General features: G+C 71.1%; 59 protein-coding genes (2 of these 59 running past the window's edge). 21 read left to right on the top strand and 38 right to left on the bottom strand.

Annotation, left to right across the window (positions count from 1 at the left end; all coding sequences use genetic code 11):
• From ACGWYJ_RS02100 to ACGWYJ_RS02090, 3 genes are all read right to left on the bottom strand, one after another.
• Positions 1–21: the 5' portion of a hypothetical protein gene (locus tag ACGWYJ_RS02100; protein WP_395103765.1), read on the bottom strand. Its footprint begins 276 nt before the window's first position; the window shows 21 of its 297 coding nt (coding positions 1–21); its start codon is at positions 19–21; its stop codon lies off the left edge, out of view.
• A 111-nt stretch (positions 22–132) separates the two neighbouring features.
• On the bottom strand, positions 133–1560 hold the full coding sequence (locus ACGWYJ_RS02095) for an FtsK/SpoIIIE domain-containing protein (RefSeq protein ID WP_395103763.1): 1428 nt from the start codon (positions 1558–1560) through the stop codon (positions 133–135).
• Complete coding sequence (locus ACGWYJ_RS02090) at positions 1557–1931, bottom strand: hypothetical protein (protein WP_395103762.1); 375 nt, start codon at positions 1929–1931, stop codon at positions 1557–1559. The genes ACGWYJ_RS02095 and ACGWYJ_RS02090 overlap by 4 nt, the downstream gene beginning before the upstream one ends.
• A 108-nt stretch (positions 1932–2039) precedes the next feature.
• Here ACGWYJ_RS02090 and ACGWYJ_RS02085 point away from each other — a divergent pair, with 108 nt between their 5' ends.
• The 4 genes from ACGWYJ_RS02085 (at position 2040) to ACGWYJ_RS02070 (ending at position 5216) form a co-directional block, all read left to right on the top strand.
• Positions 2040–2993 (top strand): GntR family transcriptional regulator, encoded by a 954-nt coding sequence (locus tag ACGWYJ_RS02085; protein WP_395103760.1) that lies wholly within the window; start codon positions 2040–2042, stop codon positions 2991–2993.
• A 70-nt stretch (positions 2994–3063) separates the two neighbouring features.
• Entirely contained in the window at positions 3064–4491 is a 1428-nt protein-coding gene (locus ACGWYJ_RS02080) for a serine/threonine-protein kinase (protein ID WP_395103759.1), read from the top strand.
• Positions 4492–4587: 96 nt separating this feature from the next.
• A complete protein-coding gene (locus ACGWYJ_RS02075; RefSeq protein ID WP_395103758.1) occupies positions 4588–4827 on the top strand; it encodes a hypothetical protein in 240 nt (79 codons plus the stop codon).
• Positions 4828–4904: 77 nt separating this feature from the next.
• A complete protein-coding gene (locus tag ACGWYJ_RS02070; RefSeq protein WP_395103757.1) occupies positions 4905–5216 on the top strand; it encodes a hypothetical protein in 312 nt (103 codons plus the stop codon).
• A 134-nt stretch (positions 5217–5350) separates the two neighbouring features.
• On the opposite strand, the gene ACGWYJ_RS02065 is transcribed toward ACGWYJ_RS02070, so the two are convergent.
• The 3 genes from ACGWYJ_RS02065 to ACGWYJ_RS02055 form a co-directional block, all read right to left on the bottom strand.
• Entirely contained in the window at positions 5351–5629 is a 279-nt protein-coding gene (locus ACGWYJ_RS02065; protein WP_395103756.1) for a hypothetical protein, read from the bottom strand.
• A gap of 445 nt (positions 5630–6074) precedes the next feature.
• A complete protein-coding gene (locus ACGWYJ_RS02060; protein WP_395103755.1) occupies positions 6075–6371 on the bottom strand; it encodes a helix-turn-helix domain-containing protein in 297 nt (98 codons plus the stop codon).
• Positions 6372–6602: 231 nt separating this feature from the next.
• Positions 6603–6935, bottom strand: coding sequence for a hypothetical protein (locus ACGWYJ_RS02055; protein WP_395103754.1), 333 nt, complete (start codon positions 6933–6935; stop codon positions 6603–6605).
• 226 nt (positions 6936–7161) lie between these two features.
• Between ACGWYJ_RS02055 and ACGWYJ_RS02050 the strand changes: the two genes are divergently transcribed.
• The gene (locus ACGWYJ_RS02050) at positions 7162–8475 is read left to right on the top strand and encodes an XRE family transcriptional regulator (protein ID WP_395103753.1); all 1314 of its coding nucleotides are present in this window, start codon (positions 7162–7164) and stop codon (positions 8473–8475) included.
• A gap of 417 nt (positions 8476–8892) precedes the next feature.
• Here ACGWYJ_RS02050 and ACGWYJ_RS02045 read toward each other — a convergent pair whose 3' ends face one another.
• The 3 genes from ACGWYJ_RS02045 to ACGWYJ_RS02035 form a co-directional block, all read right to left on the bottom strand.
• On the bottom strand, positions 8893–9036 hold the full coding sequence (locus tag ACGWYJ_RS02045; protein ID WP_395103752.1) for a hypothetical protein: 144 nt from the start codon (positions 9034–9036) through the stop codon (positions 8893–8895).
• A gap of 5 nt (positions 9037–9041) precedes the next feature.
• The gene (locus ACGWYJ_RS02040) at positions 9042–9590 is read right to left on the bottom strand and encodes a PadR family transcriptional regulator (RefSeq protein WP_395103750.1); all 549 of its coding nucleotides are present in this window, start codon (positions 9588–9590) and stop codon (positions 9042–9044) included.
• 132 nt (positions 9591–9722) lie between these two features.
• Positions 9723–10337: a Dps family protein gene (locus tag ACGWYJ_RS02035; protein ID WP_395103749.1), complete on the bottom strand. Its 615-nt coding sequence runs from the start codon at positions 10335–10337 to the stop codon at positions 9723–9725.
• 210 nt (positions 10338–10547) lie between these two features.
• Between ACGWYJ_RS02035 and ACGWYJ_RS02030 the strand changes: the two genes are divergently transcribed.
• Positions 10548–12182 carry a serine/threonine-protein kinase gene (locus ACGWYJ_RS02030; RefSeq protein ID WP_395103748.1) on the top strand — a complete coding sequence of 545 codons (1635 nt, stop codon included), beginning with the start codon at positions 10548–10550 and terminating at the stop codon, positions 12180–12182.
• Between the two features lie 238 nt (positions 12183–12420).
• Entirely contained in the window at positions 12421–12969 is a 549-nt protein-coding gene (locus ACGWYJ_RS02025; protein ID WP_395103747.1) for a YciI family protein, read from the top strand.
• Here the strand turns inward: ACGWYJ_RS02025 and ACGWYJ_RS02020 are convergent.
• Positions 12966–14099: a family 2 encapsulin nanocompartment cargo protein terpene cyclase gene (locus tag ACGWYJ_RS02020; protein WP_395103745.1), complete on the bottom strand. Its 1134-nt coding sequence runs from the start codon at positions 14097–14099 to the stop codon at positions 12966–12968. The two genes, ACGWYJ_RS02025 and ACGWYJ_RS02020, sit on opposite strands and share 4 nt — an antisense overlap.
• Before the next feature lie 15 nt (positions 14100–14114).
• The gene (locus tag ACGWYJ_RS02015; protein ID WP_395103744.1) at positions 14115–14951 is read right to left on the bottom strand and encodes a geranyl diphosphate 2-C-methyltransferase; all 837 of its coding nucleotides are present in this window, start codon (positions 14949–14951) and stop codon (positions 14115–14117) included.
• A gap of 336 nt (positions 14952–15287) precedes the next feature.
• On the opposite strand from ACGWYJ_RS02015, the gene ACGWYJ_RS02010 reads away from it, so the two are divergent.
• On the top strand, positions 15288–16136 hold the full coding sequence (locus tag ACGWYJ_RS02010; protein WP_395103743.1) for a helix-turn-helix domain-containing protein: 849 nt from the start codon (positions 15288–15290) through the stop codon (positions 16134–16136).
• Here the strand turns inward: ACGWYJ_RS02010 and ACGWYJ_RS02005 are convergent.
• Entirely contained in the window at positions 16023–17213 is a 1191-nt protein-coding gene (locus ACGWYJ_RS02005) for an MFS transporter (RefSeq protein ID WP_395103742.1), read from the bottom strand. The two genes, ACGWYJ_RS02010 and ACGWYJ_RS02005, sit on opposite strands and share 114 nt — an antisense overlap.
• Before the next feature lie 235 nt (positions 17214–17448).
• On the opposite strand from ACGWYJ_RS02005, the gene ACGWYJ_RS02000 reads away from it, so the two are divergent.
• The gene (locus tag ACGWYJ_RS02000; RefSeq protein WP_395103741.1) at positions 17449–17841 is read left to right on the top strand and encodes a DUF2255 family protein; all 393 of its coding nucleotides are present in this window, start codon (positions 17449–17451) and stop codon (positions 17839–17841) included.
• Here ACGWYJ_RS02000 and ACGWYJ_RS01995 read toward each other — a convergent pair.
• Complete coding sequence (locus tag ACGWYJ_RS01995) at positions 17833–18753, bottom strand: hydroxymethylglutaryl-CoA lyase (RefSeq protein ID WP_395103740.1); 921 nt, start codon at positions 18751–18753, stop codon at positions 17833–17835. The two genes, ACGWYJ_RS02000 and ACGWYJ_RS01995, sit on opposite strands and share 9 nt — an antisense overlap.
• A 55-nt stretch (positions 18754–18808) precedes the next feature.
• On the opposite strand from ACGWYJ_RS01995, the gene ACGWYJ_RS01990 reads away from it, so the two are divergent.
• On the top strand, positions 18809–19495 hold the full coding sequence (locus tag ACGWYJ_RS01990) for a GntR family transcriptional regulator (protein ID WP_395103739.1): 687 nt from the start codon (positions 18809–18811) through the stop codon (positions 19493–19495).
• Positions 19492–20697: a CaiB/BaiF CoA transferase family protein gene (locus ACGWYJ_RS01985; RefSeq protein WP_395103738.1), complete on the top strand. Its 1206-nt coding sequence runs from the start codon at positions 19492–19494 to the stop codon at positions 20695–20697. Before ACGWYJ_RS01990 ends, ACGWYJ_RS01985 begins: the two co-directional genes overlap by 4 nt.
• Positions 20698–20713: 16 nt before the next feature.
• Here the strand turns inward: ACGWYJ_RS01985 and ACGWYJ_RS01980 are convergent, their stop codons facing one another.
• From ACGWYJ_RS01980 to ACGWYJ_RS01945, 8 genes are read right to left on the bottom strand one after another with little or no spacing between them, the layout of a single operon-like run.
• Complete coding sequence (locus ACGWYJ_RS01980) at positions 20714–22093, bottom strand: NADH-quinone oxidoreductase subunit N (RefSeq protein ID WP_395103737.1); 1380 nt, start codon at positions 22091–22093, stop codon at positions 20714–20716.
• On the bottom strand, positions 22090–23586 hold the full coding sequence (locus ACGWYJ_RS01975; protein ID WP_395103736.1) for a NuoM family protein: 1497 nt from the start codon (positions 23584–23586) through the stop codon (positions 22090–22092). Before ACGWYJ_RS01975 ends, ACGWYJ_RS01980 begins: the two co-directional genes overlap by 4 nt.
• Positions 23583–25382: an NADH-quinone oxidoreductase subunit L gene (locus ACGWYJ_RS01970; RefSeq protein WP_395103735.1), complete on the bottom strand. Its 1800-nt coding sequence runs from the start codon at positions 25380–25382 to the stop codon at positions 23583–23585. The genes ACGWYJ_RS01975 and ACGWYJ_RS01970 overlap by 4 nt, the downstream gene beginning before the upstream one ends.
• On the bottom strand, positions 25379–25684 hold the full coding sequence (gene nuoK, locus ACGWYJ_RS01965) for an NADH-quinone oxidoreductase subunit NuoK (RefSeq protein WP_395103734.1): 306 nt from the start codon (positions 25682–25684) through the stop codon (positions 25379–25381). Before nuoK ends, ACGWYJ_RS01970 begins: the two co-directional genes overlap by 4 nt.
• Complete coding sequence (locus ACGWYJ_RS01960) at positions 25681–26211, bottom strand: NADH-quinone oxidoreductase subunit J (RefSeq protein ID WP_395103733.1); 531 nt, start codon at positions 26209–26211, stop codon at positions 25681–25683. Before ACGWYJ_RS01960 ends, nuoK begins: the two co-directional genes overlap by 4 nt.
• Positions 26212–26213: 2 nt before the next feature.
• Complete coding sequence (locus tag ACGWYJ_RS01955) at positions 26214–27137, bottom strand: complex I subunit 1 family protein (RefSeq protein ID WP_395103732.1); 924 nt, start codon at positions 27135–27137, stop codon at positions 26214–26216.
• Positions 27130–28347: a hypothetical protein gene (locus ACGWYJ_RS01950; RefSeq protein WP_395103731.1), complete on the bottom strand. Its 1218-nt coding sequence runs from the start codon at positions 28345–28347 to the stop codon at positions 27130–27132. Before ACGWYJ_RS01950 ends, ACGWYJ_RS01955 begins: the two co-directional genes overlap by 8 nt.
• Entirely contained in the window at positions 28338–28685 is a 348-nt protein-coding gene (locus ACGWYJ_RS01945) for an NADH-quinone oxidoreductase subunit A (protein ID WP_395103730.1), read from the bottom strand. The genes ACGWYJ_RS01950 and ACGWYJ_RS01945 overlap by 10 nt, the downstream gene beginning before the upstream one ends.
• A gap of 148 nt (positions 28686–28833) precedes the next feature.
• On the opposite strand from ACGWYJ_RS01945, the gene ACGWYJ_RS01940 reads away from it, so the two are divergent.
• Complete coding sequence (locus ACGWYJ_RS01940) at positions 28834–29490, top strand: protein-L-isoaspartate(D-aspartate) O-methyltransferase (RefSeq protein ID WP_395103729.1); 657 nt, start codon at positions 28834–28836, stop codon at positions 29488–29490.
• Between the two features lie 17 nt (positions 29491–29507).
• Here the strand turns inward: ACGWYJ_RS01940 and ACGWYJ_RS01935 are convergent, their stop codons facing one another.
• Positions 29508–30656 carry an NDMA-dependent alcohol dehydrogenase gene (locus ACGWYJ_RS01935; protein WP_395103728.1) on the bottom strand — a complete coding sequence of 383 codons (1149 nt, stop codon included), beginning with the start codon at positions 30654–30656 and terminating at the stop codon, positions 29508–29510.
• 1598 nt (positions 30657–32254) lie between these two features.
• On the opposite strand from ACGWYJ_RS01935, the gene ACGWYJ_RS01930 reads away from it, so the two are divergent.
• Complete coding sequence (locus tag ACGWYJ_RS01930) at positions 32255–32455, top strand: hypothetical protein (RefSeq protein ID WP_395103727.1); 201 nt, start codon at positions 32255–32257, stop codon at positions 32453–32455.
• 398 nt (positions 32456–32853) lie between these two features.
• On the opposite strand, the gene ACGWYJ_RS01925 is transcribed toward ACGWYJ_RS01930, so the two are convergent.
• The 6 genes from ACGWYJ_RS01925 to ACGWYJ_RS01900 form a co-directional block, all read right to left on the bottom strand.
• A complete protein-coding gene (locus ACGWYJ_RS01925) occupies positions 32854–33042 on the bottom strand; it encodes a hypothetical protein (protein WP_395103726.1) in 189 nt (62 codons plus the stop codon).
• Positions 33043–33208: 166 nt separating this feature from the next.
• Positions 33209–33817, bottom strand: a complete 609-nt coding sequence (locus ACGWYJ_RS01920; protein WP_395103725.1) for a hypothetical protein — start codon at positions 33815–33817, stop codon at positions 33209–33211.
• Between the two features lie 480 nt (positions 33818–34297).
• Complete coding sequence (gene nhaA / locus ACGWYJ_RS01915) at positions 34298–36181, bottom strand: Na+/H+ antiporter NhaA (RefSeq protein WP_395103724.1); 1884 nt, start codon at positions 36179–36181, stop codon at positions 34298–34300.
• Between the two features lie 58 nt (positions 36182–36239).
• A complete protein-coding gene (locus tag ACGWYJ_RS01910; RefSeq protein ID WP_395103723.1) occupies positions 36240–36533 on the bottom strand; it encodes a DUF6510 family protein in 294 nt (97 codons plus the stop codon).
• Positions 36534–36538: 5 nt separating this feature from the next.
• Entirely contained in the window at positions 36539–37288 is a 750-nt protein-coding gene (locus ACGWYJ_RS01905) for a ferredoxin reductase (RefSeq protein ID WP_395103722.1), read from the bottom strand.
• Positions 37258–37857, bottom strand: a complete 600-nt coding sequence (locus ACGWYJ_RS01900) for a sulfite oxidase-like oxidoreductase (protein WP_395103721.1) — start codon at positions 37855–37857, stop codon at positions 37258–37260. Before ACGWYJ_RS01900 ends, ACGWYJ_RS01905 begins: the two co-directional genes overlap by 31 nt.
• Positions 37858–38092: 235 nt before the next feature.
• Here ACGWYJ_RS01900 and ACGWYJ_RS01895 point away from each other — a divergent pair, with 235 nt between their 5' ends.
• From ACGWYJ_RS01895 to ACGWYJ_RS01880, 4 genes are all read left to right on the top strand, one after another.
• Entirely contained in the window at positions 38093–38710 is a 618-nt protein-coding gene (locus ACGWYJ_RS01895; protein WP_395103720.1) for a TetR/AcrR family transcriptional regulator, read from the top strand.
• Entirely contained in the window at positions 38707–38907 is a 201-nt protein-coding gene (locus tag ACGWYJ_RS01890; RefSeq protein WP_395103719.1) for a ferredoxin, read from the top strand. Before ACGWYJ_RS01895 ends, ACGWYJ_RS01890 begins: the two co-directional genes overlap by 4 nt.
• Before the next feature lies 1 nt (position 38908).
• The gene (locus ACGWYJ_RS01885; protein WP_395103718.1) at positions 38909–40180 is read left to right on the top strand and encodes a cytochrome P450; all 1272 of its coding nucleotides are present in this window, start codon (positions 38909–38911) and stop codon (positions 40178–40180) included.
• A gap of 69 nt (positions 40181–40249) precedes the next feature.
• Entirely contained in the window at positions 40250–40897 is a 648-nt protein-coding gene (locus ACGWYJ_RS01880; RefSeq protein ID WP_395103717.1) for a hypothetical protein, read from the top strand.
• Between the two features lie 13 nt (positions 40898–40910).
• Here the strand turns inward: ACGWYJ_RS01880 and ACGWYJ_RS01875 are convergent, their stop codons facing one another.
• From ACGWYJ_RS01875 to ACGWYJ_RS01860, 4 genes are all read right to left on the bottom strand, one after another.
• Complete coding sequence (locus ACGWYJ_RS01875) at positions 40911–41942, bottom strand: AI-2E family transporter (protein WP_395103716.1); 1032 nt, start codon at positions 41940–41942, stop codon at positions 40911–40913.
• A 229-nt stretch (positions 41943–42171) separates the two neighbouring features.
• On the bottom strand, positions 42172–43170 hold the full coding sequence (gene hpnH / locus ACGWYJ_RS01870) for an adenosyl-hopene transferase HpnH (protein ID WP_395103715.1): 999 nt from the start codon (positions 43168–43170) through the stop codon (positions 42172–42174).
• Positions 43170–43772, bottom strand: a complete 603-nt coding sequence (locus ACGWYJ_RS01865; RefSeq protein ID WP_395103713.1) for a hypothetical protein — start codon at positions 43770–43772, stop codon at positions 43170–43172. The genes hpnH and ACGWYJ_RS01865 overlap by 1 nt, the downstream gene beginning before the upstream one ends.
• Positions 43769–45331, bottom strand: a complete 1563-nt coding sequence (locus tag ACGWYJ_RS01860) for an MFS transporter (RefSeq protein WP_395103712.1) — start codon at positions 45329–45331, stop codon at positions 43769–43771. Before ACGWYJ_RS01860 ends, ACGWYJ_RS01865 begins: the two co-directional genes overlap by 4 nt.
• A gap of 191 nt (positions 45332–45522) precedes the next feature.
• Here ACGWYJ_RS01860 and ACGWYJ_RS01855 point away from each other — a divergent pair, with 191 nt between their 5' ends.
• Positions 45523–46299: an SDR family NAD(P)-dependent oxidoreductase gene (locus ACGWYJ_RS01855; protein ID WP_395103711.1), complete on the top strand. Its 777-nt coding sequence runs from the start codon at positions 45523–45525 to the stop codon at positions 46297–46299.
• Positions 46300–46338: 39 nt separating this feature from the next.
• On the opposite strand, the gene ACGWYJ_RS01850 is transcribed toward ACGWYJ_RS01855, so the two are convergent.
• The 6 genes from ACGWYJ_RS01850 to ACGWYJ_RS01825 all read right to left on the bottom strand — a co-directional run bounded on the left by ACGWYJ_RS01850 (position 46339) and on the right by ACGWYJ_RS01825 (position 51022).
• Entirely contained in the window at positions 46339–47541 is a 1203-nt protein-coding gene (locus ACGWYJ_RS01850) for a PP2C family protein-serine/threonine phosphatase (protein ID WP_395103710.1), read from the bottom strand.
• A 90-nt stretch (positions 47542–47631) separates the two neighbouring features.
• Positions 47632–48759, bottom strand: a complete 1128-nt coding sequence (locus ACGWYJ_RS01845) for a serine hydrolase domain-containing protein (protein WP_395103842.1) — start codon at positions 48757–48759, stop codon at positions 47632–47634.
• 84 nt (positions 48760–48843) lie between these two features.
• Positions 48844–49098 carry a cadmium resistance transporter gene (locus ACGWYJ_RS01840; protein WP_395103841.1) on the bottom strand — a complete coding sequence of 85 codons (255 nt, stop codon included), beginning with the start codon at positions 49096–49098 and terminating at the stop codon, positions 48844–48846.
• Positions 49099–49165: 67 nt separating this feature from the next.
• The gene (locus ACGWYJ_RS01835; RefSeq protein WP_395103709.1) at positions 49166–49564 is read right to left on the bottom strand and encodes a rhodanese-like domain-containing protein; all 399 of its coding nucleotides are present in this window, start codon (positions 49562–49564) and stop codon (positions 49166–49168) included.
• 20 nt (positions 49565–49584) lie between these two features.
• A complete protein-coding gene (locus ACGWYJ_RS01830; protein WP_395103708.1) occupies positions 49585–50037 on the bottom strand; it encodes a cysteine dioxygenase in 453 nt (150 codons plus the stop codon).
• 151 nt (positions 50038–50188) lie between these two features.
• Complete coding sequence (locus tag ACGWYJ_RS01825; protein ID WP_395103707.1) at positions 50189–51022, bottom strand: helix-turn-helix domain-containing protein; 834 nt, start codon at positions 51020–51022, stop codon at positions 50189–50191.
• Between the two features lie 140 nt (positions 51023–51162).
• Here ACGWYJ_RS01825 and ACGWYJ_RS01820 point away from each other — a divergent pair, with 140 nt between their 5' ends.
• The 3 genes from ACGWYJ_RS01820 to ACGWYJ_RS01810 form a co-directional block, all read left to right on the top strand.
• Positions 51163–52149, top strand: coding sequence for an aldo/keto reductase (locus tag ACGWYJ_RS01820; protein WP_395103706.1), 987 nt, complete (start codon positions 51163–51165; stop codon positions 52147–52149).
• 128 nt (positions 52150–52277) lie between these two features.
• Positions 52278–52457 (top strand): hypothetical protein, encoded by a 180-nt coding sequence (locus ACGWYJ_RS01815; protein ID WP_395103705.1) that lies wholly within the window; start codon positions 52278–52280, stop codon positions 52455–52457.
• Positions 52458–52545: 88 nt separating this feature from the next.
• On the top strand, positions 52546–53790 hold the 5' portion of the coding sequence (locus ACGWYJ_RS01810; protein WP_395103704.1) for an FAD-dependent oxidoreductase. The gene runs 414 nt beyond the window's last position; only the first 1245 of its 1659 coding nucleotides appear in the window; its start codon is at positions 52546–52548; the stop codon falls past the right edge of the window.

Genomic DNA, 53790 nt, shown 5'->3' with positions numbered 1-53790 from the left:
AGCCCCGGGAATCGTCGCCATGTCATTCGCTCCCATCGCGAAGAGGAGGGAACGGGTCCGCGTGACGGCACGCTGCCGCCCAGCCCCGGCACGCGGAGCCCGAAATTTGAGGGGGGAGGAGGGAGGACGGCCTCAGATCGAGGTCTCGCCCGCCACCAGACGCCGCAGCGCGGCACCACGCGCGGCGATCGCCCTAATGTCGTGATCTTCGAGGTAGTACGACTTGCACAGCCGGGGGAAACCGGCCTCTGCCAGCAACAGGCCCACACCGCGCGTGTTCACGTCGATCTCGGCCGCGCTAAATCCCTGCGTTGCCCAGCCCGCCCCTAGGATCGTGTCGGAGGCGTCGCGCGTCGTGCACCGCATCGCCCACCGGTAGGCGAACAGGTCGCGATAGCTCGTCGGCACCACATCCGACGACGGTTTCTGTGTGGCAGCCGCCTTGATCATCCCGGCCGCGCGGCCCCGTGCCGTCAGGTCGATCGCCAGTTCGTTGAACTTCACCCGCGCCGACCGGTTCGGATTGGCCGTGTAGAACCGGAGTTCATCAATCGGGATCAGGTACAGCGGCCCATCAGATGGGCCCCACGACCGCCGCCCCGCCGCTTCCAGCAGTTCATACCGGTCGTCCATGATCCGGATGAGGTCTTCCATCAGGTCAATGGCCTCATCCATGTCCGGGCCCACCACCCGGTCCATGACCGGCTTCCACAACGCCAGTTCCAGCCGCTTCGCGTCCAGGCCGCAGACCTTCACGTACGGGTCCAGTGCCGCCGCCGCCAGCACCAGCGACAGCGCCGCCGACTTACCCGCCTCAGGCTCGCCCGCCACTACAACGTTTCGGCCCGGCAGCCGCATCGTGACCGGATCCCCCATGTCATCCACCGCCACCGGGATCGGATCCCACAACGAGGCTTGCCCGTACAGCACCCACGGCCACGGAATCCGGCCCGCCATCTCCGGGATCCCCGCGCCGCCGAACGGATCACGACGCACGATATCCACATGCGCGATATCAGCCCTTTGGGCATCCCGCGCCACCCGTACCTCACGCACCCGCAGCACGGCCGCCACCCGTTCGGCCTGTTCACCCAGCTCATCCACCGTCGCCCCACGCGGTACCCGCACAAGCAGCCGATCACCCGCAGGCACCCACCGTTCTTCCCGGATCCTCGGAATCCGGTCGTTAACGGTGCTCAGCCCCGCGAACCGGCACGCCCGATCCCACTCGCGACGCAGCCGCGCCCGCCGCAAGGTGTGCACCGCCCAGCGCCGTGACCAGGGCAGGGCCGCTGTCGCCACGACCAGGGGTACCGGCGACACGACCGCACCGACCCAGCCCACGACCAGCCAGCCGTACACTGCCAGGCCCACCAGCACGCCCACCGCGCACACCTCGCGCCGCCACAGCCACGACGGGCGAACCACCCACAGCATCACCGAAGAGCCAACGGTGAGCCGCGCCCGCACCGGCAGATCCGGACGTTGCAGAATCGGCGGCAGCCCCACCCTGCCGGGTGCCTGAACCCCGCTGTAACGACGCGACCCGCCGCCGTTCACTGCTCACCGCCCTTGCCCCGCCGCCCCGCCGTCGTGCCCTCGCTCGCGGAGCCCCCGTTCGCACCATCCGGGAACCCCGTGACGTCCAACCGGTCCGCCGTCCACCACAGCACCGCGTCGCCCTTGCGCTCGACCACGTGAAGGACGAGATTGCGCGGCGTCACGAATTGGCCCTGTGACAACCCAGGGTCACCCACCACGCTGACCCGGATCGGCGCCGAGCCCGCACCGTCCATCCCCAGCAGCCGGACCTGCCACATCGGTTGACCCTCGCTGGTCAGCTTCGGCGCCTTGCTCTCGAAATCCACGCGCTGATTGGGGGTGTCCGCCACCACCCACAGCATGCCGTCGGTGTTGATCTTGAAGTCCACGCCACACACCTCCGAGGAAGTTTTGCGTGCAATGCATCGAACTATGCACACCAAGATGTGCCACGCAACGACTATGCGCAAACCTAGGCATGCCAAGTTATGCACGCTATGGTGAGGACCGACACGCAAAGCCGCAGCTCAACCGACGATCACCAAGACGAGGAGGTGGCCACATTGGGCCAGACACCCGGGCCGCCGCCGGATCACGGCGCACCCAACACCGACCCCCCGCACCGCTGGGAGATCATCCGCGATGAGATCGTGAGGGAGATCCTTGGCGGGACATACCCGCCCGGCTCCTTGCTCCCCTCCAACGCCCAGATACAACAACGCTGGGGGGTGTCATCCACCACCAGCCGCAAAGTCCTTTCCGAGCTGGCCGACGCCGGATGGGCCCGCTCGCAGGGCACACGCGGCTACATTGCCACCGCAGGACCACAGGCCCAGCAGTACCGAACCGCCGACAACCTCAGGGGCGCTCAAGGGGCCACCATCGTTGACCCGCAACCGCACCTGCCCGCATCCCACGCCCACGACGCGCAGGATCGTCCAGCCGCGCTACCGCGACCCGCGCATACCGTCCCGCTCGCTGGCGGCATCGCTCCGATCCTGACCACTGTCACGAATGTCAGCGTCCAGCCGGAGCCCGCCCCCTCTGAGGTCGCCCACGCCCTTACCCTCCCCGGTCCCGGCGCCCCCGTCCTCGTACGCCGTCACGTGCTCACCGATTCCACCGGCCGAATTCCCGTCGAGCTGTGGGCGGCCTACCTTCCCCCCGACCTCCCCGGAGATGGCCCGCTTGCCAAGCCCGAGCCCATAACCGCCACCTGGCCCCAAGCGCTCTCGACCCACACGGCGCACTCTGTCACCACAGCAAGTAGCCACATCCGCGCCCGCCGGCCCGACCCCTACGAAGCCCACGCCCTCAACCTCAGCACCGCCGACATCGTCCTCATCCGAGCGACCACCTTTTACGCTGAGGGCAAGCCCATCAGCCATGCCATCAGCGTCTGGCCTGCTGACAGCACCCAGTTGTCCGCAGAAAGCCACTCTGTCACCTAAAGCCCGCCCTGAGCGCAGATCTCCGCGTTAGGCTCTCGTTGTCTACCCGGCCGATCTTCGGGAGCCGCGCATGACAGAGCCGTTGCACAGCACTGACCCCCGCAGTCTCGGCCGCTACCGCATCACCGGCCGACTCGGCCGAGGCGGGATGGGCATCGTCTACTTGGCCGAGGCCGAACACGGAAAACAGGTCGCAATCAAGGTCATCAACCCCGACCTTGCCAACGACCAGCATTTCCGCGACAGGTTCCGCCACGAAGTCGAAGCCGCTCGCAAAGTCCGCCCATTCTGCACGGCGCCCGTCCTAGACGCCGCACTCAACGGCCATCCGCTCTATGTCGTCACTGAATACATCGCTGGCCCTACCCTCGAAGAAGCAATAGCTGACACCGGGCCCCTGAACGGTTCAGACCTCACCGCCTTAGCCGTTGGCGTCGCCACCGCCCTAGCCGCCATCCACGACGCGGGCATTGTCCACCGGGACCTCAAACCGTCCAACGTCATCCTTTCCGGCGTAGGGCCCCGCGTCATTGACTTTGGCATCGCCAAAGCAGCCACCCGCGACAACCTCACACGCGCCGGCCAATACCTCGGCACCCCCGCCTACCAAGCCCCCGAACACATCCACGGCGGCCCCATCACTCCGGCAACCGACGTATTCTCATGGGCCTGCGTCGTCGCATTCGCCGCAACCGGACACGACCCCTTTTCCGGCACCGTCCATGACACTCCACGCCTAGAAACTTTCGATCACGAGCTACGCGATCTCGTGACACGAGCCCTCAGCAAGCATCCCGGAGCACGCCCCACCGTCGCCGAGCTGCTCGACCGCCTCACCGGCCGCACCAGCCAACCACCCCCCTCCACCCCAAGCCCCCCGCCTCAGTTCGGCACCGCAGGGACCACAGGCGAGCCACGCCAGCACATCAGGGCTCTTTTCCCCATTCTCACGATCATCGCCGTGATAGCGGCCGTCATCGTCACCGTTCCTATTACAGCCGCCGTCTTAGACAGTAATTCCAGCCGGGCCAACACCGGAACCTTGTCACCATCGTCAGGCCCTCCAACCATCCCGCCTACTTCGTCCCCAACCTCTACGTCAACTAGTGCAACACCCGCCCCTGATATGAGATCTTCCCCACCTCCATCCATCCCCAGCGATATCTCCCCTCACTTCCTCGGCCGATGGACCGGCACAATCGTCCGCCGCACCACGCGAAGTAGAACCTCCCTCGCTATCTTCACCATCGAAGGAGGCCGCTTCGGTGAAACGGTCGGCAAGGCCCAATTTCCGGACCTCGACTGTGAGGCTTCCTTGGAACTCATTGACGCCACCAATGCACAACTCACCCTCACGGCCAGACAAACCGGCGGTGTCGGAATAGATTGCTTTTCTAGGTGGCGTCTGACGCTCAAATATCGATCTCACGACGCTCTCTCCTATGAATCAACCACCGCACAGTTCCGCTCATCAGGAACGCTCACCAAATCTCAATAGATTCCTTCCGTTTCGGCTTGACTCACCCACCCCACGTCCCCACGGTGGATCCGTACACTTACGGGGGAGCCCTACCTTGCCCACGAAGGAGGAGACATGCGAACCTCACGCAATGATCCGATGATCCGCACACGATGGGTCCTCCTGGTGCTTGCCACACCCCTCTTGATCTTGGCATTCGTCCTGGCCGATGACTTCGCCGTCCGCTTCACCGCCGGGTTCGCCTATACGACGGGTCTCGTCATTCTGGCGATCAGCGAACGCATCATCATCAGCACCCGTTCCAAGCCAGAGACGCGCCTTGCCAACGCACGCCAAGGCTCCATAGAGCCCTGACCACCACCCCCGCTCGTGCGAGGATGGCCCCGGCACCACACACCGATGGGCCGCTAACCGGAGAGGGCTCACTGCCTATGCTGCTGCGAGTGATCGCGGAACACGCCACGCACACGTTCCACGACATCCTGTCGCTTGCCCCCTCACCCTCACCCTCACCCGAAAGCGGGCCCGACACGGCGAACCTTGCCCGCTGGATACGCGACATCTTCGGCCCGATCTTCCTGGTGATCGTGTCCATCGTCGCGATCTTCTTCCTGTTCACACGCGAGATCACCCGCTTCGTTCAGTTCGTCCTTCTCGCGATCGCCATCGGCGTGGTCTTCTACGTCCCCAACATCATCGAAGTGGTTGCCGTGGCGATCGCCAACGCCCTGGGGGTGGAGTAGACCGCCTTACCGTGCCACTCCGCAATGCTGAGGCCGGGGCCCGCGCCCCTGGAGACCCAGCCTCAGACACTCCACCGGCCCAGCCCGCGAGCGCGCAAGGGAATCCGTGGCACCGTGACCGCCACCTCGCTTCTTCACCGGGCACACCCGCCTTCATCCCCTATCGCGCCCAGGCTCCGCGCGATCTCCTTCGCGATACCGGCCACCTCCCCCAGACCTCCCAGAGGTCTCCGTTGGGTCTTCCCGTGTTCACTCACAACGCGGTCAAACCGTTCGTCTGCGTCGCCCCACTCGACCCACCACAACTCACTGTCTCGGTAGGCGACGACCACCCGGTTCTCATCGCCCCACACGTCCAGATCGACGCCTAGTCCGTCCAGCGCGGCCAGGAGTTGCCTCAACGGCCTATCCATCCTTCCCTCCTTCCATCCACCGGCCTTCTGCGCGACGTTCCGCCCCCGCGTGTAGGTGTTCTGTGTGAGGCTTTTCCCTACTAGGTCAAGGGCCCGCGCACGCGCGGGCCGACCGCGTGGCCGGGCCCGCCCACAGCAGGCCGGGGGACTGTGGACGGACCGCACGCGCTTTGCGCATGCGGCCTCCGGCCGTTCGCAGCGCGGCGCCCGCCCACAGCCCCCGGCAACGCTGTGGACGGCCCGCAACACTGGACGCCCACGGGACCAGGCACCAGAGCCCTGCACCCTCAGCACCGCGCCGGGGCCGCGGCTTCTACGCAGGTCACACCCTTAGGTGGAAGGTGCCCACGGCGCCGGCTGACTCCCTCACGGTCGCCCCTACGGGGTGGCCTACGGCCATCGACCGGCCCCGACCCGCGCCGTTCCCAAGGGAAGCCGCAACCCTCTAACCTGCCGCTGGCCCACCGGGGGTTCCCTCGATTACGGGCGGCACGCTCGGCGACCTGCCAGCCTTACTGGCCTCTTCACCTTCGATCACCGTGGAACCGCAGGCCGAACACTGGTTCCGCTTCCGCTCCAGCACCACGCGCGGACAGTTCAACACCGCCGCCATCTTGATCAGCATTGCAGGGGTGGCATTGCGGGTACCGCGTTCGATCTCACTGATCAGGCTGAACGCCACACCGCACGCTTCCGCAAGCTTGGCTTGCGTCAACCCTGCCTGTTCGCGCGCATACCTCACGGCGTCAGGTTCGTGACGCAGCGGCCCCCGTGGCCGTCGTCTCGACACCGGGCCAGTCATGCTCTGCCGCCTCCATCGTCCTTCCATATCCTCATGTCCTGATCGCCCCCCATCAGCCCAGGCACCCGCCCCGGCTGTCGTCCCGGTTACCGGGCCGCGGGTCTACGGAGCTTTCTCTCGGTACGTCAGCCACTTCCCGCACGCGCCCGCCCATGCGGCACGCGATCCCGGTCAGCGCACCGGCCGCACGCCGCCGACCGCCTCACCGTTGGGGACGTCGTCCTTCCATTTGCTGACCCAACTGACGCCCCGCTCGGTGCGCTGCGCGCGCCACGAAGAGGGCTTGGCCGCATGCGCAGCCGTGACATGGCGCACCGTGCCGACCGTCCCCACCTGAGCGCGCTGCAACACCTCCTGCACGTGCCCTGCCGCGATCGCCGGGTCATCGGTCACGCCGCACGCATGCAAGTCCGGCACATCCCACGAGTACAGGTCGCGCGGTCCGGGTCGCTGCCAGCCGTAGAACTCGGCGATCCCGTCGCCGCTGGTCTTACCATCGTTCATAGGTCGGATCTCCGTTCCGGCCGAGGCCCCGGCCGGTGGTGAGATCACCGCGCCCGGGGCCGCCTTCGTCTTGAGACCGGGGCAGAACCGTTCGCCTTACCGACTCTCGGCGTCCGCCCCGGTATCGACAGTGAATCCACCTCACGGGACGCAAAGGGAGAGGAGAATGCAGGAGAGGGGACGGAGACACAGAGTCTCCCCCTGATCACAGCGGAAGGGTTCCGCCATGACCGACCAGCGCCCCCCGGCATGGGCAGTCCGCATCAACTCCGAGCGTGAGGCGCGCGAGTGGGGGAAGTGGGAGATGGCCCGCCGCCTGCTCGGCGCCCTGAACATCAAGCCCACGCAAGACAAGGTGAAGAACCTTGCCCGGCAAATCCTGGACTGGGAAAAGGGCAAACACTTCCCCCGCGACTGGGCCCAGGCGTACGCCACGGCGTTCGACATCCCACACGAAGAGTTGTTCGGCGCGGATGAGGCGACGGCCCCCCGCACGGGTACCGTGGAAACAAGCACCACTCCCGATCTAGAGGACGACGAAGTGAAACGCCGCGCGGCCCTGCAACTCCTCACCGCCATCACCGCAGGCGCCGCCGTCCCACCTGGCACCCTCGAACACGTCCTGTCCGGCATCGATGACGCCCTAGGCAATCCGCTCGACCTGGACGGATGGGAAGCCGTAGTCCACGAGTACGGCCAGGTGCTCGCCACCCGCCCCGCCGGAGCACTGGTCGCCGACCTGACCGCCGACATCGTCGCCGTGGGCAAGCTCCTCAAACGGCACCGTGACGAGTCGGACCAGGCCGGATTGCTGCGCGTCAGCGCCGGACTCTCTGGACTCCTGGCGATCGACCTCGGCGACACCGGCAATCAGCGTGCCGCCCGCGTCGCTTGGAGTACCGCAGGTCGCGCCGCCGACGGCTCTGGCGACCAAAGCCTACGGGTGTGGGTACGCGGACGCGCCGCACAAGATGCCGCGATGGCGGGACGACCGGCGAGCGTCATTGTCGGCCTCGCCGAGGAGGCCATGCGCATCGCCGACGACGTACCCTCAACCGGACTCGCACGGGCGCATGCCGCACGCGCCTACGCCGCTACCGCGCTGGGGGACACCGCCCAAGCCCATGCCTCACTGGCGGCGCTGACACGTACCTTCGACTGCTTGCCCGATAGCACAGGCAGCCAGACCAGTCCCTTGTCTTACGGCGCAACCCAACTACTCTGGGCCAAATCGTATGTGCAGGCTCTCACCGGCGACGATCGGGCGGACGAGACCGTAGCGCAAGCTTTGGCTCTCTACCCCCCTAGCGCAGCGGCACCGATCACCAACCTGTCACTCATGCAGGCCGCCATGCTTGTTAACTCTGGCGAGATCAACACTGGTCTAGAACACGCGATCACGAGTCTCCGATCCAGCCAAGGGCGAGTGACGAGCGCAGGTGCTCGTCTGATCACCGGCAAGATTCTCAATGCTGTGCCGGAACAGGCACGGGCGCTCTCGGCTGCACGGGAACTACGGGCCATCACGGCCCACAACTGAAGAAAGAACCAGACCGCCCCGCCTACCGTACCCAGGCGGCAACGGTGCAGGCATTGGTTCCCAACCAACCCCACCACCCAGCCCTTCACCCGAAGCCCGCTCCGCGGTCTAGCAGTACACCCCGCGCCCAAGAGGCGCTCACCAGGGCGGCCCACGGTAGGCGCACAGCTGGCCACCGTTGCGCAAACCGAGCCGGTCACACCGTCAAACCCCCGCGCAACCAAGCGAGCGCCAAGCGGCCGGATCCGTCCTTGACCGGGGACCCCTCCGGCAGGCCGCCCCTGGCCCAATATCGGGCAGCCCACAGGCAGCCCAGAGCCCCGGGAGGCTAGCAGCCTGCCGCCCCAATCAAGGCCGGATCCGTCCGCCCACCGTGCCGCCCTAGCCCAGACCACCGTTGAGCACGGCGGAGAAGTGTCACAATCCGGTATCCGTCTTGCCGGACCCGCTGGGCCCCATGACCGCGAGCACCTCGCCGTCGTGCAGGGACACATCGGCGCCGCGCAGCGCGGGCGTGAGACCGAAGTTCTTGTGGAGGTCATGCCCGGCGAGCACCACCATGCCGCTCATCCTCGCCCCGCCTCGGGACGGTCCCGCACCTCGCGGGCCAGGTCGGCGAGCCGTCCAGCCGCGTGGTCGATCCAGCGCAGGTCGGCCTCGATGTGGAAGAGCCGGTAGTCGGCGAGCAGGGAGTCCCGTACCACGCGGGACTCGCGCCGCGACGCGGTCAGCGCGCGCATCGCGGCCATGTGGCGGGCGCGCTGGGCGTCCAGGAAGCGCTCGGCGGACCGGCCGGAGACCAGCGCCAGCACCACCTTCGTGAAGAGCACGGTTTGGAGCTGGGGCTGTGGATCCTCCGGCTCGGCCAGCCAACGGTCCAAATCGGCCACCCCTTCCGGGGTGATCGCATAGCGCTTGCGCTCCGGACCGGCACCCGGTTCCACCCCTACGACCTCGGCACGGCCATCGCGTACCAGCTGGGCCAGCGTCCGGTAGACCTGGCCGAAGCGGATCGGCTTCGCGTCGCCGAACCGGCGGTCGTAGGACTGTTTCAGGTCATAGCCGTGGCGAGCGGCCTCCTCGATCAACCCCAACATGGCGTACGACACAGTCATGCGGGGGACTATACACAGCAGGTATACCTGTTGTGTAGAGTCGCCGAAGCCCGGTTTCCGCCCGGTGTTCCGATCGGTTCGGGGAGCGGCCGATGGGGTGAGGGCTTGGCCGCGGGGCGCCGGCCTGCGCGGTCAGCCCTTGCGCCGGCCGTCGTGCGGCGCCTCCACCAGCGGCGTGTCGACCAGGTGCTCGATCAGGAACCAGGTCTGAAGCTCGCCGGTACGGATGACGTCGGAGACCAGGATGTCGTTGGTGCCGTCGTCGCCCATCTCCTGCGCGCGGGCCGCCACCTCATGGGACGTGGTCAGGATCGTCTCGTGCACCTGGATCAGCCGCGACAGCATCGCGGGGACCTCCTCCACCCCGTCCGGCGGACGCGGCACCACGGTGATCTCCGCGACATGGCGGGGGTCTCCCACCGCGACGCCGCCGAGCGTCTGGACCCGCTCGGCCATCAGGTCCACCAGCTTGAGCTGCTCCTCGGCGTGCTTGTCGAGCAGCAGGTGGAGCTGGAAGAACGTCGGGCCGCGCATCAGCCAGTGGTACTTCTTGTAGAGGCTGTAGAGGATCTGGGTGTCGGACAGGATCTGGTTGAGGCTCTGGCAGGAGTACATCCGGGACTCGAACGAGAGCCCGAGCGGGAACATCCGGACCGTGCCGAATTCCTGGATCTGATTGCCGTCGACGTGCACCCACGGCTGGCTGCGCGTCTTGACGGTCTCCTGGCTGGTGCGTCGGGCGGCCAACGGACAACTCCCCTCACGATCACGGAACGAACAGGTCTACCGTTCCCGGAAACCCCCAGATGCCGTCCCCGGCCCGGATCATCAGGACGCCAAAAAAACTTGGGCGATCCGCCGTGGCGTCTGCGCACGCACCGCACGACCAGGCCCGACCGGGGCTTATTTGCGCGGCTTGCCTGATTCGCCCGAGGATGTGGTTCTAGGCTGGCCGCTGTGACCCCTGGGCAAACGGTGATCGACGGCCGCTTCCAGCTGAAGGAGCAGCTCGGCCGCGGCGGGATGGGGACGGTCTGGCGCGCGCTCGACCTCGCCCTGGAACGCGAGGTCGCCCTGAAGGAAGTCCGCCTCACCGAGACCGACGACGCCGAACGCAACTCCAGCATCGCGCGGATGCGGCGCGAACGCGTGATGCGGGAGGCTCGCGCCCTCGCCCGGCTCCACCATCCGAACGTGGTGACCATCCACCACATCGTCGATTCGCCCGAGCTGCCGCACCCGTGGCTGGTGATGGAGCTCGTCCGCGGGCAGTCCCTCCAGGACCGGCTGGCAGCGGGACGGATCCCGCCCGGCGAGGCGGCGGCCATCGGGCGCGGGATCCTGGCCGCCCTCGCCGCCGCCCACCAAGCGGGGATCCGCCACCGCGACGTCAAGCCCGCCAACGTCCTGCTGCGCATGGACGGGACACCGGTGCTCACCGACTTCGGCATCGCCGTCCTGGAGGACGCGTCCCGCGTCACCGCCACCGGAGGACTGGTCGGGTCGCCCGAGTACATCGCCCCCGAACGCCTGCACGGCCGGGAAGGCGATCCCGCGTCCGACCTATGGTCCCTTGGCGTCCTGCTGTACGTGGCGGTAGAGGGGCATAACCCGCTGCGCCGTCCCACCACGGCGGCGACGCTCGCCGCGGTCATGGCGGGCCAGATCCCGCCGCCTCGCAACGCCGGTCCCCTCGCGCCCGTCCTGCAAGCCTTACTGGTACGGGACCCGGCCGCCCGGCCCACCACGGCCCAGCTCGACCAGATGCTCGCCCAGGCCGCGGGCACCGGCGGCGCGCAGCCCCTACCGGGCCCCGCCCCCGCCTCTCCGCAGAGCCCCCAGCCGTCACCCGTCCCCGGGCCGACGACGAACCCGAACGCCCCCTTCCCCAGCGGCCCGCACACCGCTCCCCCGCCCGTGAGGCGCCGCCGTTCCGCCACGGTCCCGGCCGTGCTCGGCGTGCTGGCCGTCGGCACGATCGCCACGGTTCTCGCAGCGATCTTCATCGTCGTCCCGAAGGTCGTGGAAGGCTTCCGCCTGACGATCACGGAGACGGAGGGCCCCACCGCCACCGCGCCGACGGCGTCCAAGAGCACCGCGCGGGGGAACCAGAGTGGCGGCGGCGCCGCGCAGGGCGGGACCCTGCTGACACCGGCGGCGATCCGCGACGTCATCAAGAAGTTCGAGGCCGCCTCCGGCAGCACGCTGTTCGCCCAGTTCACGGTCTACGAGCAACGCGCCAACGCCGACGCCCCCGTACCCGGGCGCCGCTCCGCGTTCGACAACTACACCTACGAGCGGGGAGCGGACGCGGCGGTACGCAGCCGGCCGAGCATCGCCATCACGACGGGGGACGCGAAGGTCGACCTCAACACCTTCGACTGGGACGCGCTGCCGAGCCTGATGCGCCGCGCGGAGCGCACGCTGAGAGTCCCCAAGCCGACCAGCAGGTACATCCTCGTGAGGGCCGCCTGGGTCTTCAACGGCAACAGGCCGACCATGATGATCTACTTCACCGACGAGTACGGCGGCGGCTACCTCGCCGTGAACACGAAGGGCCAGGTGGTGAGCAGCCACCCGGCCGATTCGTAGCCGCTCCGCGAAGACCCCGGGACCGGCCGGGGATCGGGTTCGGTGGAGGGCGGCGCCGGCTGCGCACGTGCCGGCAGGAGCTGATCGCCATCTGCCGGCAGGGGGGCTTCACTCCCCGCATCGGCTCGCACAGCGACGACATAGTGGTCGTGCAGGCCCTCGTCGTCGCCGTCTTGGCCGCGCTCACCCGCGCCGCGGCACTGTTCTAGATCGCTCCGTGTGGTGAAGACTGGGCGGTGTGGAATTCTTCGTCTACCACCAGGACCGGCCCGGATCCTTACCGTTGCGTGAGGAACTGGCCGAGAGGCATTGGTCCTACATGGACCGGTTCGCGAAGGGGATGATCGCTCGCGGGCCGACCTTCGCCGAGGACGGGGTCACGCCGACCGGAAGCGTGCACATCGTCGATCTGCCGGATCCCGCGACGGCACGGGCGTTCGCGTTCGACGAGCCCAACTACCAGGCCGGCGTGTACCGGGACGTCCTGCTGCGCCGGTGGCGCAACCTGCTCGGACGAACGATGTGGGAGTTCGCCGGTGGCCGGGACGAGGGCGACCGGTATCTGGTGCTCGGTCTGGGCGCGGGACGGCCGGTGGACCTGGCCGTGCCGGACGACCGGGACGAGCTGATCGCGTACGGGCCGTTGCTGTCCGATGACGGGGACACCTGGCTGGGGACGGCCGTGCTCGTCCGGGCGGAGGGCCCGGACGCGGCGCGCGGCGTTCTGACCGAGGGCCGGTACGCGGACATCGAGGTGCACGACTGGGCGTTCGGCGGGCGCCGCTAGGCGGTGCGGTAGCGGCTGTTGGTGGCGTGCCATTCGAGGCCCCCGGCCATCCAGGCGCGCAGCCCGCGCAGGAAGCGTTGCAGGTCGGGGGACGGGATCACGGTCAGGGCCTGGTGGGAGCGTTCGAAATCGCGGACCAGGCCGTTGTGGAGGTCCACGGCGCGCTCGGTCGCCTCGTCGACCGAGCAGCCGCGGTCGGCGGCGATCAGGAGGACCAGGTTGCAGACCGGCTTCTCGTCGGCCGCGTCCTTGGCCACCGAATGCAGATCGTTGACGATCACGCTGGCGGTGCCCGCCTGCATCGCGGCGCGGCGGACGCGCGGCTCGTAGAAGAGGGCGGCCGGGACCTCGTAGCCGCCCACGACGTCGATCAGGGACATGGACGTGTAGAAGCTGTCGTGCTGGCGGGCGGCCAGATACTCCCAGGCGGGCGGGTGCTCGCCGGTCTCCCGCCAGGCGGCGTAGGCCGTCCAGCTCACGAACATCGCGAAGGTCGAGTAGCAGACCCGCTGGACCTGCGCCGGGGTGGCGTGGCGGTTCAGATGCTCCGTGGCCGAGCCGAGCATGCGGCGGACCAGATCGTCGCGCAGGGCCGCCTGGAGGGGCGGGGTGAGATCACCGGCGGGCGGGACGGGGTCCATGGCCGCCATCACCAGCGCCAGACGCGGCGGGAGCAGCGCGGGTACGGCTCCCAGGGCGGTGTCGTCGGCGTAGTAGTCGTCCGCGGCCCACCACGCGGCGTTCAGTTGGGCGGCGACCAGGAGCGCGTCGGGGTCGTCGGTGTCGGGATGCGCGAGGGTCGCCAGCCGCCCGAAACCGGCCTCGGCCAGCGCGGCCAGTTCGTCCTCCCGGAATCCCTGGTCGTCCGCCCAGGCGAGCAGCCGGGCCTCCACCTCACCGGCGAGGGTGTCGTCGACGCGTTCCGGCGCGGGGCAGTAGAGCGGCGAGTGGGAGCCGTCGCCCCATGGCCGCTCGGCGTAGGCCGAGGGGACGCCGAGGCCGATCGGCGAGTCGCGGCTGGGGCGTGCGGCGGCCAGCAGCGAGGGCAGCCGGGCCGCCGTGGTTCCCAAGGCGCCCCACTCGGGGGGCGTGATCCGCGGGGGGCGCAGGCTCCTACAGGGCTCAAGCATGGTCGTTTCACCTGTTCAGACCCGGTCGGCGGCGATGAGCAGGTACTGGAAGCCGCCGTCGCGGTACGCCTCCAGGAACGTGCTCTCGATGCCGGTGGCGACCGACGATTTCTGGCGCAGCTCCCAGTACGGGATCGTCTGGGGGGTCAGGTCGATGACGCTGACGGGCACGAGCCGGTTGGACGCCATGGCCCGGAAGTAGCCGCTGCGCGGATGGATGTCGCAGACGTAGTGGGCGTTGATGGTGGAGACGGCGCGGGACGGCAGCCCGTACACGTCGTTGTAACAGCCGGTGATGGTGACGTACCGGCCGCCGCGTTCCAGCAGCCGGGAGTGCTCGGCGAAGAGGTCGTCGAGGACGACGTACATCGTCGACTCGTTGTTCCAGATCGCCCGGAAGGCCCCGCTGTCGAAGCCGGTGTCGAGCATGTTCCTGAAGTGGAACCGGACCCGGTCCGGCACGCCGGCCTTGGCCGCCTGGTCGTTGGCGAAGTCCACCTGGGACCGGGAGATGGACACGCCGTCGACCCGGCAGCCGAAGGCGGCGTGGGCCATGAAGCCGGTGCCGCCCCTTCCCGAGCCCGCGTCCAGCAGCCGGTGCTCTGGCCGGATGTCGCCGAGATGGCTCAGCAGCAGCCGGGCCTGGGCGTTCTCCAGCCGGTGCAGCTCGGCGATGACGGCTTCCTCGCGCCGGGCGTCGTCGCTGGTCTCCAGGACGGACCAGTCGACCTCGCCGATGCCGTAGTGGTGGTGGTACAGCCCGGAGACCTGGCCGAGGCGCAGGTTGACGGGATTGCGTTCGGCGTTCCAGTAGTCGGCGATGTCGTTCTGGTAGTCGCTGGCGATGGTCATGGGAGGGTCCCCTTTCCAGGCCGGGGTTTCGCATCGCTGAACGCGCGGATCACCTGGGCGGACGCTGGATCACTACCTAACGTCACGGAGAGGACACTAGCCGTCGCCTTCCGTGGCCGGGAAGGGGACCGCTCACCACAGAAGGCTGAACGGCGCATCGAGAGAACTGTCACGTCCCGGACAGTCCCCGAAAGGGTCCGCGCAGCGGGGTGCGCACAGCGGGGAATACGCGGCGGCTTCTTCTGTGCTGCATCTCGCGTGGCTGACGTCGTGGCGAGTGTGCGCGATCAGGCGGATGCGTCCGCCTCGCTGAGACCGGTATGGGAGATGTCGAGCATGCGCCGCGTCCGGCTGCCGGCCGGCGCCGGGCTCACCGATCGGCCCGGCCCGCGGTGGGTGCTGGTGTCGGCGGGCGAGGTCACACTTGAGACCGCGTCCGGGTCACACCTCCTCCGCGAAGGCGACGCGGCGCTGGTCGACGCCCGTACCGCCCACCGGGTGACCGCGTCGGGACGGTTCGAGGAGTCCGTCGTGGTCGTCGGGGACCTCCGCTTGGCCGTCCCCGTGCATCGGCTGCCGAGCCCGCTGGTGGTCCGGGGCTTCGCCACGCGGCACGAGGGTGTCGTGGCGCTCGTCGCCATCTGCCCGCTTGAGCACATGTGCGACCCGTCCCTGTTCGCCGCCGGCTACGGGACGGTGATCGGTGCGGCGATGACCGTGTCCTGGCTTGAGGGGCAGGACCGTGACGACGCCGCCGCCCCGGACGAGGCCGTCGCCGCGGTGGTCGCGGCGGTGACCGCCCGGCCCGGCGAGCCGTGGACGGTGGAGCGGATGGCGCGCCTGGTGCATCTGTCGCGTTCCGCCCTGGGTGAGCGGTTCCGCCGGGCGCTCGGCCGCGGCCCCGCCGAGATGCTGAGGGAGGCCAGGATGCGGGAGGCGCGCCGCCTGCTCGGCGACCCCTCGCATCCCGTGCAGTACGTCGCGTCCGCCGTCGGCTACGGCTCCACCGCCGCCTTCAGCCGGGCCTTCTCGGCCCACCACGGCATCCCGCCGCAGGCATGGCGTGACGCCTCATCCGCGCGGGACGCGGAGGGCGGAGAAGAGTGCCCCGGACGCGAGGGCGAAGGCGGCGCCGACCACGAACGCCGTCCTCAGCCCGTGGCCGTCCAGCAGCGCGCCTCCTGAGGCCGACCCGAGGGTGATCGCCACCTGGAACGCGGTCACCTGCAACGACAGGGCCGACTCGGCACGCTCCGGCTCGACGCGCGTCACCCAGAGCTGGGTGGCGACCGGGACCATGTTGAAGGCCACACCCCACAGCACGACGCCGACGGCCAGTACAGGAAGCGATGGCGCGGTCGTGGTGACCAGCAGGCCGGTGCCGAGCAGCACGGGGGCCACGGAGACCACCACCCGCAACCGCCCCGCGAACCGCCCCGCCGCGAGGTTGCCGGCCAGGCCGCCGACGCCCCAGGCGAGCAGCAGCCACACCGTGGCGCGCCTGTCGATCTCCTCGATCGCGAGCCTGATGAACGGGTAGGCGGCGAAGTTGCCGAACGCGACGAGGACCACGCCCAGCACGCCGGTCATCAGGAGCCGGCTGCCGATCGCCTGGCGCAGCATGGTGAGCCCGGCGGCCGGGTGCGGGGGCACGGGCGGCAGCGCCGCGGCCACTCCGATCGCGGCGACGGCGCCGAGCCCGGCCGCGATGCCGAACACGGTGCGCCAGCCGACCGCGTCGCCGAGCAGCGAGGCCAGCGGCACCCCCGCGATGGTCGCCAGGGTGATGCCGAGGGCGAGGGACGTGGAGATCACGCTGTCCCGTCCCGGCACGGCGTGGGTGCCGGCGCCGAGCGCGAACGACCAGTACCCCGCGATGGCGACGCCCAGGACGAGCCGGCCGAGGAGCAGGACGGCGAAGCCGGGGGCGACCGACACCGCCAGGTTCGCGACCGTCGCCGCGACCAGGAGCCCGACGAGGACGGTGCGCCGGTCCATCCGTGGCAGCAGGGCCGCGATGCTGGGCGCGGTGACCGCGCCCGCGGCGGCGGTGGCCGCGACCGCCAGGCCCGCCCTGCCCTCGCTGATCCCGAGGTCGGCCGCCATCGCGGGCAGCACGCTCGCGGGCAGGAACTCGCTGGACACCAGCACCGCGATCCCCGTGGCGAGTGCGACGATCGGAGACCAGGTCGTACGGCTGCCGGTGCGCGCCGGGGCCTGGAGAACAGCTGAACGTGATGGTGATGACCGAGCGGTTGGCATGTGACCAGCGTCGTCGCGCCCACGCCCGCGCGGTTGATCGTGTGACGTGTGCGGTTGATCGTCCGGCCGCCGCCGGCGGCGGGATCGCGGGCCGGTCCGGATCAGGCAAAAAAGCTGCCAAGCGGACCGCCGTCCCTGGCCAAGCGGCGCGTTCTCCGCGTTTGGCCGTCCGGGCTCCGCACACACCCAAGGGAGGGAGACGACAACCGGCAGAGCCGATCATCGGGAGGATTCCATGGCGACCACGACGACCTGGACCAGCGAGGAGCTCGACAAGATCGGCGGCGCGGACGAGCTGGAGGTGGCGCCGATGAGCGACGGCGGGCCGCGCAAGCCGACCACCATCTGGGTCGTCCGGAACGGCGACGACCTCTACATCCGCTCCTACCGGGGTCCGGAGGGCGCCTGGTACCGCGCCGCCAAGACCACCCGCCGGGGCCACATCCGCGCGGGCGGCGTCGACAAGGACGTCGTCTTCACCGAGGAGTCGGACGACGATCTCCTGGACGGCATCGACCGCGCCTACCGTTCCAAGTACGGCAAGTACCCGCGCCAGTACGTCGATCCCATGGTGGCGCCGGAGGCGCGGGCCTGCACGATGAAGCTCGTCCCGCGCTCGTCAGCCTGACCCGTCCCCCAGCGGCACGAAGGGGCCGGCGCGGCCGAGCAGGCCGGGGACCGGTACCCCGAGCAGGTCGCCGAGCCAGGCGCCCGTGGCGGCGACGGCCTCCATCTCGATGCCGGTGTCGACGCCGCTGCGGTGCAGCGCGTACAGGAGGTCCTCGGTCGCGATGTTGCCGGTGGCGGCGGGCGCGAAGGGGCAGCCCCCGAAGCCGCCGGTGCTCGCGTCCAGGACGGTCACGCCTTCGTCGACGGCGGCGAGGGCGTTGGCGTACCCGGTGTTGCGCGTGTTGTGGAAATGGAAGCGCAGCGGCGTCCCGGGGGCGGCCTCCCGGACCCGCCGCGTCAGGTCGCGGACCTGCGCCGGCACGCCCACGCCGATCGTGTCGGCGAGCGCGATCTCGAACGCCCCCGCCGCGTGCGCGCGCCGCGCGATCTCCGCGACCCGCTCCGGCGGCGTCTCGCCCTCGAACGGGCAGCCGAACGAGGCGCCGATCGTCATCCCGGCGGGCACGCCCGCGTCGGCCGCGGCGGCGGCGATCTCGTCCCAGGCGTCCAGCATCTCGGCGGTCGTGCGGCCCTGGTTGCGGACGCAGAACGTGTCGGTGGCGACCACGACGACGTTCACCTCGTCCACCCCTGCCTCCAGGGCGCGGTCGAGCCCCCGGCGGTTGAGCACCAGGCCGCTGTAGGAGACGCCGTCGCGGCGCGGCACCCCCGCCATGACCTCCTCCGCGCCCGCCATCTGCGGCACCCGCTTCGGGTTGACGAACGACACCGCCTCGATCCGGCGTACCCCGGCTTCCACGCAACGGGTGATGAACGCGATCCTGTCCTCGGGGGAGAGCGCGCGCTCCTCGTTCTGCAGGCCGTCCCGTGGACCGACCTCCAGTACGGTTGTATGCAATTCGACCCCCATGCTCGCCTTTTCGCCGTCCCTGTGACTATATTGCATGCAATGGCAAGGAGTGTTGATGGCCCGCGCGACTGACACCGCGTACGAGGTGGTGCGTCAGATGATCCTGTCCGGAGAGGCCGCGGCGGGCGCCCGCCTCGGAGAGGCCGAACTGGCCGAGACCCTCGGCCTGTCCCGCACCCCCGTGCGCGAGGCGCTGCAACGGCTCGGCGCCGACGGCCTGGTCGAGGTGCTGCCGCACCGCGGCGCCCGGGTGGTCCGGTGGACGCGGGACGACCTCGACGAGATCTTCGAGCTGCGCGCGCTGCTGGAACCGTACGCGGCGGCGCGCGCCGCCCGGCTCGGCACCGATCGGGCGGCGCTGGACGAGCTGAACGAGCTGTGCGCGGGCATGGAGCGGGCGGTGGCCGACGGCGACCTCGCGAAGGTCGCCGAGCTCAACTCCCGGTTCCACGTCGCCATCATCGACGCGTCCGGGAACCGGCGCCTCCCCACGATCCTGACCTCGGTCATGCACGCCCCCCTGATCCTCGGCACCTTCCGCCGGTACGACGCCGAGGCCATGGAGCGCAGCATGCACCACCATCGCGAGGTCGTCTCGGCGCTCGCCGCCGGCGACCCCGAATGGGCGGAGTCGGTGATGCGCTCCCACGTGCGCGCCGCCGCGGCCCACCTCCACGCAGACCTTCATGGTGACCTGACCAGCGACGTCTCCACGGACGTCCCGAGCGACGGGCAACGATGAGCGACGACACCTTCTCCCGTCCCCTCGGCGACCTGCGGGTCGTCGAGATGGGCCAGCTACTCGCCGGACCTTTCTGCGGCCAGCTCCTCGGCGACTTCGGCGCCGAGGTCATCAAGGTCGAGCCGCCCGGCACCGGCGACCCGATGCGCGAGTGGGGCCGGGAGAAGCCGCACGGCAAGTCGCTGTGGTGGCCGATCCTCGCCCGCAACAAGAAGTCGGTCACCCTCGACCTGCGCGGCTCCGAGGGGCAGGCGCTGGCGCGCCGCCTCCTCGCGCACGCCGACGTGCTGGTGGAGAACTTCCGTCCCGGCACCCTCGAACGCTGGGGGCTGGGGCCGGACGCGCTGCACGCCGAGAACCCGGGCCTGATCATCACCCGGGTCACCGGGTACGGGCAGGACGGCCCGTACGCGCCGCGCGCCGGGTTCGGCTCCATCGGCGAGGCCATGGGCGGCATCCGCTACGTCACCGGCGACCCCGACCGGCCCCCGTCCCGCGCGGGCATCTCCCTCGGGGACGAGCTGGCCGGCACGTTCGCCGCGCTCGGCACGCTGGTCGCCCTGCACGCGCGGCGGCGCACCGGGCGCGGGCAGATCGTGGACTCGGCGCTGTACGAGGCGGTCCTGGCGATGATGGAGTCGCTCATCCCCGAATGGGAGATCGCCGGTTACCAGCGCGAGCGCACCGGCTCCGTGCTGCCCAACGTCGCGCCCAGCAACGTGTACCCGACCAAGGACGGCCCCGTCCTCATCGCCGCGAACCGCGACACCATCTGGCGGCGGCTGGCCACGCTCATGGGACGTCCCGAGCTGGCCGACGACGAGCGCTTCGCCACCCACGGCGCGCGCGGCGCCAACGCCGAGGAACTCGACGGCCTCATCGCCGAATGGACCGCCGGCCAGGAATCCGCTCAATTGCTGGAGCTCCTGCACGACAACGGCGTCCCGGCCGGGCTCACCTACCGCGCCAAGGACATGCTCTCCGACCCGCACTTCCGCGCACGCGAGGCCATCATCCGCCTCGCCCACCCCGAGTTCGGCGACTTCCCGATGCACAACGTCTTCCCGAAGCTGTCCGACACCCCCGGCGAGGTCCGCACCCTGGGGCCGTCCCTGGGCCAGCACAACTCCGAGATCTACGGCGGTCTCCTCAACCTGAGCACCAAGGAACTGTCCGACCTCACCGCCGCCGGCACCATCTGACCGGGTTCTCCGAACGTCAGACGGTGAGGGCGATCCCGCCGGCGACGCCGAGGGCGAGCGAGGCCGTGGCGGCGGTGTAGGCGACGGCCTGGGCGCCACGGTGGAGGGTGACGGGCGGTCCGGACGGACCACCGAAGGCCGGGACGATCCAGCGGAGGTAGTAGAAGACGCTGGCCACGGAGTTGAGCGCGGCCACGACGGCGAGCCAGGCGTAGCCGCCTTGCAGCGCGGAGCCGAACATCAAAAGCTTGCCGACGAAGACGGCGGTGGGCGGGGTGCCGACCAGTCCGAGCAGGCAGACGGCCAGGGCGAGGGCCAGTGCCGGTGAGCGCCTGGCCAGGCCGGTGTACGCGGCGATGGTGTCCCGGCCCGCCGCCACGACGATGGCGAAGGCGCCCAGGTTGGTGACGGCGTACGCGGCCAGGTAGAAGAGCAGCGCGGGCTCGGCCAGGGCGGCGCGCCCGGCCATGGCGACCGGGACGAGCAGGTAGCCGGCCTGGCTGATCGTCGAGTAGGCGAGCAGGCGCCGCACGTTGTCCTGGCCGAAGGCGGCGAGGTTGCCGAGCGTCATCGTGACCGTGGCGATCGTCGCGATCAGCGACGGCCGGTCCACGGTGGAGGGCAGGGCCTCGGCGGCCAGCCGGAACAGGGCGGTGAACGCGCCGATCTTGGGGACGGTGGTCACGAAGGCCGCCACGACGGGCGGGGCGCCCTCGGTGACGTCCGGGATCCAGTAGTGCGCCGGCACCGCACCGGCCTTGAACAGCAGCCCGGCGAGCAGCGCGACGGTGCCGACCGTGACGGCGGCACCGGGTGCGGCGGCGAGCCCTTGCCGCAGGGGTTCGTAGGAGGTGGCGCGGCCCAGCCCGTACAGCAGCGTCACCCCCGCGAGCATGAAGATGCCCATGAACGCGCCCATGAGGTAGTACTTCAGCGCTGCCTCGGTGCCCGGCGCGTCCTTGCCGAAGCCCGCCAGCGCGTACCCGGGAATGCTCGCCAGCAGGTACGCCGCCACCAGCACGAGCAGGTCGGAGGACGCGCCCAGCGTGACCGTCCCGAGGGCGGCGAGCAGGATGAGCACGGAGAACTCGGTCTCGCGCGCGTGCCCGCGCAGCGGGCCGGCCGCCAGCCCCAGCACCAGCACCGTCGCGCCCAGCACCACGCCGCGCGTGAGATGGGTCAGCGGGTCGACCGCGAAGGCGCCGAACGCCATCAGGTCGGGACGCCGTGACGCGATCACCGTGAAGGCCAGCCCGGCGACGAGGGCGGCCGCGCAGATGACCGCGGCGATCCACTGGCGGGCGCGCGGCAGGAAGATGCCGGTCAGCAGTCCCAGCACGGCACCGGCCAGCACGCACAGCTCCGGTGCCAGGTCGGCGGGGTTCTCGCGCATCATCGCGACACCAGGGACAGCACGGCGGCCGAGGCGGGCTCGATGACGTCCAGGAGGAAACGCGGGACGACCCCGATGACCAGCGACAGCGCCAGCAGCGGCACGATTGCCCACAGCTCGGCGGGGTGGACGTCGCCCACGCCGCCGGTCAGCTCGCCCGGCGGCCCGAGGAACGCGCGGTGCAGGACGCGCAGGAACAGCGCCGCGGTGATGAGGATGCCCGGCACGGCGAGCGCCCCGGCGACCGCGGCCGTCGCGGTGCCGGTGCCGATCGTCCCGGCGAAGATCTGGAACTCGGCGATGAAGCCGGACAGCCCCGGCAGGCCAAGGGACGCGAACGCCGCCACCGCCACCAGTCCCGCGTAGAGCGGCGCGCGGGCGGCGATACCGCCGAAACGGTCCATGTCATAGGTGCGGGCACGGTCGTACAGGACGCCGGACAGCAGGAACAGCGCCCCGGTGATCAGCCCGTGGCTGACCATCTGCGTCACCGCCCCGGTCACGGCGAGCCGCCCGGCCGCGGCGTCCCGCGCGAGACCTGCGGCGCCCACCGCCAGGACGATATAGCCCATGTGGTTGACGGAGGTGTAGGCGATCAGCCGTTTGAGGTTCCGTTGCGCGAGCGCGACCAGCGCCCCGTACAGGACACTGACGACGCCGATCACGATGAAGACCCCCGCGTACCGGCGCCACGCCTCGGGCAGCATCGGCATCGCGATCCGGACGAGGCCGTAGGTGCCCATCTTCAGCAGGACGCCCGCGAGGATCGCCGAGCCCGCCGCGGGCGCGTCCGTGTGCGCCGGAGGCAGCCAGGTGTGGAACGGGACGGCCGGCGTCTTCACCGCCAGCCCGATGCCGATCGCGAGCAGGACGAGCGCCGCGAGCCCCGGCGACCCGTCCAGCGGGGGCGCTCGGGTCAGCTCGACCATGTCGAAGGTCGGGGGATCGGAGCCCAGGTAGAGGCCGATGAACCCGAGCAGCAGCACCAGCGAGCCGAAGAAGGTGTAGAGGAAGAACTTCAGCGCGGAACGGGCGTTGTCGCCGTGCCCCCAGCCGGCGATGACGAAGTACATCCCGACGATCGACAGGTCGAAGAAGACGAAGAACAGCAGCAGGTCCAGCGCCGCGAACAGCCCGAGGCAGACCGTCTGGAGGAAGAGGAACAGCGCGGCGAACGCCCGCACCCGGTGGGTGAGGCGCAGCGAGTACACGGCGCAGCAGAGGAAGAGCACCGAGGTCATCGCCATCAGGGGCAGCGAGAGCCCGTCCACGCCGACGTGGTAGCCCGCCCGTACCGAGGGGATCCAGCGCAGCCGCGTCTCGTAGCCGAGGCCACCGCCGTCGTGGCCGATCCACATCGCGATGACCAGGGCGAGGTCGAGTGCCGCCACGGCGATCCAGGCCCGGACCGCCGTCCGGCCGGTGAGGCGGGGCGTCGCGGCCAGCGCGAGCCCCGCCGCCAGCGGCAGGAAGATGGTCAGGGACAGCACGGTCACACCGCCAGGACCGCGACGACGGCCAGCACGGTGAGCAGCACCGCGGCCTGCGCGTAGTAGGTGTGGACGAGGCCGGTCTGCGGGCGGCGGGCGAGCGCGCCGAGCGTCCTGGCGGCCCGTCCGATCGCGTTGACCAGGCCGTCCACCGTGAGCTCGGCGCGGCGGTCGGTGAGGGCGGCGGCGCGGCGTCCCCCCGCCGCCACCGCCCGCACCGCCCCGTCGATCACACGGTCGTCGAACCGGGCCAGGGCCTCGGCCAGCGCGCGGACGGGCCGGACGACGCCCTGGTGAGCGATCCGTTCCAGGTACAGCCAGTGCGCCGCCGGAGCGGGCCGCCACCGGCGGGAGCGAAACGGCCGACGCCAGACGAGGGCCAGGACCGCCACCGCGAGCGCACCGGAGAGCGCCAGATCGGGCGACAGGTCCCGGCCGGGGAGCGCCACGACCCCGAGCGACGCGGCGGCGATGGCGAGCACGGGCAGGGGCGCCTGCCTGAGAAGGCCGACGCGCTCAAGCCGCCCGGCGTCGGCGGGTCGCCGCCAGACCGCGAGGAGCATCCGTCCCGCGTAAGCGGCCGACAGCACCCCGGCGGCGAGGCCGACCACGTACAGCGGAGCCGAGCGCTCGGCGACCGCGGACAGGATGGCGTCCTTCGTGACCCAGAGGGACAGGGGAGGCAGCCCGGCCAGGGCGAGCGCCCCCACGGCGAACGTCGCGCCGACGACGCGATGGCGACGGGCCGCGCCGCGCAACTCACCCAAGTCCATGGTCCCGAGTGCCGCCGACCAGGCTCCCGCGCCCAGGAACAGCAGGCTCTTGACGGCGGCGTGCGCGACCATCTGATCGGTTCCCGCCTCGGTGGACGCGGCACCGGCGGCCAGCACCATGAACCCGATCTGCGCGCAGGTCGAGGCGGCGAGCACCTGCTTCAGGTCGCGCTGCGCGAGCGCGACCGCGCCGAGCAGCAGCGCGGTGAGCGCCCCGGCCCACGCCACCAGCGTCGCCGCCCACCCGGTGGCGTCCAGCAGCGGCCGGACGCGCAGCAGCAGGTACGCGCCCGCGGCCACCATGGTCGCCGAATGCAGCAGCGCCGAGACCGGCGTCGGGCCCGCCATCGCCCTCGACAGCCAGAAGGAGAACGGCAGTTGCGCCGACTTCCCCAGTGCCGCGATGACGATCCCCGCCGCGACCAGGTCGCGCCAGGGCGCCGCCGCGTCCGGCAGCGTGTCGAGGGAGAGCGCCCGCGTCCCCGCGACGGCGCATCCGGCGGCGAGATAGAGCCCCAGGTCACCGGCCCGGGTGGTGAGGAACGCGACGCCCGCCGAGGCGACCCGGCCCTGGTCCCGCCACCGGAATCCGATCAGGGCGTACGACATGGCGCCCATGACCTCCCAGGCCATGAGCAGCAGCGCCAGGTCGGTGGCGGTGACGGTGACCAGCATCGACCCGGCGAACAGCAGCATCAGGCCGTGGAAGCGCGCCCGAGCCTCCGCGCCGGGCAGGTCTCCGGCGGCGAACACCAGGACGGCCGACGTCACGGCGGTCACCATCACGACCAGCACGGCCGACAGCCCGTCCACCGCCATGCCCGCCTCGAACCCGCCGAACAGCGGGACCCGGACGGCGGGACGGACGGCCGCGGCGGTGATCGCCGACGCCGTCATGCCGAGGGCGGCGAGCACGGAGACGACCGGCGCGATCCGGTCCGCACGTCGTCCGAAGATCGGCGCCGAGGCCAGCAGCAGCGCCCCGGCCACCAGGGGCAGCGCGGGCAGGGCCCAGCCGAGCGCCGTCATCCCTTGAGATCCCTGGCCTGGTCGGTGAGGTCGGCGTCGCGGGCGCGGAACAGCGCGGTGACGACGGCGAAGCCCATCGCCATCTCCAGCGCCATCACGGTGATCGCGACCAGCACGAGCACCTGGCCGTCGGCGGTGGACGGCGCCACGAAGAACCAGAACGCGGCGCCCGCCACCACCAGCCCGTTGATCATGAGCTCCAGACCCATCATCAGCATCACGATCGACTGCTGGGACAGCGCCCCGTACAGCCCGACCGCGAACAGCGCCGCGCCGAGCAGCAGGAACGCCTGCAACGTCATGGGACGTCACCGTCCCGAGTGCCGTCCTGGTCGCCGTACCGGCCCCGGTGGGTGGCCAGCACCACCGAGGCGATCATCGTGGCCAGGATCGCCACCCCGATGACGATCATGACGAGCATCGCCGGGCCCATGAGGGACTCGCCGAGCGCGACGGCCGGGTCGCGCGGCGGCGCGCCCGCCCGCTCCGGCCAGTCGGCCAGGAGGATCCCGGCGGCCAGCGCGGCGAAGACCGCGCCCGCGACGGTCAGCGCACCGCGATGGTTGTGGACCATGGTCATCGGCATCAGCCCCGCCGGGTTCATCATGTACATGATCATGAACACCGCCATCACCAGCAGCTCCATGATCATCATCAGCACCACCAGTACGCCGAGGTAGTGCAGGTCGATCAGGAGCAGTTCCACGCCCACGCACAGGAACGAGGCCAGCAGCGCGAACGTGGCGCGCGCCATCGAGTCGACCACGAACACCGCGACGCCGCTCGCCACCGCGGCGACGGCCAGGATCCAGAACGCGACGTCCCGCACGGCTACCCCACGACCACGATCGCGACGACCAGCGCCTGGAGCAGCGCCGCCGGGATCAGCACCGTCCAGGCCGCCTCCACGAACCGGTCCATGCGCAGCACGGGCAGCCGGTGCGCCGTCCACACCAGCAACGCCAGCACGGCCGATGTCTTGACCAGCGACCAGGCGGGCGCGGGCAGCAGCGGCCCCTCGCCGCCGCCCAGGAACAACGGGACGGCGGCCGCCGCGACGACCACGAGCAGCGCGTACCGTCCCGCCATGAACACCAGACGGTCGGGGCCCGACAGCTCCACCGCCGCCCCGCCCCCCAGATCCGCGCCCACCGGATGGTCCAGCGGCCCCCAGAACACCATCGCCGCCGCCGAGATCAGGTAGACGGCGAACGCGACCGGCATCCACACCGCGAACCACAGATCGTGCTGGGCCGCCGCCACCTCCGCCAAGTCCAGCGAGCCCGCGCCCAGCGCCGCCGTGATGAGCGCGAACATGTGCGGCAGTTCGTACGCCAGTCCTTGCGCCAGGAAGCGGTACCCGCCGATCAGCGCATACGCCGAGTTCGCTCCCCATCCGGTCAGCCAGACCGCGCCCCAGACCACCACCTCCATCGCGTTGAACCACACGACGCCCACCCGCATCCCGGCGACCGCGGCCGTCCCCAGCGGGATCACCACGGCGGCCAGCAGCGCCGCGACCGGCAGCGCGAGCACGCCGATCCGCGCCAGGAGGCGGTCGGACGCGAGCGTGGCGCGACGTTGCTGGACGAGGAGCCGGACGGCGCCGCGCGCGGGCTCGCCCCACGCCCGGAGCGCGCCGCGATGCCCGGCCGCGACCGCGCCGAGCGACCTGTCCAGGACGGCGGCGGCGTACGCGAGCAGCGCCAGCGCCACCGGCGACGCCACCAGGGTCCACAGCGGTGTCTCACCCATGGGTCATCGCCGTGACCTGGGTGATGTCCGGGTCGAGGCTTGCCACGATCAGCCGTGCCGCAGCGAGTTCCGCGCCGTCCAGCAGAGAGGGGAGCGCGGCGAGCAGCCGCGCGCTCGGCTCCCGCCCCACCGGCCCGCGCGGCCCCTCGTCGTCGTCCAGCGGCGTGGGATCGTCCATCGCGGCCAGCGCCTCGCGGATCTCGGTGAGCCAGCCGGTCACCCGGGCCGCCACGTCTCCGGGACGGCGCGCCACCGGCCCGGTGAGGCCGTAGCGCGTCACCGTCGCCGGATCGATCTCACCGACCTTCCGGGTCATCCAGCGCAGCGGACGGGAACGGGCGGTGCGGTGAGCGAAGCGGCCGAAGCCGCTCACGTCCCCTCCCGCGAGCACGGCGTCCCGGAGGACACGTGCCCGGCCGGCCTGGTCGCGCCACCCGGCGACGCCGAGGAACCGGGCCAGGCTGTCGAGGTGAGCGGCCGCCCGCCGCCGCTCGGCCTCCCCCCGCGTGACCGCTTCACCCCTCGCCGCCGCCCTCCAGGGCTCGTCCCAGAACCCCGCCGCGGATCCCGGCCCTCCGGCGAGGACATGGACCTCCGCCGCCTGCACCACATCGCCTTGGAGCGTGAGCGTCACCTTGAGACCGGCGGGCCAGTCCCTCAGCACGGGACCCAGCGGCACCCGCAGAACGTCCAGCTTCAGGCCGTCCCGGTCAGGCGCTCGATCCGCCATCGCCAACCCGCCCGGAGCACCCATCATGTGATGCCCGTGCATCCCCTCCATGTGATGCCCGTGCGTGCCGTGCTCGTCGTGCCCGCCGTGGTGGACGGGTTCCTCCCCGGGCCGCCATGGGCCTGCCGCCGCCCGCGCCATCGCCTGGTCGCGCTGTGCCCCGATATCGGCGAGCTCGGCCACCGCGCGATCCAGCGCGCCGCGGACCGCCGCCACCGACGCATCGGACGGCAGCCACGCCCGCGCCCGGGGTCCGGGAACGTCCTCCCAGGCCGTATGGACGCCCCCCGCCAGGTCCGTTCCGGGATCACCGCACACGACCAGCAGGTCCGCCGACGTGGGCGCGTCCGCCTCGAACCAGCCCCGCCGCCGCAGCTCGCCGTCCACGACCATCCTGGTCCGCGCCCCGCCCGGCACGTCCACCAGGAAGGGACGCGGAGCGGACGCGGCATAGCGGGCGAGCCGCGCGCTCAGGTCCATCGGAACGCCCCCTCGCGCCAGGCGTACACCACGCCGACCATCAGCAGGCCGAGGAAGGCGAACATCTCCACCACCGCCTTCGTCCCGATCGACGCGACGACCAGCGCCCACGGGTACATGAAGATCATTTCCATGTCGAAGGCCAGGAACACCATCGTCACCACGTACCAGCGCACGTGGTACCGGGACGCGGCGTGCTCCAGCGGGCGCCCGCCCGACAGGAAGGGACCGCCGCCCAGCGTTCCGCCCACCCCGGCGAGCCGCGCCACCGCGTACACGGCCGAAAGGAACGCGCCCAGCGACCCGAGCAGAGCGAGCACCGCCGCATACGACTGCATCACCACTCCCACCACGGCCTGACGAGATCTCCCTACCCTTTCCGTCCCGGTATCGATCGCCTGGCGTGCGCACGCAGGCCATTTGGGTACGGCAGCGATATCGGCCTGAGGTGACGGCCTGGGATGCCCCTGAGATGACAGGGAGACGATGAGGCGCTCAGACACGGAAAGAGGCGGCCCCGAGGACCTCGTCCTGGCGGCGCGGGCGGCGGGCGTGACCGACGAGCGCGTGCTCGCGGCCGTCCGCGCCACACCGCGCGCCCGCTACGTGCCCGCCGAACACGCCTTCCGGGCGTACGTGGACGAGCCGCTCCCGATCCCGCACGGCCAGGTCACCACCCAGCCGTCGCTGTCGGCGCGCATGATCGAGGCGCTGGAGCCGACCGGCGAGGAGAGCGTCCTCGAAGTGGGCTCGGGGTACGGCTACCAGGCGGCCCTGATCGCGCGGCTCGCCGCCCGGGTCGTGAGCGTCGAGATCTGGCCCGACCTCGCCGACGAGACCCGCCGCCGCCTGGAGGCGGACGGCATCGGCAACGTCACGGTGCTCGCCGGCGACGGGACCGAGGGCGCGCCCGGCCACGCGCCGTTCGACGCCATCGTGGTCTCGGCCGCGTTCACCGAGGTCCCGCCGCCGCTGGTCGAGCAGCTCCGGACCGGCGGCAGGCTCGTCCAGCCCATCGGGACCGGCGGCGGCGAGGACGTGGTGTGTTACCGGCGCGACCCCGACGGGCTGACGCCGCTGCGGGTCCTCACGCCCGCGTCCTTCGTCCGCCTGGTCGGCCGGTACGGCTTTCCTCGCGAGTGAGTCGGTACGCGAGTGACTCAGTACAGGATCATGCCGCGGATGTTCTTGCCGTCCCGCATGTCCTGGTAGCCCTTGTTCACTTCGTCGAGGGTGTAGGTGGTGGTGACCAGCTCGTCCAGCTTGAGCCTGCCCTCGCCGTACATCTGGAGCAGGCGCGGGATGTCGCGGCGCGGGTTGGCGTTGCCGAAGATGCAGCCGACCAGTTCCTTGCGCTGCATCGCCAGGTCGAACAGGTTGAGCTTGACGTCCTCCTGCATCATCGGCGCGACCGCGGTGACGACGCCCCGGCCGCCCTTGGCGACCATGCCCATCATCGGGCCGATCAGGTCGCCGGTGGCGACGCCGGTGGTCAGGATGGCCTTGTCGGCGTTGGCGCCCCAGGTGAGCTCGCCGACCAGGGCCGCCGCCTCCTCGATGGACGCCGCGCTGTGGGTGGCGCCGAAGGTGGTCTCCGCCTCCTTGCGCTTCCACTCGACCGGGTCGACCGCGATGACATGGCGGGCACCGGCCATGGCGGCGCCCTGCACGGCGTTCATGCCGATGCCGCCGATCCCGATCACCACGACGGTCTCGCCGGGCTGGACGTCGGCGGCGTTGACGGCCGCTCCCCACCCGGTGGTGACACCGCAGCCGACCAGGGCGGCCTTGTCGAGCGGGATCGAGTTGTCGATCTTCACGCAGGTGGCCTCGTTGACCACGGTGTACGGCGCGAAGGTGCCCGTACAGCACATGATCCCGAGGTCCTTGCCGCTCTTGGAGTGGTGGCGCGCGGTCATGTCGCCGATCTGGCGTCCGGCCAGCAGCACGGCGCCCAGGTCGCAGATGTGCTGGCGGCCCCTCGCGCAGGACGGGCAGCGGCCGCAGGACGGGATGAACGACAGGACGACGTGGTCGCCCTCCTGCAGCGTGGTGACGCCGGGGCCGACCTGCACGACCTCCCCCGCGCCCTCGTGCCCGCCGATGATCGGGAACTGTTCGAGCTGAAGCAGCGCGGCCATCTCCGGATCGAGGACCATGTCCCCGGTGACCATGTGCTCATCGGAGTGGCACAGTCCGGAGGCCGCGAACTTGACCTTGACCTCTCCTGCCTTGGGATCGTCGAGCTCGATGTCCTCGACGCTCCAGTCGGTGCGCGGTTCCCACAGGATCGCCGCTCGGGTCTCCATTTGGCGCCCCCTCGGGCATCAGCCGTCGTTTCGGTCGCGCTTCGGACGCCGCACAACGGACACGGTCCAGTGCCCCTTTCTTACTAGAACTTCATTCGGCAATCCATACCCTCGGGGACGGTGCCCGGCCGCTACCGGACGCACGCTCGGGTCGGACGGCGCCCGAGGGATGACGGAGGGCGCGTCCCGTGCCGGGAACGCGCCCTCGTCGTGTGGTGGTGATGTGATGATGTGAAGCCCCGCCGGGCCCCCGTTGCGACCGGCGGGGAGGAACCCGGAGGGGCGAGGCTCCTGCCACTTCGCTCCCAGGGACGGGTAGCGCTCTCCGCTCGGCGGCAGCCCCTCCGGGTTCGGTGTCCATCATAGCCCATGTTACGTGCAGGGGTGTGGCGGCACGACGGAATCCGTGTCACAGAAAGGAGGACGCCCCCGGCCGCGAGCGCCGGAGGCGTCCTCGTGAGGGCATCGGAGGAACCCTTTCCCCTCACTCGTGCACGTCGGGCGACGAGTCGGAAGGCGGACCGACGAGCACGCTCTGTGGCATGACTGCGTGACACACACGGGGCTGACCCTCTCCGGCCTGGACCGGAGAAGGGGGAACGGGAGGGCCCGCCTCGCCCCGCACCCCCACATGCGCGAGACGGGCCCTCGTTCGGGGTCGCTCGGAGGCGACCCCTGACGCACAACCCAGCTGGTGGCCGCGACCCCCCGACGCGGTCCGTTCCCCCGGGGTTGTGCATAGCCCATGTAACACCATCGGCCGCCGGTTGTCCAATCGGACCGCGGAATGCCACACCCGGCGTGCCGGATGCCGCCGATCACCTCCGAGGGCGCGCCCGGTCCCGCGACACACCGGCGCGGCCGACGCCTCGGCCCGGGATATCGGGGGGGTCTCCTGTTCTAGGGTGACCACACCGCGCCCGCCTTCCAGGCCGGCGGCACCGGGGCGATCTCCACCTCGCCCCGCGGAACCAGTGAGCTCGGCTCCCCAGGGATCGGACCAGGGGCCTTCCCGGGTGCGGCCGGGGCCCTCCGGGGCGACAGTGGTCGAGATCAGCCGGCCGCCAGGTGAGCCCGCCCGAGCGAGGAGCCGACGCCATGAACACGTCCGATCGAGCAGCCCGTCCCGGCACCTGCGGACCGCCGGCGACACCCAAGCACCATCAGCTAAACGTTACCCAACGGTTACACCCGTACCACCGGTCACGGGCATAGCCCATGTAACGTAAGAACCCTCCACCGTGGCAGCGGTAGAGGGTCCTTTTGTCAACAGCCGCCACTCGATGCCAAGAGAGGAGCCATGGACGGGCTCATACTAGACGACTTGGCCCGGCTACAAGGAGCACTCGGCTCGACGTCCTATGTCTCGCTGATTCTGCTTTGCGTGCTGATCGTCGTCGTCCTCGCCGAACACGGTTACATCGGCCGTAACCGCAAGAAGCCCCCTCGGCTGAAGATTCGCAGAAGCGGCCGGCACAGGCACGGCTACCAAGCGGCCGCTTTCCCCAAGCCGGGCAGCGCGTATCACCAAACGAGGGGGAGGCATGCCGCCAGATCCGGACAGGTGCCAGGGACAGCCGGAGTGTCCGGGGATTCCCGTGCTGGAGATGACCCTGGTTAATCTGGTCACCCATGCGTCGCACACGCCGCTGCGGGTGTGCTCGCAGTGCGCGGCCGGACTGTTGATCGTCCATGCCGTCTATCCCGAGGGCGCGCCCAGCCCCTTCCGGGTGACGCATATCTCGATGATCGGCCAGGAAAGCGGCAGGGAGCGGCAGGCCGCGCATCAGCTCGCCTGACAATCCGTGACGGCGGCGTTCCGTACGGGTGCCCGTCAGGTGGACCGCACTTATTCCGCGGTTCTGACGGCCAATCGCGAATCGCCGTCCCCGGCCGGGACGGCGATTCGCGGGCCATGGAAGGGAAATCGGCGCTCCCGGCGCCGTGAAAGGCGTACACCACTCATCGCCCGCCCTTTGCGGCGGGATATTCGCCGACGGCCGGACGGCGTTTCCGGGCACGGGGAGAATAAAACAGGCCATTGCGGGGGAGAGCCGCCGGCGCCGATGGCGGCGCCGGCGGCTCTGGTGTTCTCGGGTGGAGCGGGGGACGGCCTTCGAGGTCTCACGGGGAGGCGGGAGCGCGGGGGTGCAAGAGCCCCGGCCCTTACCGGGCCGGGGCCGCGGTGTTCCCGCTTTCACGACCTCGAACGCAGATCAATGGTCCAGCAACGCCATCCGGCAAGCGGTCCTTCGGTGATGTATTCGGATGCCGGCAAGTGCGTCACGCCATGCGACTCCAGCACCCTGTCCAACCAGGCGTTGTCCTCTTCAGTGGTGCTCTCGCCGCAGTCGTACACGGCGAGAACGTCCTGCTGGTCGTCCACGTAAGCGCTGCGTCCCGGGGCCGCCAGGATTTCGCCGCGCCCGCCCTCGATTACATTCGGCCCGCTGTCACCTCTCAACCCGATCCCTCCATGCTCCCCCCACTGATTTCTCCCGCCTTTGGCAGCGTAGTCTCGCCGTAAGGGGTGCTGCAAGGATGTTGACGAGTCAACCGGCTTCGTCGGGATGTCGCGCTAGATACGATTCGCGCGGTTCGGAGATGCGCGAATATCCGGGGTCGAGCAGCGCTTCTCTGGAGGTGCGTTCACTGCGATAGAAACCGCGGTCCGGATCCCAGCGGATCACGAGATTGTTCTCGCGTAGGGCGCCGACCTGCCAGAGATAGGGATTTTTCAGCGATGGTGCGAGGTTCTCTATTCCCAGCGCTCGAACACGCGCATGGTACTCCAGCAGCCGATAAATGGAATGATTGCGCAGCGCCCGGGGCAGTGGCGGCCACGCATTGAACTCGTCAGCAGCACTGACGCGTTTCTGGCCCACGTCGATGCCGTGCTCCCGGCGCAGCTTCTCGCGGTTTCGCGAAACCCACACCTTCAAGTTCGACTCGTTCGTTCCACCATGTCCCATTGTCGCCAGCGCCTGCGCGTACTCGGCCCATGTCCAATCGTGGCCGTGCCTCTTCCACAGGACCACGAAGTCATCTAGCCGGCTCAAAAGAACTCCACCATTGATCTTAGTCAGCGGGGTGGTTGCATGACCGTGTTCATCGCCCCCGGGAGGTGAGTGTAGGGGCAGCCAAAGATCGACAGCCAACATCGGCCGAGGTCCCCGGCATGTGAGCGGGCGCATCCGCCTCGTTCGACGACCCCATGTACGAGGGCTATGCTCCGACATCACCCCCGCGGCCCTCGGAGCGGGCGATCCTCCGGTTCGACTCCCGTCCCGGCGGCGCCCCGGCACCGGCTCGGGCGCGGGCGCGGACTTCCCGACCGATCGTGTGGGCATTTGGGCGTCCCGGTGCCGTACGGGGGCATGCCGACAAGGCTTCCGGAACCGATTCCGGTGGCTTCTCGAACCGGCTCGGCGCGCCCTCCGCAATCCCCATCCCGGAGATTCCCTAAGACCGCTTCGCGCGGTCCGGGCGCCATCCCGTGCCCGTCCCGCCCGGCACCCGAAGGCTCCGCGTCCCCTTTCCCTCCGGGCGCTCCCGGCACTCGAACACCGTTCGGCACGGGGGCGGGAAAGCGCCCGGACCACCCCCGCCACACCAAGGCCGGATCTTGGAATCGGCCTTTCTCAGCGGGATTGCCGGGACTCCAAGACCGCCCGTTTCCTGGCGATCCGCACCGCCTTGGAAAGCGTCTCGATGTCGTAGGCGCCGTGGTGCCGGCGCCCGTTGACGAAGAACGTCGGGGTGCCGGAGACGCCGCTCAGGTCGGCCGAGTCGACGTCCTCCGACACCCGGTCGTTCCCGCGGCCACGGCGCAGGTCGTCACGGAACCGATCGACGTCCAGCCCCAGCTCCTCCGCGTAGCGGACCAGGTCACGCGCCTCCAGCGCGTCCTGGTGCTTCAGCAGCAGATCGTGCATCTCCCAGAACGCGCCCTGCGCCGCGGCCGCCTCCGACGCCAGCGCGGCCAGCCGCGCCTGCGGGTGGACGTCACTGAGCGGCAGGTGCCGCCACACGTACCGGACGTCACCATGCCCCTCCAGCAGTTCCCGGACGATCGGCTCGGCCTGGCCGCAATACGGGCATTGGAAGTCGCCGTACTCGACCAAGGTGACGGGGGCGTCGGCGGGCCCGCGGATGTGGTCGCGGTCCGGGTCGACCGGCGCGGCCAGATCGATGATGCCCTCCGCGGTGCCCAGCAGCGCGCGCACCCGCGCGGGGGTCGGGAGCCTGGCGGCCGCCCGCGCGCCGAGCCAGCTGATGAGAGGGCCGAGGATCCCGGCGGACAGGATGCCGACCTTGGCCTCCTCCAGCCGCTCGCCGGTGAAGGCCAGCGTCGCGATCAGCAGGGACACGGTGAAGCCGATGGCGCTGATGGCGCCGGCGCCCAGGACCGACGCCCATCCCACGGGGGGAGCCAGCCTGCGCCCGCTGAGCCGCCAGACGAGCCAGGTCAGCAGGGAGATTCCCAGGGGCTTTCCGATGACGAAGCCCACGATGATCCCTTGGGTGAGCGAGGAGGTGTAGGCGTTGGCCAGGACGTCGCCGCTGAGGACGAGACCCGAGTTGGCGAGCGCGAAGAGCGGCACGATCACGTAGCCCGACCACGGGTGGATCATCTGCTGCAGCCGCTCGTTCGGTGAGATCGCCGCGGCGACCTCGACCCGCGCCGACCGCGCCAGCTCCGGTGTCGGCTGCTCCCTGAACAGCCGGAACACCTCCGTGGCGCGTTCCAGATCGACGCGCGTCGCCGGATAGGCGAAGGTCAGCATGCCCAGGGCCAGTCCCAGCAGAATCGGCTCCACCCCGGAGAAGGACAGCGCCACCCACGCGGCCACGCTCAGCAGCACGTACACCGGGACCTGGCCCACGCCCAAGGCGCGCACCACGACGATCACGGCGAAGATGGCCAGCGCCACCAGCAGCGGCATCGCCTTCAGGTCCTCGGTGTAGACGAACGCGATCACCACCAGCGCGACGATGTCGTCGACCACGGTGACGGTGAGCAGGTACGTGCGCAACCGGGCCGGGAAGCTCCGGCGGAACAGCGCCAGCACGCCGAGGGCGAACGCCGTGTCGGTCGGCATCACCACGCCCCAGTCGTGGACGGCCGGGGTGCCCGCGTTGAACGCCAGGAAGATGGCGATCGGCACGACGATCCCACCGAGCCCGGCGGCCAGCGGCAGCGCGACCCGCCGCCGGTCGCGCAGTTCCCCCATGTCGAACTCGCGGCGCGCCTCCAGGCCGACGTTGAAGAAGAACAGCGTCATCAGCCCGTTGTTGACCCAGTGGCGCAGGTCCTGCGACAGCGCGTGATCGCCCACGCCGACCGACAGGGGCGTCTCCCACACCGCCTCATACGAGGACGTGTCGAGGTTGGCCCAGACGATCGCGCCGATGGTCGCGGCCAGCAGGATGATGGCGCTGCCGGCCTCGGTGCGCAGGAAGTTCCGCAGGGGCGTTCGCAGGCTTCTCGCCCACGCGGTCGTGTCGGAGAACGGTCCCCCCAAAGCCTGCCCAGCCTTCCGTCATCGCCTCACCGGGTTCGCACGCGCACCGCCGTGGCGGTCACCTGGCCGGGACCGGGATGCGCAGCGCGGTGAAGCCGCCGAAGTCGAGCCAGGCCGAGTCCGGCGACCGGACGAGGCGCATCAGGACGTTGTCGCAGCCGGGGCAGCGGGCGACCATCCCCGGCGCGTTCGCGTACACGGGCAGCCCGGCGACCGGGCCGTTGCGGCCGCATTGGGCGCAGGTGCCCGTGGCCGCGGTGACGTCCACGGAGAACAGCTCGCCCAGCGGACCGGCGAGCACGTTGCCGTCCATGTGGCGGTCTCCGCCGTCGCCCTGGATTCCCATGGTCATGTCGGTCAGCCTCCAGTCGGGCCGAAGCGTTCGGTCTTGATCCGCTGCGGGTCCTGGCCATGCGCGACCAGCAGGTTCGCGGCGGCCTCCACGAATCCGGTCGGGCCGCAGACGAAGCAGTCGGGGTCGGAGTCGGCGAGCCCGGCGCGCCGGCTGAGGTCGGACGCGGTCAGCCTGCCGGGAGGGCGCGGCCAGCCCTCCGGGGTCTCGCGGGTGAACAGGCAGGTGACGTCCAGTCCGGGCTCGGGATGTCCCAGTTCGTCCTTGTAGTACACGTCGGCGGGCGAGCGCACCGAGTACAGCAGCCGGAACGGCGTTCCGCTGCTCTCCTCGCGGCGCGCCCGGATCATGGCCATCAGCGGCACGATGCCCGACCCGCCCGCCAGCAGCAGCACCGGGCGCCGCCCGGTGGGCCGCCACACGAACCAGCCCCCGACCGGCCCGCGCAGCTCGATCTCGTCGCCGACGGCGAGGATGTCGACCAGGTAGGGCGACACCTCGCCGTCGTCCAGCCGTTCCACGGTCAGCTCCACCCGGTCGGGCCGGGCGAGCGAGTAGCTCCGCTGGGTGCTGTAGCCGTCGGGCGCGGTCAGCCGGACGTCGACATGCTGGCCCGGCAGGTGCCCCGGCCAGTTCGGAACGTCGAAGGTCAGCGTCCGCGCGGTCGGGGTCTCCCAGCGCTCGGCGGCCAGCCGCGCGACCCGCCACACCAGCGGACGCGACGTCAGTCCCCTTGGTACCGCTGTTCCCGCCATGGGTCCCCGTAGTCGTGATAGCCGGCGGTCTCCCAGAATCCCGGCTCGTTGTGTTCGAGCAGGCGGATCCCGCGGAGCCATTTGGCGGACTTCCAGAAGTACAGGTGCGGGACGAGCAGCCGCGCGGGGCCGCCGTGCTCGGGCGGGATGTCGCCGCCTTCGTAGCGGTAGACCACCCACGCCTGGCCGTCGAGCAGGTCCTGCAAGGGCAGGTTGGTGCTGTAGCCGCCGTAGGAGTAGGCCAGCGCGTACCCCGCCGTGGTGTCCACTTCGGACAGCAGCGTGTCCAGCGACACCCCCTGCCAGTTGGTGCCCAGCTTGGACCACTTGGTGACGCAGTGGATGTCCACCGTCGGCGTCTCGTGCGGCAGGTCCAGCATCTCCTCCCACGACCACCGGTGGTCCTGTCCCATCTCGGTGGTGATCGTGAACTCCCATTCCGCGGTCGGGATCCGCGGTGTCGGCCCGGCCGACAGCACCGGGAAGTCCTTCACCAGGTACTGGCCCGGTGGCAACTGCGCGCCGGACTCCTGCCGTCTGCCGTGGAAACCGCGCGAGACGATCGCCATCGTCGGCTCCTTTCGTGTGCCGCCGCGCGTGCCCGCCCGGAGGCTGCTCAGCCGAGGTCGTGACGCCGCCCCGTTCCGTTGCGCCGCCCCCCGATCTTCGGTGTCTTCCCAATGAGCGATCTCTAACCACCCCGTCCGGGACCGCGCGACGGCCGGCCCGGCGTGATCTCGCGGGCCTCGCGGCGGCCCTTGGGCGGGGCTTGACCAACAAAATGAACACTCTTTTAATTCAGGGATGGGCCGTATCGCCGGGGTCACCGCGGCCGAGACCCGTGACCGGCTGCTGCGCGCCGCGGCGGACGCCTTCGCCCGCCACGGCTACGAGGGCACGCGGGTCGCCGACATCGCGTCCGCCGCCGGGGTGAGCAACGGGGCGCTGTACTCGCATTTCGGCTCCAAGGCCGAGCTGCTGGTGGCCGCGCTGCGGACGCACGGGCGGCAGCTGCTGGCCGAGCTGCTGGCCGCCGAGCCCGACCGTCCCATCGCCGACCTGCTGCTCGCGGCGGGCCGGTGCCTGCCCGAGCGCCGGGACGACCTCGGGCACCTCATCGTGGAGGCGCTGGTCGCGGCCCGCCGTGACCGGGACGTCGCCAGGCTGATGCGCGACTACATGGGCGAGCGCGCCGACCGGCTCGCCGGTCTGATCCGGCTCGCGCAGGCCGGCGGCGAGGCCGACCCGGCGCTTCCCCCGGACGCGCTCGCCCACTTCTGTCTGCTGCTCGCGATCGGCGGCGCCCTCGTGCCACGAGAGCTGCACCCGGTGGACGACGGGGAGTGGGCGGCGCTGCTGGCCCGCATCGTGGCCGATCTCGCGCGGCCCGGCGGAACGCGACAGACGGGAGACATGCCGTGAAAGTGCACATCGATACCGGCCGGTGCCAGGGGCACGGCCGCTGCTACGACCTCGCCCCCGGCGTCTTCGGCGAGGACGGGGAGGGCTACGGGACGGTCCTGAACGGCGGAGTCGTCCCGGCGGGCGAGGAGCAGCAGGCCCGGCTCGCGGTGTCCAACTGTCCCGAACGCGCGATCGACGTCATCGAGGAGAGCTGAGATGACCGCCGACGAGCGCTTCACCAAGACCTTCCGGGAGCTACAGCAGGAGCGGGCGGACGGCGTCAGCAGCGAGATCGTCACCGGTCCCGTCGAGGACTGGGCGAGCGACTTCTCCCATGTGGAGCCCGAGTGGGCCGCCGACCCGTACCCCATCCAGGACGACCTGCGGGAACGCTGCCCGATCGCGCACACCGACCGGTTCGGCGGCGGCTGGCTGCCCACCCGCTACAAGGACGTCGCGGCGATCGCCTACGACACCGAGCGGTTCTCCTCGCGCGCGATCATCGTGAGCAATGTCCGGCCGCCGCGGGAGACCGCGCCGGTGGGCGGGGTCCCGCCGATCTCGTCCGATCCGCCGTTCCACCGCGACGCGCGCCGGCTGCTGCTCCCGGCGTTCACCAAGTCGGCGGTGGGCAGGCTGGAGCCCGGCACCAGGGACTACTGCCACGCGCTCGTCGACGCGTTCGAGGGACGGGACGTCGTGGACGCCGCGCAGGACTACGCCCAGCACATCCCGGTACGGGTCATCGCGGACATGCTCGGCCTTCCCGAGGAGGACGGGCCGCGCTTCCGCGGGTTCGTCGAGAACGCGCTGGAAGCGATCAACCTGCCGCCCGACGACCGGCTGGCCAACATGGAGACGCTGTTCGACTACCTGCTCGCGCAGATCCGCGACCATGTCGACCGTCCCCGGGACGACCTCACCACGTACCTGATCAACGCCGAGCTGTACGGGCGCAAGCTGGAGCCCTTCCATGTCGCGGGGACGATGGCGCTGCTGCTCATCGCGGGGATCGACACGACGTGGAGCGCGATCGGCGCCTCGCTGTGGCATCTGGCCAAGACGCCGTCCGACCGCGAGCGGCTGGTCGCCGAGCCCGCGCTGCTGCCGACGGCGATGGAGGAGTTCCTGCGCGCCTACGCGCCGGTCACGATGGCGCGGCTGGTGAAGGAGGACATGCGCTGGAACGGCGTGGACATGAAGGCCGACGACTGGATCCTGCTGTCGTTCCCGGCCGCCAACCGGGACCCGGCGCAGTTCGACCGGGCGGGCGAGGTCGTCATCGACCGCGAGGTCAACCGGCACGCCGCGTTCGGCCTGGGCATCCACCGCTGCCTGGGCTCGCATCTGGCGCGCATGGAGCTGCGGGTCGCTCTGGAGGTGTGGCTGGAGCGGGTCCCCGAGTTCACCCTGGCGGACCCGGCCGCGGTGACCTGGTCGGCGGGGCAGGTCCGCGGGCCGCGCACCCTTCCCGTCCGCATCGCCTGAACGATCACCTGAACGCGCGCCAGACGGTGGGACGGCCGTGAGAGTGAGTCCGAACGGGAGGAGCCCCGCGTGTCCGACGTCGTCCGGTTGAGCGCCGTCACCCACCGGCAAGGGAACAACGCCGCCCTGGTGGACGGTGAGGTACGCCCGGCCGGCTTCGAGTTCGACTGGGTGGACGTGCCGGTACTGCCGCAGGCTTTCCGGAGGATGGTGCGGACGCTCGAATTCGACGTCTCCGAGATGGCGGTGACCACCTACCTGTGCGCCCGCGAGCACGGCGTCCGGTTCACCGCGCTTCCCGTCTTCCTGGTGCGCGGCTTCCACCACGGCGCGATCCTGCACAACACCAAGGCGGACATCGCCGGGCCGGGTGACCTGGCCGTCGAGGCGGCGCTGGCCGACCTGGAGCGGACCGGCCTCTACCCGATCAACCACCTGGTGGTGATCCGCGACGAGGTCCTGGACGCCCATCCCGGCGCCGCGGCGGCGATCTACGAGGCGTTCGTGGAGTCCAAGGACCGGTACGTCGCCACGCGACCGGCCTCCGAACCCGCCGGCCTGCCGTACCGCCGCGTCCACGACCTCACCGGCCGCGACCCCCTCCCGTACGGGATCGAGGCGAACCGCCCGATGCTGGAACGGCTGATGCGTCACGCGGTGGACCAGCGGATCCTCACCCGGCCGGTCCCCGTCGAGTCGCTGTTCGCCGCCGTCTGACCCGCCGTCGCGGTCAGGCGGGCTCGTCCGGGGGTGTCGCGCGCACGACGGCGGTCACGCGGTTGGCCACGGCCACGAGCGGTACGGCCACGGCGGCACCGGCGATGCCTCCGAGAAGGGTCCCGGCCGTGACCGCGACCAGGACCACGGCGGGGTGCAGGTCCAGCGCGCGCCCCTGGATCAGGGGTTGCAGCAGGTTCCCCTCGGCCTGCTGGACGACGATGACGGCGACGAGCACCAGGAGGGCGTCGCCGGGTCCGTTGGTGACGAACGCGACGAGCACCGCGGCGGCCCCCGCGACCGTCGCGCCGATGATCGGGACGAACGCGGCGATGAAGGTCAGCAGCGCCAGCGGCAGGGCCAGCGGGACGCCGATCAGGGCGAGCGCCACGCCGATGCCCACGGCGTCGACCAGGGCGATGACGACGATGCCGCGCACGTAGGAGACCAGCGTGCCCCATCCCGCCTCGGCGGCCTCGTCCAGCGCCCGCCGGAACCGGGCGGGGCACGCCCGCAGCGTCCACTGCCACATGGCCCGGCCGTCCTTCAGCATGAAGAACAGCAGCACGAAGGCGATGAGTATGGACGCGGCGACCTGCGCGGCGGCGGTGGCCCCGCCCACGGGATCGGGCGCCGCGGCGCGCGCCGCCCGCGCCAGGCCGCGGGTCATCGCGTCCACCTGCGCCTGGCTGATCGGGAACGGGCCGTTCAGCGCGAAGTCGCGCACCCTGCCCAGCCCCTCCTTCAGGCTGCGCTGGAGGTTCGGCAACTGGTCCATCGCGCGCTGGCCGATCAGCACGAGCGACCCGGTGATGGCCACCAGCAGGGCGAGCACCCCGGTCAGCGCCGCGATCCACGGCGGCACCCTCGCGCGCCGCAGCCGGTCGGACAGCGGGTGGACGAGCGCGGCCAGCAGCAGCGCCACCACGATGGCCAGGGTGAGCGGGGCCAGCCGGACGAGCATCTGGACCAGCAGGTAGACCGTCCCCGCGATGATCAGCACGCAGGCGGCGGCGAGCGCCGCGGTACGCAGCGGGGCGGGCACGGCGTCCCACCCCCGCGGATCCCTTCGGTCGGCGGCGGTCATCGTGCCGCACGTACCCGCCTGCGGTCATCGGAACCGACCGGCCCGCGGATCGGCGCCGCCACGGGCCGCCTCGGGGGGCGGGCCGACTCACTTCCCGGTGAGTTTGCGGCGGACGGCGTAGACGTACCCGGCGAGGCCCAAGCCCCCGGCGACCAGGAACACGACCCCGGCGACGGCCGTCCGGCGCTCAGCCGAGGGCGCGCAGGGACTGGCGGAGGGAACCGACCGTGGCGAAGACGGCGGTCGGTTCATAGCCGCAGTGGGCCATGCAGTTCGCGCAGCGGTCGTCGCGGCCACGGCCGTAGGAGTCCCAGTCGGTCTCCTCGACGAGCTCGCGGTAGGTCGCGGCGTAGCCGTCCGACATCAGGTAGCAGGGACGCTGCCAGCCGAAGATCGAGTAGGACGGGATCGCCCACGCCGTGCAACCGAAGTCGGCCTTGCCCTCCAGGAAGTCGAGGAAGAGCGGCGAGTGGTTGAGCCGCCACCGCTTCCGGTTGCCTCCCGCGAACGCCTTGGCGAACAGCTCGCGCGTCTCCCGTACGCCCAGGAAGTGGTCCTGGTCCGGCGCCCTCTCGTAGGCATAGCCCGGGGAGATCATCATCTGGTCGACGCCCAGGTCGTCGTTGAGGTAGTCGAGCACGTCGATGACGGTCTGCGGGGTGTCGGTGTTGAAGAACGTGGTGTTGGTGGTGACGCGGAAGCCGCGGCGGCGGCATTCCCGGACGGCGGCGACCGCCTGGTCGAACACGCCGTCCTTGCACACCGAGGCGTCGTGGCGCTCGCGCAGCCCGTCGATGTGCACCACCCAGGTGAAGTACCGCGACGGGGCGAACCGGTCGATCTTGCGCGGCAGCAGCAGCGCGTTGGTGCACAGGAAGACGTACTTCCGCATCTTGACGAGCGCCTCGGTCAGCTCCGCGATCCGCGGGTGCATCAGCGGCTCGCCTCCGGCGATCGACACCATCGGCGCGCCGCACTCGCGTATGGCCGAGACCGCCTGCTCGACCGGCATCCGCTGCTTCAGGACGCTCGCCGGGTGCTGGATCTTCCCGCACCCCGCGCAGGACAGGTTGCAGGCGAACAGCGGCTCCAGCTCCACCAGCAGCGGGAACCTCTTCTTGCGCAGGAGCTTGTTGCGCAGGATGTAGCCCCCGATGCGAAGACTCTGGCGGATCGGCATTCCCATTAGCCTCGTACCTCCTTGGCGGGCGGGAAGCGCGGATGTCCGGTGGACCGGGCGGCCCAGGCGGACATCAGCGGGACGGCCCTGCGCAGCCGGTGGAGCGCCAGCAGGGCCCGGTACGGCGTGCCGAGACTGGCCAGCGGCTTGTCGGGGGTGTCGACGATGGCGCGCAGCACCACGAAGGGACGGCCGTCCGCCCCCGACGCGAGGGGCGCCGACTCCATGTCCACGGCGAGCGCCCCGTCCACCGCGAGGCGCGACCGTTCCGCGCCGGTGACGATCCGGTCATGCGTGACCAGCGGAGCGCCCCACGCGGGCAGTCCCGCCTCGGTGAGCAAGGACAGCAGGTCAGGGGCCCAGGGGCACGGGACGCGCCGCTCGCCCGCCCGCACCTCGGTGGCCACGAACAGGTCCCCGGGACGCGGCCCGGTGGCGGTGAGACCACCGGCGAACCCCAGGACGGCCAGCGCGTCGAAGGCGGGAAGGCGAGGGACGGCCGCCGCGGCACGGCGCGGGCCCACGCCGACCCGCACCGTCGTCCGGCCCCGGCCGCGCACGGCCAGCGTCTCGATCCGCAGGGCGGTGCAGACGACCAGCCGGCTCATGGCACCTGACCTCCTAGGCACGGCAGCGGGCGGCCTGGACGGGCTGCGGGCACCGGCAGGAGCGCCCATCGCGCAGGGTCCCGGCTCCGTCGCTCAGGGTCCTCCTCCAATAGTGATCTCTTATCCCCTTCCGGTCCATGCCACTCCCCCGGCGGATCATCGGGGTTCTCCGAGGGCCTTCCGGACGGCCTGCCGTCGCCGGGCGTGTGCAGCAGGAACACCCCGCTGAAGACGATCAGGCCGGACCCGATCAGGACGGTCTGGACCGGGTCGAAGCCGAGCAGGATGACGTCGTGCCGTCTGAGCACGTCCGCCGCGACCCCCGCGAGCAGGGCGGCCAGGGCCAGCCCGGCACGGAGCGAGGCGTGGAAGGCGGTCAGCGCGAGGTTGCGCGCGTAGCCGCCGAGCCCCTCCTGGAGGTAGGTGAGCGTGCCGACGAGGGCGCTGGTGGCGGCGGCGCCGAACAGCACGGCCCCCAGGAACGCCAGGATCTCCGACCCGATCGCGCCCATCGCCGCGATCACCAGGCCCTGCGTCGCGATCGCCACCCGGATCTGCGTGGGGAGGGTGCCCGTCCAGTGCCTGCGCAGGATCAGCAGGCCCAGCACGGCGCCGACACCGAACATCGTCACCAGCAGCCCGAACCCGAACGGACCGGCGCGCAGGACGTTCCGGACGAACAGCACCCCGACCGAGAACAACGCCCCCAGCCCGAGCGCCACGACCGCCACCCCCGGCAGGATCCCGCGCACGACGGGGATCCGCAGCGCGGCGAGGAAGCCCTGGCTCGGCCTCGCGCGATGAGGGTGCCATCGCTCACCGCGCCGCCGTTCGCGGGCCGGGCGCCGCTCGGGCACCGGACGCCGCTCGCGGGCCGCGCCGTCCGCGGCGCCGGCGCGTTCGGCGCCGCCCATGCCGCCCTCGCCGTTCTCGTCGCCGTGGCGCGGGCCGAGGTCGGGGATGGAACGGATCGCCAGGTAGGACACCAGGTACGACAGCGCGTCCAGCCAGAACACCAGAACGTACACCCAGTGCCCGGCCACGCCGAGGGACCCGGCGAGCCAGGTCAGCAGTCCCAGCAGCCCGGCGCCCAGCGGGATCATGCCGTACTGCGTCCCGAGCGTGATGCCGTTGGCCAGTTCCAGCGTGCGCGGGTCGTGCCCGCCCTCGCGGTCCTCGATCAGGAGGGGCAGCGCCGCGTCCCGGGCGGGCAGGAAGGTCAGGCCGACGACCTCGATGGCGAAGGCCCACAGGTAGACCCACCACAAATGCGGAAGGACCGGCAGCGCGAAGGCCATCCCGGCGCGTATCAGGTCGGCGGTCATCATCACGTTGCGCCGCGGCCAGCCGGTCACCACGCGGGCGGCGAACGGCGCGCCCAGCGCCGAGGGGAGCAGCCGCAGGACGAGGACGCCGCCCACCGCGGTGGTGGAGCCGCTGAGCTCCAGGACGAGGTACAGCAGGGCCAGCGTGCCCATCCAGTCGCCCAGCGAGGAGACCGCCTGGCCGACCAGCAGGTGCCGGAAGTCTCGGCGGCCCAGAAGATCCCTGATCCCCATGCATCGCCCCCTGCCCTGCCTGCCCTGCCTGCCCTGCCCTGCCTACCTACTCCTGCCTACCCACCCCTGCCTGCCTCTGCCGCCGACCGAACTCCCCCGCACTACCTATTCCCGGCGATCACCAGATATGCCTGCCGACACTCCCGGCGAGGCGGCAGGAGACCCCTCGACGGCCTCGTTAAACTGCGACGATGACCGTGGACCCCGGCCGGATGGCGGGACGGGTGGCGCTCGTCACCGGCGCCTCGTCCGGGCTCGGCGCGGCGATCGCGACCGCGCTCGCCCGGTACGGCGCGCGGATGGTCGTGCACGGCCGGGACGAGGAGAGGCTCGCCGGCATCGCCCGCCTCACCGGCGGCACGCCGATCGCCGCCGACCTCGCCGACCCGGCGGCCGTCCGGGATCTGGCCGCGCGGGCGCTGGAACCCCACGGCCGTCTCGATGTGCTCGTCCATAACGCGGGCTTCGGCTGGGCCGGCCCTCTCACCGGCATGGATCCCAGCGAAACCGATCGGCTGCTGGCGGTCAACCTCGCGGCGCCGATCGCGCTGACCCGCGCGCTGCTGCCCGGGATGCTGGAACGCCGCTCGGGGCACCTGCTGTTCGTGTCGTCCATCGCCGGACGGCTGGGCGTCGCGGGGGAGGCGGTCTACGCCGCGTCCAAGGCGGGCCTGGACGTCTTCGCCGAGAGCCTGCGCCTGGAGCTGCACCGTACGGGGGTCACGGTCGGCGTGCTGGTGCCCGGCCTGGTCGACACCCCTTTCTTCGAGCGACGCGGGCGGCCCCACCCTCGGCGCGGGCCACGTCCCATCCCGCCGGAAAGGGTCGCGGACGCGGTGGCCAGAAGCGTCGCACGCGGATCGGCGGAGGTCCACCTGCCGCGCTGGCTGCGGCTGCCGGTCGCCGTCCGGGCCATCGCGCCGGGCACGTACCGCTCGCTGGCCGCCCGCTTCGGCGCCCGCGCCTGACCCCGCCCGGCACGGGCCTCACCAGCTCCCGCCTGTGCCTCAGCCGCCGCCGTGCCACTCCAGCAGCAGGACCGTGGCGTCGTCGTCCAGCCCTTCCTCGTGGTATTCGAGGATGTTGTGGACGAGGCGCCGGAGCGTTTCGGGCACCGGGAGCCCGTCGGCGTTGTGGCGGATGATGAAGTCGATGAAACGCTCCAGCCCGAACATCTCCCGCTCCGCGCTGCGCGTCTCGACGATGCCGTCCGTGTAGAGGATGACCCGGTCGCCCGGCTCGATCTGCTGATGGCACAGGGTGGGTTCGCCGCCGAGCCCCGTTCCCAGCGGGACGCTGGGCGGGCAGTCCAGGGTGCCGACCCAGCGCCCGCCGCGGATCACCACCGGCGCCGGATGCCCGAAGTTCGCCCATGACAGCCGGCCGGTCCGGGTGTCCAGATCGGCGATCAGCCCGGTGACATAACTTTCGCCGTCGAACTGCCCGTTCAGCACGGTCTCGATGGCCTCACCCGTCTCGACGGGGCCGGCACCCTCGATCCGGCTGTTGCGGGCGACCGCCACCGCCAGGTCGGCCATCAGCCCGGCCCCGGTGTCATGGCCCACCGCGTCGAAGATCGACAGATTGACGATGTCCCCGGCCAGGGCGTAGTCGAAGGCGTCCCCTCCCGGGGCGTAGGCGGGTTCCAGCGCCGCGCCGATCGTCAGGCGGTCGTTGGAGAAGTTGCGCGGCGGCATCAGCCGCCACTGCGTCTCGCCCCAGACAGACATGGGCTGGGTGCGGATCAGCTTGGCGTAGGCGTCGCTGAAGGGCCGCTTGCTGACGATCAGCAGCGCGGTCAGGTCCGCCAGCCGTGACAGCAGCCGCAGGGCGCCCTCACGGCCGGGGTCGACGCAGGCCCGCAGCACCCCGATCCGCTCGGCCCCGTTCAGCAGCGGGACCCACCACACGTCGAGGCCGCCGTCCGTGGAGTGGCCCCGCACGCTCTCGCCGTTCCGGAACGCCCGCCCGGCCAGCGTCCGCTCGACGCTCAGCTCCATCGGCTCGCCGTTCACCGGCGGCCCGGCCTCGTCCCGGCCGGTCATCAGATGCAGGCCGCGCTGTTGCAGGTCGACGACGTAGATCAGCACGTCGTGGAAGCCGGCGTGGCGCGCGTGCTCGGCCACCGCGGTCGGCACCTGAAGCATCGACATCAGGTGACTGGCCTCGACCAGATCACCCAGTAACCGTTCTCCGGCCTGCGCTGCCATCGGCTTCGCCCCTTGACCTGCCCATGCCCAGCATGATCTTACGGAAAACCTTCCGGCCAGGTGAGGGAGGCGGGGATCACCGTGCTGTGCTCACCGGACGATGGCGCGCAGCACCCCGGCGGCATCGGCGGGCCCGAACGTGGGCGGCCGGGGCCGGCCGCCCGGTCCCAGCCGCACCACGACCGTCCTCGACCCGGGATCGACCTGGACGAGCTGGTTGCCGAGCCCCAACGCCCAGAACACGCTGTCGGGCGCTCCGGGCGCGATGCTGTCCGCGCTCCGCCTGGCGCCGCCGTCGTCGCGGGCCCCGGTCGCGGCCAGCGGGCCGACGACCGTGCCCCGCTTGTTGAGCCACCACAGGTAGCCATAGGCGTCGTTGAGCTTCGTCGACGGCCGCCCGGTGGACGCCTTCACCCACTCGGCGGACACGATCCGCCTGCCTCCCCACTGGCCCTGGTTCAGCATGAGCTGCCCGAGGCGCGCGAGGTCACGGCAGGTCGACAGCATCCCCATGAACAGCTGCGGGTTGCCCGAGCGGTCCTTGGTGAGCATCGTGCGGGTCATCCCCAGCGGCTCGAACAGGCGGGTTCGCGCGAACGACATGGCGTCCTGCCCGGTGGCGCCTCGCAGCACCCGGTCCAGCGTCTGGATCGCCGCGTTGTTGTAGGCCCACACCGTGCCGGGCGGCCGCGCCTGCTTCAGGCCGATCGCATACGAGGTGCGGTCCCGGGCGAAGATCAGCCGCCCGTAGTCGCTGCCGGTGCTCCACTCGCGTCCCGAGGCGTTGCTCAGCAGATCGCGGACCGTCACCTTCTCGGACGGCGTGCCCTGCCACTCGGTGATCCATGTGGACGCGCGGTCGTCGATGCGGAGGGCCCCGTCGTCCTGGGCGATGCCGACCAGGAGGCTCGCGACCGACTTGGTCACCGAGAACACCTCCTGTCCGGCGTCCGGCCGTCCCTGCCGGAAGTACCACTCGCCCGCGAGCTTGCCGTCCCGCACCACCGCGAGGCAGTTGGACCGGCCCTTCTCGGCCTTGTCCGCGAGCCGGTCCAGCGCGGCGGCGTCGAGCCCCACGCTTCCCGGCGCGACCTTCTCCCAGTCCCATGCCTGCGGACGCTCGGACGGCGCGGCGTCCACAGGCGCGCGTCCCGTCACCGAACACCCGGTGGCGGCGACGACCACGAGCGCGAGGAACAGACCACCGGCCGGACGCATCACGCCGCCTCCCACCCTCGACCGACAACTCACCCCGATCCAACACCGGCGGGTGTTAGATCCGCATCAGTCAGTCGTCAGGACTCATCCCAGCCGGGTGAGGACGCCCGATTCGAGGACGATGACGACCCCGATGACGATGAAGACGGCGGGGACGAGCCATTCGCCGTAGCGCTCGACGAAGGCGATCATCCGCCGGTGGGAGCCGAGCCGGGACGCGGCCAGGCACCACAGCGCGACACCGGTCGCGAACACGGCGATCGTGACGGCGGTGGCGGCGGGGCCGATCGTGCGGAAGACCGGCGTGTAGACGGAGATGTTGTCGGCGCCGTTGGCGATCGTCAGCCCGGCGTCCGCCCGAGTTCCGCCACGCCCGAACCCTACCGGCGGCGCGGTCCGGGCGGTTCTAGCCGTGGACGGTGGGCAGTCCCGCGGACGCCCAGGCGCGGAAGCCGCCTTCCAGGTCGGTCGCGCGGTGCAGGCCCAGGTCCTGAAGGGACGCGGCGGCGAGGCTGGAGGTGTAGCCCTCGGAGCAGAACACGATCACCCTGAGGTCGTACCCGCCGACCTGCGGCAGGCGCGCGTCGCCGGCCGGGTCGAAGCGCCATTCGAGGACGTTGCGCTCCACGATGAGCGCGCCCGGGATCTCGCCCTCCTCGGCCCGTTGCGCGGCGGGCCGGATGTCGACGAGCAGCGCGCCGTCCCGGGCCTCGTCGTGGGCCTGCGCGGGCCCGATCCGGACGAGGCGGGCGCGCGCCTCGGCGAGGATCTCGTCGATGGAACGCGCGCCCTCGGGCCTCGCCACCGCTGCCGCCGCGCCTGCCGTCACCACTGCTCGGCCGTCTCGTGGGCGAGCGGGATCAGCTCACCGTCCGCGGAGAGCTCGTACCGGTTCATGGTGGTCAGCGGCGGCGAGTAGACGTGGACGCTCACCGCGGGCGCGGTCGAGACGTTCCGCACCTCGTGGATGTAATCGGCCCCGAACGCGCGGACCTGGCCGGGCGTCACCTCCCGGGTGTCGCCCAGGTCCCGCTCCTCCAGGGAGCCGAGCGCCACGGCGAACGCGCCGCGCGACCCTCCGTGGTCGTGCAGCCCGGTGCTCTGCCCCGGCAGCCAGCTGATCAGCCAGATCTCGTGGTCCTCGTCCCGGTGCAGCCGCTCGTACCAGCGTCCCTGCGGGCTCAGCCGGACGCGCGGCAGCCATTCGTCGGGGTCGGCGGCCAGGGCCGCGGCGGTCTCGGCGGGCGGCAGCGCGGCGGGCGCGGATGTCATGCTCATCGAAAGGGCCTTCCTCAGCTCGTCGTCTTACCTGGTCCTTGTCGGGTCAGGCGGGACGACACAGGTCGCTGGCCTGCCGCCGGAAGTCGACGTGCAGGCGTGACCACAGGGGAAGGCACAGCCGCATGTCGGCCAGGGTGCCACCGTTTTCCTAGTGAGTCAATCTGGAATACAGGGTTTTATCGAGGGCGTCGGCGGCGGCCTCGTCCGCCGGCAGGTAGGCCACGAGCCGCTGCTCCTCGTCCGTGCCCGGCAGGAGGAGGCTCTCATAGGCCAGGCTCAGCGTTCCGGCCTCCGGGTGCGTCCAGCGCTGGACGCCCGTCCAGGCGGGAAGCGCGGCGGCGGCCGTGTACCGGCGGCCGAACTCGTTGCCGACCGTGATGGACAGCTCGTCCGCGAGCGCCGCCGCCATCTCGTCGCCGAGGTCCGCCGCCGCCCGCAACGCGGCCGCGCGCTCGTCCGCCAGCCGCTCCCAGTCGGGGAACACCGTGCGGGCCCTCGGATGCTCGAACACGAAGCGGGCGAGGTTGGGCCGGTCGCCGTCCAGCAGGCCGGTCGGCTCCGCGAGCAGCCGGAACCCGTCCGTCCAGGCGAGCAGGTCGTCGCCGGCGTCCATGATCAGCGCGGGAGTGGGTTCGAGCCGGTCGAGCAGGGCTCGCACGGTGGGGCGCAGCTCGGGTCGCGCGGCCGCCTGCCGGCATGCGGCGCCGCTGCCCACCTTGACCAGGCGATACAGGTGAACGCGCTCGTCCGGGGTAAGGCCGAGCGCGTCGGCGAGCGCGCCCAGGACCTGGCCGGACGGATGCCGGTCGCGTCCCCGTTCCAGGCGCGTCAGGTACTCGACGCTGATCCCCGCCAGCTCGGCCAGCTCGCTCCGGCGCAGGCCGGGCGTCCGCCGCCGCGGCCCGTCCGGGAACCCGGCCTCGGACGGGGCGGTCGCCTCCCGCCTGGCCCGGAGGAACCCGCCCAACGCGTTGTCGGCCATGCCGCCGAGTCTAAGCGGGCGTCGCCGGTCCCTCCCGGGCTCGCCCCATCATGGGGGCCCTGGCAGGGCCTCCCTACCGCGAGCGGGCCGTTCCAGGCTGGAGCCGGTGACGGGTGAACGGCGCCCGTCCCCGGATTGGAGTGATTTTGCGATACCGGCTCTTCGGCCAGACCGGGCTGCGCGTTTCGGAGATCCTGCTCGGCACGATGGTCCTGGACGACGCGGACGAGGCCCGCCGCATCCTGGACGTCTACGCCGACGCGGGCGGCAACGTCCTCGACACCGCCTCGGCCTACGGCGACGGGGAGACCCTCCTGGGCTCGATCATCGAACGCCGCGACCGTTTCGTCATCGGCACCAAGTACACGCTGTCGCGCGACAGGTCCGACCCCAACGGCGCCGGGAACCACCGCAAGAACCTGACGCTCTCCCTGGAGCGAAGCCTGCGCCGGCTGCGGACGGACTACATCGACATCTACTGGGTGCACATCTGGGACCGGCACACCCCGATCGAAGAGACCATGCGCGCCCTGGACGACGCCGTCCGCGCCGGAAAGATCCTTTATATCGGCATCTCCGACGCGCCCGCCTGGATCGTCTCCCGCGCGAACACCCTCGCCGAATGGCGCGACTGGACGCCGTTCGCCGGGCTGCAAGTGCCCTACAACCTGCTGAGGCGCGACATCGAACGGGAACTGCTGCCCATGGCCGAGTCGTTCGGCATGAGCGTCGCCGCCTGGGCGCCCCTGGAACGCGGCATCCTGGCGGGCGCCACCGCGCCCAAGCGGAGCGACCCGGGCAAGCTCACCGAGCGCGAGCGCGCGGCGGCCCAGGCCGTCGCCAAGGTCGCCGGCGACCTGGGCGTCCGTCCCGCGCACGTCGCGCTCGCGTGGATGCGCGCCAAGTCCAGGGCGGTGCTGCCGCTCGTCGGCGTGAGCAGCGCCGAGCAGCTCACCGAGAACCTCGCGGCGATCGACGTCGCCCTCCCGCCCGACGCGGTCCGGCGGCTCGACGAGGCCGTGGAATTCGAGGCCGGATTCCCCAACGACTTCATCGCCGAATGCGAGCCGTCCCCCTTCGTGTTCGGCGACACCGCCACCCAGGTCGAGGGGCGCGTCCCGGCCTGACAAACCGCAGAGAAAAGCCGCCTGGACTGCACGGGGACGCTTGTTGGTGTTCGTGGCGTGTTAATCGGGCGCGACGTGGAATGGGGGCGCGTCGTCGGTGTGCTCGCGCGACGGGCAGCGGGGCCCTGGTGTTGCGCGGCGAGGCGGGGATCGGGAAGAGCTCGCTGCTCGCACGGGCCGTGACGGACGCCGAGACGCACGGGATGCTGATCGTCCGCGGGATGGGGGAGACCGAGCTGCCGTTCGGCGACGCGATGCCGCCCGGCCGGAGCGGGCCACCCGCCTCGCCGCCGAGGCCGCGACCCTGACCGCCGAGCCCGCCGGCGCCCACGTCGACTGACGATCACACAAGGTCGGCCAGGTTCCATCCGATCCCGCGTGAGGAATGATGCGGGGATGAGCTTGCCGATCCTGCTGACCGTCGATGATGATCCGTCGGTGTCCCGGGCCGTGGCCCGCGACCTGCGCCGCCGCTACGGGCGGGACTACCGGGTAATGCGGGCCACGTCCGGGGCCGACGCCCTGGACGCGCTGCGCGAGGTCAAACTGCGCGGCGACGCGGTCGCGGCGATCCTGGCCGACTACCGGATGCCGCAGATGAACGGCATCGAGTTCCTGGAGCAGGCCATGGACCTGTTCCCCCGGGCACGGCGGGCTTTGCTGACCGCCTACGCCGACACCGAGGCCGCCATCCAGGCGATCAACGTGGTGGACGTGGACCACTACCTGCTCAAGCCCTGGGACCCGCCGGAGGAGAAGCTGTATCCGGTGGTGGACGCGCTGGTGCAGTCCTGGGAGGAGACCCCGGACCGCCCCGTGGACGAGATCAAGGTCGTGGGGCACCGCTGGTCGCCGCGCTCGTACAAGGTGCGCGACTTCCTGGCCCGCAACGCCGTGCCGTACCGCTGGTACTCGGTGGACGAGCCGGACGGGCTGCGGCTGCTGGACGCGGCCGAGGCCGACCCCGACGACATCCCGGTGGTGATCCCGCCGAACGGGCGGGCGCTGGTCCGGCCGACCGGCGCCGAGATCGCCGCGGCGGCGGGGCTGTCCACCGACCCGGCCCGGGACCTCTACGACCTGGTCGTGGTCGGCGGCGGCCCGGCGGGGCTCGGCGCGTCGGTGTACGGGGCGTCGGAGGGGCTGCGCACCCTGCTGGTGGAGAAGCGGGCCATCGGCGGGCAGGCGGGCACGAGCACCAGGATCGAGAACTACCTGGGCTTCCCGGACGGTCTGTCGGGCTCGCAGCTCACCGGCCGGGCACGGCGGCAGGCCCGCAAGTTCGGCACGGAGATCCTCACCGCGCGCAGGGTGGTGGGGCTGGAGGCGCGGGGCTCGGCACGGATCCTCACCCTGGACGACGACACGGAGGTGACGGCGCACGCGGTGGTCATCGCCATAGGCGTGATGTACCGGGTGCTGGACGCGGCGGGCTGCGACGAGCTGACCGGCCGCGGCATCTACTACGGGTCGACGTTCACCGAGGTGGACGCGATCCGGGACGAGGACGTCTACATCATCGGCGGCGCCAACTCGGCGGGCCAGGCGGCCGTGTACCTCTCCCAGCGCGCCCGCTCGGTGACCCTGGTCGTGCGCGGCAAGGAACTGGGCCAGTCGATGTCGCACTACCTCATGGAGGAG

The organism is Actinomadura sp. SCN-SB, from assembly GCF_043906805.1.
Taxonomy (GTDB): Bacteria; Actinomycetota; Actinomycetes; order Streptosporangiales; family Streptosporangiaceae; genus Spirillospora.
This window is presented reverse-complemented; position numbering and strand designations above follow the sequence as displayed.

What these genes read in the sequence shown, in the direction of transcription:
- ACGWYJ_RS01985 (WP_395103738.1), top strand. Translation starts at nt 19,492, where the DNA reads ATGAGCGACGACACCTTCTCCCGTCCCCTCGGCGACCTGCGGGTCGTC.
- ACGWYJ_RS02000 (WP_395103741.1), top strand. Translation starts at nt 17,449, where the DNA reads ATGGCGACCACGACGACCTGGACCAGCGAGGAGCTCGACAAGATCGGC.
- ACGWYJ_RS01940 (WP_395103729.1), top strand. Translation starts at nt 28,834, where the DNA reads ATGAGGCGCTCAGACACGGAAAGAGGCGGCCCCGAGGACCTCGTCCTG.
- ACGWYJ_RS02020 (WP_395103745.1), bottom strand. Translation starts at nt 14,099, where the DNA reads ATGCTTGAGCCCTGTAGGAGCCTGCGCCCCCCGCGGATCACGCCCCCC.
- ACGWYJ_RS01850 (WP_395103710.1), bottom strand. Translation starts at nt 47,541, where the DNA reads ATGGCAGCGCAGGCCGGAGAACGGTTACTGGGTGATCTGGTCGAGGCC.
- ACGWYJ_RS01910 (WP_395103723.1), bottom strand. Translation starts at nt 36,533, where the DNA reads ATGACCATGGGAATCCAGGGCGACGGCGGAGACCGCCACATGGACGGC.
- ACGWYJ_RS02065 (WP_395103756.1), bottom strand. Translation starts at nt 5,629, where the DNA reads ATGGATAGGCCGTTGAGGCAACTCCTGGCCGCGCTGGACGGACTAGGC.
- ACGWYJ_RS01920 (WP_395103725.1), bottom strand. Translation starts at nt 33,817, where the DNA reads ATGTTGGCTGTCGATCTTTGGCTGCCCCTACACTCACCTCCCGGGGGC.
- ACGWYJ_RS01825 (WP_395103707.1), bottom strand. Translation starts at nt 51,022, where the DNA reads ATGGCCGACAACGCGTTGGGCGGGTTCCTCCGGGCCAGGCGGGAGGCG.
- ACGWYJ_RS02070 (WP_395103757.1), top strand. Translation starts at nt 4,905, where the DNA reads ATGCTGCTGCGAGTGATCGCGGAACACGCCACGCACACGTTCCACGAC.
- ACGWYJ_RS01995 (WP_395103740.1), bottom strand. Translation starts at nt 18,753, where the DNA reads ATGGGGGTCGAATTGCATACAACCGTACTGGAGGTCGGTCCACGGGAC.
- ACGWYJ_RS01865 (WP_395103713.1), bottom strand. Translation starts at nt 43,772, where the DNA reads ATGAGCCGGCTGGTCGTCTGCACCGCCCTGCGGATCGAGACGCTGGCC.
- ACGWYJ_RS01990 (WP_395103739.1), top strand. Translation starts at nt 18,809, where the DNA reads ATGGCCCGCGCGACTGACACCGCGTACGAGGTGGTGCGTCAGATGATC.
- ACGWYJ_RS01855 (WP_395103711.1), top strand. Translation starts at nt 45,523, where the DNA reads ATGACCGTGGACCCCGGCCGGATGGCGGGACGGGTGGCGCTCGTCACC.
- ACGWYJ_RS02005 (WP_395103742.1), bottom strand. Translation starts at nt 17,213, where the DNA reads ATGCCAACCGCTCGGTCATCACCATCACGTTCAGCTGTTCTCCAGGCC.
- nuoK (WP_395103734.1), bottom strand. Translation starts at nt 25,684, where the DNA reads ATGACGTTGCAGGCGTTCCTGCTGCTCGGCGCGGCGCTGTTCGCGGTC.
- hpnH (WP_395103715.1), bottom strand. Translation starts at nt 43,170, where the DNA reads ATGGGAATGCCGATCCGCCAGAGTCTTCGCATCGGGGGCTACATCCTG.
- ACGWYJ_RS01970 (WP_395103735.1), bottom strand. Translation starts at nt 25,382, where the DNA reads ATGACGGCGCTCGGCTGGGCCCTGCCCGCGCTGCCCCTGGTGGCCGGG.
- ACGWYJ_RS01895 (WP_395103720.1), top strand. Translation starts at nt 38,093, where the DNA reads ATGGGCCGTATCGCCGGGGTCACCGCGGCCGAGACCCGTGACCGGCTG.
- ACGWYJ_RS01935 (WP_395103728.1), bottom strand. Translation starts at nt 30,656, where the DNA reads ATGGAGACCCGAGCGGCGATCCTGTGGGAACCGCGCACCGACTGGAGC.
- ACGWYJ_RS02085 (WP_395103760.1), top strand. Translation starts at nt 2,040, where the DNA reads ATGGTGAGGACCGACACGCAAAGCCGCAGCTCAACCGACGATCACCAA.
- ACGWYJ_RS02040 (WP_395103750.1), bottom strand. Translation starts at nt 9,590, where the DNA reads ATGACTGTGTCGTACGCCATGTTGGGGTTGATCGAGGAGGCCGCTCGC.
- ACGWYJ_RS01830 (WP_395103708.1), bottom strand. Translation starts at nt 50,037, where the DNA reads ATGAGCATGACATCCGCGCCCGCCGCGCTGCCGCCCGCCGAGACCGCC.
- ACGWYJ_RS01955 (WP_395103732.1), bottom strand. Translation starts at nt 27,137, where the DNA reads ATGGGTGAGACACCGCTGTGGACCCTGGTGGCGTCGCCGGTGGCGCTG.
- ACGWYJ_RS01885 (WP_395103718.1), top strand. Translation starts at nt 38,909, where the DNA reads ATGACCGCCGACGAGCGCTTCACCAAGACCTTCCGGGAGCTACAGCAG.
- ACGWYJ_RS02015 (WP_395103744.1), bottom strand. Translation starts at nt 14,951, where the DNA reads ATGACCATCGCCAGCGACTACCAGAACGACATCGCCGACTACTGGAAC.
- ACGWYJ_RS01945 (WP_395103730.1), bottom strand. Translation starts at nt 28,685, where the DNA reads ATGCAGTCGTATGCGGCGGTGCTCGCTCTGCTCGGGTCGCTGGGCGCG.
- ACGWYJ_RS01900 (WP_395103721.1), bottom strand. Translation starts at nt 37,857, where the DNA reads ATGGCGATCGTCTCGCGCGGTTTCCACGGCAGACGGCAGGAGTCCGGC.
- ACGWYJ_RS01950 (WP_395103731.1), bottom strand. Translation starts at nt 28,347, where the DNA reads ATGGACCTGAGCGCGCGGCTCGCCCGCTATGCCGCGTCCGCTCCGCGT.
- ACGWYJ_RS02080 (WP_395103759.1), top strand. Translation starts at nt 3,064, where the DNA reads ATGACAGAGCCGTTGCACAGCACTGACCCCCGCAGTCTCGGCCGCTAC.
- ACGWYJ_RS02050 (WP_395103753.1), top strand. Translation starts at nt 7,162, where the DNA reads ATGACCGACCAGCGCCCCCCGGCATGGGCAGTCCGCATCAACTCCGAG.
- ACGWYJ_RS01845 (WP_395103842.1), bottom strand. Translation starts at nt 48,759, where the DNA reads ATGCGTCCGGCCGGTGGTCTGTTCCTCGCGCTCGTGGTCGTCGCCGCC.
- ACGWYJ_RS01860 (WP_395103712.1), bottom strand. Translation starts at nt 45,331, where the DNA reads ATGGGGATCAGGGATCTTCTGGGCCGCCGAGACTTCCGGCACCTGCTG.
- ACGWYJ_RS01980 (WP_395103737.1), bottom strand. Translation starts at nt 22,093, where the DNA reads ATGATGCGCGAGAACCCCGCCGACCTGGCACCGGAGCTGTGCGTGCTG.
- ACGWYJ_RS02010 (WP_395103743.1), top strand. Translation starts at nt 15,288, where the DNA reads ATGCGCCGCGTCCGGCTGCCGGCCGGCGCCGGGCTCACCGATCGGCCC.
- ACGWYJ_RS02075 (WP_395103758.1), top strand. Translation starts at nt 4,588, where the DNA reads ATGCGAACCTCACGCAATGATCCGATGATCCGCACACGATGGGTCCTC.
- ACGWYJ_RS02045 (WP_395103752.1), bottom strand. Translation starts at nt 9,036, where the DNA reads ATGGTGGTGCTCGCCGGGCATGACCTCCACAAGAACTTCGGTCTCACG.
- ACGWYJ_RS01905 (WP_395103722.1), bottom strand. Translation starts at nt 37,288, where the DNA reads ATGGCGGGAACAGCGGTACCAAGGGGACTGACGTCGCGTCCGCTGGTG.
- ACGWYJ_RS02055 (WP_395103754.1), bottom strand. Translation starts at nt 6,935, where the DNA reads ATGAACGATGGTAAGACCAGCGGCGACGGGATCGCCGAGTTCTACGGC.